We start from the raw sequence: 56,911 nt of genomic DNA, 5'->3' as shown, positions 1-56,911 counted from the left end.
TGGGCGGGTCCGGCGAGCCCATCGGGCAGCCCGTGCCGGAGCCCGTCGATCTCTGGTCCGCCTTCAAGCGCGCCCACGAAGTCGTCCGGACCCGTGTGATCGCCGACACCGCGGAGGCGGCGGGCCTGTCCGAGCCGGACCTGACGATCCTCGTCAACCTCGACAAGGCGGGTGGCGCGCTGCGCCAGAGCGAACTCGCCGCGTCGCTCGGCTGGGACCGCACCCGCGTCTCCCACCAGCTCACCCGCATGAGCGGGCGCGGACTCGTCACCCGTGAACGCGCCGGCGGTGTCACCGTCACCCTCACCGACGCCGGACACGAGGCCGTCGCCGCCGTGGGCCCCGGTCTGGAGGCCGCGGTACGCCGTCACTTCACCGACAAACTCACCGCGCGGGAAATCGAGACGCTGAACTCCTTGCTCCGCCGGCTGTAGCTTTTCGCGAAAGTCTTTCGGAAACGTGCCGGTGACACGGCGGTACCGCGTCCCAATACTGACTCCAGCCGCTCAGGGCTCCTTGAGCCGCCTTCGTATTCCCTGAGCAGCAGGGCGCGAAAGGGTTTCCGCATTCATGAAAACTTGGGCAAGAAAGGCTCTCGCCGCGGCGACAGCCACCGGTATCGGCGTGGCATTCGCCATAGCCTCCGCGACCAGCGCGTCGGCATATCAGCCGAGTCCGTCGAACCTGTATGCCGCCACCAATTCGGCCTCCTGCAACAAGAGCCCGTGCGTGCTCTACCCGAAGTCGGCGCAGCTGCCCGACGGACGGATCGTGGCCACGTTCGAGGACAGCGAGACCGCCCCGGTCGGCCAGACACTCCCGGTCTACAAGAGCGACGACGACGGCACGACGTGGTCGAAGCTCACCGACGTCAAGGCCCCCGCCTATCTGTCCACCGACTCCCAGTACGCCAAGTACACGAGCAACTGGACGAACCCCTACCTCTATGTGCTCCCGCAGGCCGTCGGCAACCTGAGCGCCGGCACGCTGCTCCTCGCGAGCGTCGTCTCGGGCGACGACTACTACTACGAGGAGCAGAAGGCCGCGAACTCCTCCTGGACGCCGACCAGTGACGGCGACCGCAAGGACGTGGCGCTGGCCCTGTACTCCAGCACGGACGACGGGGCGACCTGGAGCTTCCAGAACATCATCGCCGCGGGCTCCTGGCAGGGCGGCAGCGCGGGCAGCATCGGCCGTACCTCCACCGCGAACACGAACAAGCAGGTCGACCCGGTCTGGGAGCCGCATCTGCTCGCCCACAACGGGCAGCTCATCGCCTACTACTCCGACGAGAACGACTACACCGGCTACGACACCACCACCGGCGCCCCGACCCTCGACCCGGACAACGCCACGGCGACGGACTCCGGCGGCCAGGTCCTGATGCACCGGACGTGGGACGGCACCGGCTCCGCGTGGAGCAGCCCGGTCGTCGACGTCCCCGGTTCCACCGTCAGCATGGGCAGCGGCAAGACGGAGATCGGCGGCGGCCGCCCCGGCATGACCACGGTCGCGCCGACGACCGACGGCAAGTGGCTGATGACGTACGAGTACTGGGGCGGCGGCACCAACGTCCGCTACCGCATCGCCGACGACCCGACGAAGTTCTTCGCCGGCACCGACGGCGCGATCACGTCCCTGCCGGTCCCCTCCGGCGGCAGCACCCTCGCCACCGGCGGCAGCCCGGTCCTGCTCCCCATGCCCGACGGCCGGATCGTGTACAATGCGGCCGGCAGCGGCAGCGTCTGGGTGAACGAGTCCGGCACCAGCACCGGCACCTGGAAGCAGTACCAGACCCCGATCGCCGCCGGGTACAGCCGCCAGCTCCAGTACGTCGACGGCACCGGCCGCGTCCTGGTCCTCCAGGCCTCCTGGAGCGGCACCAGCGTGGGCCCGGTGAAGTACGCGGAGGTCGACCTGGGCCGTTCCGACGGCGCCTACTACTCCCTGGTCAACCGGCTGACGGGCCAGGTCCTGACCACCGACTCCGGCAGGACTCAGGACGCGAACCTGACCGGGAACACCCCGGACCTCGTCCTCGGCGCATCGAGCTCCACGTCCCTGACCCAGCGCTGGCACCTCCAGGCCACGGGCTCCGACGTCACCCTGCTGAACAAGGCGGGCGGCCGCGCGGTGGCCATCTGGACCGGCACGGCGACGGCGGGCCAGAAACTGACCCAGTGGGTCGACGACGGCGCCACCGACAAGCGGTGGACCGAGGTCGCGTCCTCGACCTCCGGCTACTACAAACTGCGGTCGGTCAAGAACACCAGCCTCTACATGACCGGCGCGACCGCGGGCGGTTCCGTCACCCTGGCCGCCTCGACCGACGACGGCTCCCAGGACTGGCAGCTCGTCCAGGACCCGCTGCCCACGGCCGCGACCTTCACCCTGAAGGGCACGAACTCCGGCCGCTGCCTCGACGTCCCGAACGGCGCGACCGGCGTCCAGGTCCAGATCTACGACTGCTCGGGCAACGCCAACCAGACCATCACCCAGACCGCGGCGGGCGAACTCCGGGTCTCGGGCAAGTGCCTGGCCGCGGACGGCGACGGCACCACCGCGGGCACCAAACTCATCCTCTGGGCCTGCAACGGCAAGACCAGCCAGCAGTGGGCGTTCCGCGTGGACGGCACCATCGTCAACCGCGCGAACGGTCTCGTGATCGACGTGACCAACTGGGGAACGGCCAACGGGTCCAAGGTCCAGCTCTGGACCGGCCTCGGCAACGCCACCCAGACCTGGAGCAGGGCGTAGCAGTACCACGCACCGGGTGCCGGAATCTTGTCTGCCGGCGCCCGGTGCTGTTGGCTTGCGGCGGGATCATCGAGCGGGGCGGACGTGGAGTGACCGTTCAGGACAAGGGACAGCTGGACGCCCAGTACGGGCTGCTGACGAGCATCGCCCAGGAGGCGGGTGTCTCGCTCAGCACGGTGTCCAAGGTGGTGCACCGGCGCCGTGACGTGGGCGCCGCGACCCGTGCGCGCGTGGAGGAACTCCTGGCGCGGCACGGGTTCGTGCGCGCGTGGGAGCGCGAGGCCGAGGCGCCGCGCCAGATCATCACGGTGTTCCGGGACCTGTCCGGCCCCTACACCCTGGAGGTCGTCCGCGGGATCGTGGACGCGGCCGGCGAACTCGGCGTCGACGTCGTGACCGGCACGACGAGCAGGCGGTCCATCTCCCAGTGGCTGGAGGAGTGCGTGGCGCTCGGCGCCGCCGGGCTGGTCATCGTGATCTCGATGCTGTCCGAGGACGACCAGCGGCGGATCGTCGAGCAGAAGCTGCCGGTGGTGCTGGTGGACCCGCTCAGCGCGCCCTCCTCCGACATCCCCAGCATCGGGGTGACGAACTGGAGCGGCGCCAGGGAGGCGGTGCAGCACCTGCTCGGCCTCGGCCACACCCGGATCGGCATGGTCGCGGGCCGCTCGCACTCCCTGGCCGGGTCGGCACGCCTGCACGGCTACCGAGCCGCCCTGGAGGAGGCCGGCATCGGCTACGACCCGGCCATCGTGCGCTCCACCGACTTCGACTATGACGAATCGCTCGCCGCCACCCTCAGACTCCTGCGCGCCGAGCCGCCGCCGACGGCCGTCTTCGCCGCCAGCGACGCCCAGGCGCTGGGTGTGCTGGAGGCCGCCCGCCAGCACGGACTGCGGGTACCGGACGACCTCGCGGTGATGTCGTTCGACGACACCCTGGTGGCGGCCATGGCCAGCCCGCCGCTGAGCGCGGTGCGCCAGCCGTTCGAGGAACTGGGCCGGGAAGCGACCCGGGTGCTCCTGCAACTGGCGGAGGGACGCCCCCCGGCGTCCCTCCGCATCGAACTGGCGACTGAGCTGGTGCTGCGGACCTCTACGAACGCTCCACCGGCACACCGTGCCGACGAGGAGCGGTGACCTCCCGCTCCTCCCCGACCAGCCGGATCCTGACCTCGGCCGGGGTGTCACCGCTGGACGAGCCCGCGTACAGCAGGATCTCGCCGGGCTCGACGATCCGGCGGCCCGTCAGGCCGGTGAAGGCCAGGTGGTCGCTGTGGACGCCGAAGCGGACCGTCGCCTCCTCCCCGGGCTCCAGCCGCACCTTGGCGAAGCCGAGCAGTGCCCGCACCGGCCGGGTGACCTGGGCGACCGGGTCGGTGAAGTACAGCTGGACGGTCTCGGCACCGGGCCGTGAACCGGTGTTCCGCACCCGCACGGAGACCGTGAACTCCCCGTCCGTCGCGACCAGTTCGCCGTCGACGGCCAGGCCGTCGATTTCGAAGGCGGTGTAGGAGAGTCCGTGCCCGAAGGGGAAGGCGGGGGTGGGGTCGAGGTTGGACAGCCAGCTCTGCCGGTCGCCGAGCGGCGGATGCAGATACGTGTACGGCTGCCCCGCGGGCGAGTTGGGGATCTGCACCGGCAGCTTGCCGCTGAAGTTCGCCGTACCGGCGAGGAGTTCGGCGACCGCGCGGCCGCCCTCCTCGCCCGGCAGGAAGACCTGCACCATGGCCGCGGTGTCCGCCGCGAACCGCCCCACGGCGTACGGCCGTCCGCTGCTGACCACCAGCACGACCGGGGTCCCCGTCGCCAGCACGGCCGTCACCAGTTCCTCCTGCACGCCGGGCAGCCGCAGGTCCTCGACGTCGCAGCCCTCGCCGGAGGTGCCGATGCCGAACATGCCGGCCTTGTCGCCGACCACCAGCACGGCGAGGTCCGCACCGGAAGCGGCGGAGACCGCGCCGGGGATACCGGACCGGTCCTCGTCCCTGACCGGACAACCCGGCGCGAACTCCCACTCCACACCCGGCAGTTCCGCGGCGAGCGCGGTGCGCAGCGACACCGCCTCGACACCGTTGCCGAGGTCGTCGCGCTCGGAGAGGACGTGGTTGGGGAAGCTGTAGCAGCCGAACATCGTGCGGACGTCGTCGGCGCACGGCCCGATCAGGGCGATCCGGCCGGCGGACGGCAGGGGCAGCCCGCCGGAGTTGGCCAGCAGCACCGCGCTCGACCGGGCGACCTCGCGGGCCAGGTCCCGGTTCCCGGGCTTGTCCAGCTCCAGTTCGCCCGCGCGCAGGGCGGGCGGCTCCGGGTCCCAGCCCGGGTCGAGCAGCCCGAGCGCCACCTTCTGCCGCAGCACCCGGCGCACCGCCCGGTCGACATCGGCCTCGGCGACCGCTCCCCGGCCCACGGCCTCGACGAGCGCCGCGCCGAAGCCGCGCTGGTCGGGCAGCTCGACGTCCATGCCCGCCCGCAGTGCCAGCGCCCCCGCCTCCGGCAGATCGGCCGCCACCCGGTGCGCGTTCACCAGGAACGGCAGCGACCAGTAGTCGGAGACGACCGTGCCCTCGAAGCCCCACTCCTCGCGCAGCACCCCGGTCAGCAGCCATCGGCTGGCGGCGGGGGCCTCGCCGTCGATCTCGGCGTACGAGTTCATGACCGAGCCCACTCCGGCGGCGACGATCCGCTCGAAGGGCGGCAGGATCACGTCGTACAGCTCACGCCGGCCGATGCCCACCGGGGCGTGGTTGCGGCCGCCCATCGACGAGGAGTACCCGGCGAAGTGCTTGAGGGTGGCGTACACCCCGGCGCTCTGCAGGCCCAGCACATACGCCTCGCCCATCTCGCCGACGAGATACGGGTCCTCGCCGTACGTCTCCTCGCAGCGGCCCCAGCGGTAGTCCCGGACGACGTCGACGACCGGGGCCAGGCCCTGGTGGACCCCGGCCGCGGCCATGTCGGCGCCGATGGCCGCGCCGACCCGCCGGATCAGGGCCGGGTCGAAGGTGGCCGCCATGCCCAGCGAGGTGGGGTAGATCGTGGCGCCGTAGGCGGTGAAACCGGTCAGGCACTCGTCGTGGGCCATCGCCGGGATGCCGAACCTGCTCTGCGCCATGATCTGCCGCTGCCGCTCGGCCAGCAGCCGGGCGTGTTCCAGGGCGGGGCGGGGGACGGTGCCGTAGGGGCGGGTGAGCTGGCCGAGGCCGTGCCGGGCGGTCTCGTCGAGGTCGCCGACCCGGCCGAACAGGTTGGTGCCGGGGGCGACCTCGGGCCCGGCCGGCTCGACGTCCTCCCAGGTGCTGCTGAGCTGGGCGACCTTCTCCTCCAGGGTCAGCCGGGCGAGCAGCGCCTCGACCCGTTCGTCCGCGGATCGGCCGGGTTCGGTCCAGGGGCGGTCGTCACCTGCCGGGGCGGGAGCGGAGTGGTCCGGCGTGGTGGTCGTCATGCACGACTCCTCGTGGGGGTTGTTGCGTGGGCATGCCGAGGGAGGCCGGCGCGTCTCAGCACCGGCCGACTCCCCTGCGATATGCGTTACTTGGAGAATCCGGCGGTCAGTCCGGCGACCAGCTGCCGTCGGGCGAGGACGAACACCACCAGCATGGGAAGGGTGGAGAGGACCACCGCCGCCATGGTCGCGGGCACGTTGATGCCGAACTCGCCCCGGAAGAGCGTCAGGGCGAGCGGCAGTACGGCCTTGTCGCCGCTCTGGGTGAGGATCAGGGGGAAGAGGAAGCCGTTCCAGACCTGGAGGCCGTCGTACACGGCGACCGTCACCAGTGCGGGCCGGGCCATCGGCGCGGCGAGCGAGAACAGCATCCGCCAGTCGCCGGCGCCGTCGACGACCATCGCCTCGAACAGCGAGCGCGGGATGTCGCGCAGGAAGCTGACCAGGATCATCACGGTGACCGGCAGCGCGAACGCCGCCGAGGGCAGCACGATCGCGAGCAGGCTGTCGTACATCCGCATGCGGATGATCAGCAGGTAGACCGGGATGATCACCGCCTGGAGGGGGATCGCCAGGCCCAGGAGGTAGAGGCGGAAGGTCAGCCGGGACCAGGGGTTGGTGTAGCGGACGATCGAGAACGCGGCCATCAGGGCGACGACGATCACGATCACGACCGTGGCGGCGGTGACGATCACGCTGTTGAGCAGGTAGGTCGTGAAGTCGCCGTCGAGGACGGTCTTGTAGTTGTCCAGGGTCGGGTGGCCGGGCAGGGCGAGGGGGTTGCCGGTGGTGAAGTCGGCCTGGCCGCGGAGGCTGGTCACGACCACCCAGTACAGGGGTACGACGACCAGCGCGGTCCACACCAGGGTGGCACCGCCGGTGGCGGTACGGCGCAGGGTCGCTACGACGGTGCTCACATGCCCTCCTGCTGGCTGTCCATCCGGGTGAACCCGGACAGGCGGGTGGTCAGCAGCGACAGCGCGAGGCCGAAGACCACCAGAAGCGTGGCCATCGCGCTGGCCCGGCCCATGTCATGGGCCTGGAAGCCCGTGATGTACATGGCCAGCGGCAGGACGCGGGTCGCGGTGCCCGGACCGCCGGTGCCGCCGGACAGGACGTAGATCAGGTCGAAGTAGGTCAGCGAGCCCACCAGCATCAGCGTGCTCGACGTGACGAACGTGTACTTCAGCTGCGGCAGGGTGATCCGCAGGAGACGGGTGACGGGCCCGGCGCCGTCGATGGCGGCGGCCTCGTACAGCGACACCGGGATCTGGCGCACACCGGCCTGGTAGAGCAGGGCGTGGAACGGCACGAACTGCCAGGCGATCACGAAGATCACCGTGTACAGCGCCAGGTCGGGCGAGCCGAGCAGGGGCTTGGCCAGCCAGTGCAGGCCCGGGGCGGCGCCGATGCCGAAGGACGGGTCGAGCAGCGCCTGCCAGGTCAGCCCGATCGCCACCGCGGACAGCAGCAGAGGCAGGAACCAGAGCACGGCGAAGAGCGCGCGCAGCCGGCCCCGGGGCGCCTGGAAGAGGCCGAGCGCCAGGGCCAGCGGCGTCTGCACCAGCCAGCTGACCACCATCACCTTCACGGTGAGCCACAGCGCCTGCCAGGTGGCGCCGTCGGTCAGGACGCCGGTCCAGTTGGCGAACCCGGACCAGCCGATCGAGCCGAGGCCGTCCCAGCGGGAGAGGCTCAGCACCAGCACACCCACCAGGGGGACCAGGCCGAACAGACCGAACAGGAGCAGGGCGGGCGCGGCCATCAGCAGACCGCTGTAGCGGCGGCGCCCGCCACGGGCCGTGCCCGGCCGCGCCCTGTGGGACGCGACCGGCCGCGACGTACGAACCACGGTGGTCACTACTGCGCCGCCTTGCTCATGTTCGTGCCGAACTGCTCGGGCGTGATCTGCCGCAGGAACGACTTGTCCACGTTGGTCAGCAGCGGGTCGGCCTGGTCGGAGGGCAGCGCCTGGTCCCAGGAGAGCTGGAAGCCCGGGGAGTTCTGCACCAGGCCGTATACGAAGGTCAGCCACTTCTTGTCGTCGGCCGACTTCACCGCCGCCAGCTTCGAGTCCAGCTTGTTGACCGGGGGCACGCTGCCGGCCGCCAGGTAGGCGTCGATCTGGGAGTCGTTCAGGACGTAGTTCTTGAAGTAGGTGAGGGCCGCGGACTTGTTCTTGCTCTTCGAGTTCAGGGACAGGAAGTTCGACGGGTTGCCGACGATGTCCTTCGCGTCGCCCTTGCCGCCGGACAGGGCCGGGAAGGCGACATAGCCGAGGTCCTTCTTCACGAAGTCGGGGGCGGCCTTGACCAGGTTCGCGTACTCCCAGGTGCCCATCAGCTCCATACCGGCCTTGCCCGTGTAGAGCAGGGCCGTGGAGGCACCCTGGTCGTAGCTGACCGAGGAGGCGTTGTCACCGAAGGCACCGGCCTTGGCGAGCTCCTGGAGGTCCTTGTTGGCCGCGGTGACCGAGGCGTCCTTCCAGCCGGCCGCGTTCCCCGAGGCGATCCCGTCGAACACGCCCGAGCTGCCCTCGCGGTCCAGCAGGTACTCCAGGTACATCAGCGTCGGCCACTTGGAGTTCGCCGCGAGGGAGATCGGGGTGACGCCGGCGCCCTTGAGCTTCTTGACGTCCGTGAGCAGGTCGTCGTACGTCTTCGGGGCCTCGATGCCCGCGGCCTTGAAGACCTTCTTGTTGTAGTAGAGGACCACCGGGGCGAGGCCGTTGGCGGGCACGCCGTAGACCTGGCCGTCGAAGGTGGCGCTCTTCAGGACGCTCGGCGTGAACCGCAGCAGGTTCACCTGGGCGTCGGTGAGGGTGTCGACCTTGCCCGCCTTGACGTAGTCGTCCAGCGCGCCGCCGCCCCAGCTGAAGAAGATGTCCGGGGCCTGGTTCGCGCCGAAGGCCACCCGCAGCTTCTGCTTGTAGTCGTCGTTCGCGAACAGCCGCAGCGTGATCTTCGCGTCCGGGTGGTCCTTGTTGTAGGCGTCCACCGAGTCCTTGAGGATCGTCTGGTCGTTGAGCGCCCACATCGTCAGGCCCTTCGACGACGACCCCCCGGACGAACCGGCCGGCCCCGAGGTCCCGCACGCGGCGAGCAGGCTCATGGCCGCAGTCGCGGTGACGGCGGCCACGACCGCGCGTCGCGTTCTCGCAAGCGCGCGGTCTCCCGCACGACCGAGTACCGGGTATCCGTGCATGCTCTGTCTCTCTTCTCTCGGCACACGCCTTGTTCCTGCGCCAGGCAGCTGAGCAGCTCGCACGAAAAGCTTTCGGTGCTGTCACCGCGGACGGTCTGCCTGCTGGACCGGGACACTGACACGGAATTCACAGCCCGGACAAGGAGGGGAAAACCGTCGGTTACGAAACTTTTTCGTGACTCCGGCGAGGACCGGGCGGCTGACCGGAGGGACGGCCTCCGCCGGACGGCGCGGAGGACGGCGCGGAGGACGGCGCGGCGCGCGGGAAGGCTTCCTCCGGACCGGCGGCGTTCGCGAGGTCCCGACGCGTCCCGGCTGCCTCCGTCAGCGCACCGGCCCGGTCGAACCGCGGACCACCAGCTGGGGCGCGAGACTGAACTCCCGGGCCGCGCCGGCCGTGCCCGTGCCCTGGCCGAGCCGTTCCACGGCGGCCCGGACGGCGAGCTTCGCCATCTGCCGGGCGTCCTGGCGGACGGTGGTGAGATCGATGTGCGCGAGCCGTGCGGAGCGGATGTCGTCGTATCCGACGATCGAGACCCGGCCGGGGACGTCGACCCCGGCGTGGCGGAGCTCGATGAGGAGTCCGATGGCGCACTGGTCGTTGCCCGCGACGACGGCGGTGGGGAGCGGGCCGGCGGCCAGCAGGGTGCGGGCCGCCTCGGAGCCGGACAGTTCGGTGTAGTCGCCGGGCACCACCCGGGCCCGGCCCCCGAGTCCGTGGCGGCGCATCGCGTCCAGATAGCCGGCCCGCCGCTCGGCGGCACCGGGCCGTTCGCCGCCGTCGACGTGGACGATGTCGCCGTGCCCCAGGGAGACGAGGTGCTCCACGGCGATCCTGGCGCCCTCCTCGTCGGCGGTGTGCACCGCGTCGAACACCGTCTCGTTCTTGGGGCGGCCGATCTCCACGACCGGGACCTGGTCGCCGATGCCGGCGGTGCAGGCCTCGCGCGCGCCGATCAGGATCATCGCCTCGCAGCGTGAGGTGATGAGCGACTCGACCGCGCGGCGCTCGCCACGGCTCGGGACCACCGCGCTCAGCACCACGTCGTAGCCGGCCTCCTCGGTGGCGGCGTAGATGTGCTCGATGAGATCGGCGTGGAAGGGTTCCTGGGCGCTGAACATCACGCCGAGGAGCCGGCTGTTGCGGCGGCGGAGCAGCTGGGCGGCCTGATCGGGGCGGTAGCCGAGTTCGGCGGCGGCCTGCCGCACCCGCTCCCGGGACTCCGCGCTCGGGCCGGGCGCGTCCCGGATGACCAGGGAGGCCGTCGCCCGCGACACGCCCGCGCGGTGCGCCACGTCCAGCAGCGTCGGCCGCTTCGGGGTGGACATACGACCTCCCGGGCCTCGACGACGGCAGGGCAGCCGGCTGCCTTGTCTCGCCTGCAGTATAGATCGATCCAAACCAAGGGTTGACGGCCGCCCGGGGACGTCACATCATTCCAGCCAGACGCAATTTAGATCGATCTAAGTGAAGGGAAGTGCTCATGCGGATCGCCCTCATCGGACGCGGACGTATCGGGCGACGCGTGGTGAAGACCGGAGCCGGAGGCCAGGGATGAGCGCCGTCCGCTGGGGGATGCTGTCGACCGCCGGGATCGGCCGGGTGGTGGCCGCCGCCCTGGCGTCCTCGCCGCACGCGGACCTGGTCGCCGTCGGCGGGCGGGACGCCGAACGGGCCCGCCGCTACGCCGACGACATCGGGGCGGCGGAGGGCTTCGGCTCGTACGACGAGCTGCTCGCCTGCGAGGACATCGACGCCGTGTACGTCCCGCTGCCCGTCGCGATGCACACCGAGTGGACGGTCAAGGCCCTCGAAGCCGGCAAGCATGTGCTGTGCGAGAAGCCCCTCGCCCTCGACGCCGCCGACGCCGCGCGCTGTTTCGACGCCGCCGAGGCCGCCGGGCGGCTCTGCGCCGAGGGGCTGATGTACCGGCACCACCCGCAGACCCGGCTCGTCCGCGAGCTCGTCGCGGACGGTGCGATCGGCCGGCCGGCCCAGGTCCGGGCCGCGTTGACGGTCGCCGTCCCGCCCGGCGACATCCGGCGCACCACCGCCCTCGGCGGCGGGGCCTCGCTGGACCTCGGCTGCTACTGCGTCAGCGCCATCCGCCTGCTGGCCGGGCACCCGCTGCGCGTGCACGCCGCGCGCGTCCTCGACCGGGCCGAGGGTGCGGAGGGCGCGGACCTGCGGCTGGCCGCGACGCTGGAGATGCCGGACGACGTACTGGCCCAGTTCGACGTCGCGCTCGACTTCCCCCGGCGGGACGAGCTGGAGGTCATCGGTACGGAAGGGAAGATCACCGTCCCGGATCCGTGGCTGTGCCGCACCGGACACATCGAGCTGGAGCGCGACGGCGAGACGCGTCGGCTGCCGGTCGACCCGGACGGCGCGTTCGGGCTGACCTTCGCCGACGACCCGGACAACACCGACGCCTACCGGATCGAGTTCGAGGCCGTCTCGGACGCCATCGCCCACGGCACGACGCCGATGTTCGGCCGTGCCGACGCGGTCGACCAGGCGGAAGTGGTGGACGCGATCCGCCGGGCCGCGGCCCTCGGCCGCCCGGTCGAACCGGCGCCCTCCGTCGCTGCCATCAGCCGCTAGGCCCACAGGTCCACAGGCCCCCCAAGGAGCCCCGCCATGACCACACCCCTGCGCGTCGGCATCGTCGGATGCGGCAACGTCGCGCTGAACTTCCACGTACCCGCCTACCAGGCGGAACCGGACCGCTTCACCGTCACCGCCCTCGCCGACCCCACCCCGGAACGGCTCGAACTCGGCCGTACGAACACGGGGTTGACGCCCGAGCAGGTGCACAGCGACGCCCTCGCGCTGCTCGCCCGCGAGGACGTCGACGTCGTGGACGTGTGTACCCCGCAGCATCTGCACCGCGACCTCGTGATCGCCGCGGCCGCCGCCGGCAAGCACATCCTGTGCGAGAAGCCGCTGGCCGCCACGCCCGCCGACGCAGCCGCCATGGTCGAGGCCGCGGACACGGCCGACGTCGTGCTCGGCGTCGTACACAACTACCTCTTCTTCCCCGAGATCATCGCCGCCCGGGCGCTGATCGACGACGGCGCGATCGGCGAAGTCCGCACGGTGGCGGTCGACATGCTCGGGGTCGTCGACTCGCCCGGTGCCGCCGGTTACCGACCGCAGTGGCGGCACGACCCCGCCGCGGCAGGCGGCGGGGTGCTGATGGACATGCTCCACGGCGTCTACCTCGCCGAGCACCTCCTCGCCGAACCCGTCGAGAGGGTGTCCGCGTACGTCGACGCCGCGACCCCCGGTGACGCGGTCGAGGGTCTCGCCCTGTGCCGCCTGGAGAGCGCCCGCCGCGCCGCGCTCGTCAACATCGGCTGGGGATTCGGCCCCGGGGGCATCCGGATCAACGGCGGCAAGGGACGCATCGTGCTGCGCTACCGCGACGAGGGCACCATCCCGTGGGCCCCCTTCGAGGCGCTGCGGCTGACGACCGAGGCCGGCACCGAGACCCTCGGTCTCCCGGCAGGACAGGAACTCGTGCCGCTGGTCGCGGACGCGTTGCGGGCCACCGTCGCCGACTTCGCCGACGCGGTCACCGTCGGCCGGGCCCCCGCCGCCCCCGGGCGCGCCGCCCTGCACACCCTGGAGGCCACCGTCGCCGCCTACACCTCCGCGGCCCTCGGCCGGAGCGTCGGCATCCCCCTGCCCGTCGACAGCCCCGTACACCGACGGGGTGTGACCGGGCTCGGCGAACTCGACGTACCCGCCACCTCGACCGTCCGCACCCGCGGCCTGTTCGGACTCGCAACCCCCAACGGGAGCTGACCCCATGGAACTGTGCCTCTACACCGACTCGGTCCCCGACCTCACCCTCGAAGAAGCCCTCGACCTCACCGTCAGGCTCGGCGGCACCGCCGTCGAGATGGCCGCGGGCGGCCAGTCCAGCGCCCCGCACCTGGACGTCTTCACCCTCGTCGACGACGCGGAGGAGCGCGGGAGGTTCGCCGACGCGCTCGCCTCCCGGGGCCTGCGCATGGGCGCGGTGAACTGCTCGGCGTGGCCGATGCACCCCCGGAAGGGCACCCGCCACGTCGAGATCATGGAAGCGGCGGTACGGCTCGCCGAGCAGCTCGGCGTCAAGAAGATCGTGACGATGACCGGCACCCCGGGCGAGTCCCCCGACGCCGAACTCACCAACTGGATCTTCTACCCCTGGCCGCCGGAGAACATCGAACTGCTCCACCGCCAGTGGGACGAGACCATCGCCTTCTGGCAGGAGTTCGCGTCCTTCGCCGCCGACCACGGCATCGAGCGGATCGCCCTCGAACTGCACCCGCTGCACATGGTCTACAACGTGCCCACGCTGCTGCGGCTGCGCGAGGCGGTCGGCCCGGTCATCGGCGCCAACGTCGACCCCAGCCACCTGTTCTGGCAGCGCATGGACCCCGCCGCGATCGTCCGCGCGCTCGGCCCGGCCGTGCACCACGTCCACCTCAAGGACGTCGAGTACCGCGCCGAACAGCTGGCCCTGGCCGGCGTCCTCGACAACCGCCCCTACAGCACCCCCGAGGAACGGGCCTGGACCTTCCGCACGGTCGGCCACGGCCACGGCGCCGAGTTCTGGGCGCCGTTCATCGACGCGCTGGCCGAGGTCGGCTACGACGACGTCGTCAGCATCGAGAACGAGGACCCCGTCCAGGACGCCGTGGAAGGCGTCACGGACGCGGCCCGGTTCATCACCCCGCTGCTGCACTGAGCGGGCGGCGGCCGGCCCAGCCGTGGGCGAGCTCCAGGGTGCGGGAGACCTGGAGCAGCAGGTCCTCGCGCCAGGGTGCCGCGACGATCTGGACACCGACGGGCAGGCCGGTGGCCTCGTCGTGGTGGACGGGGAGCGAGACCGCCGGTTGACCGGTCACGTTGAACACCGACGTGAACACCCCCATCGGATAGCTGTTCAGCAGCGCCGCCAGAGGATGGCCGTCCGTGCCCGCCCGCCAGGCGCCGATACGGGGCGGGAGGCAGGCCATCGTCGGTGTGACCAGCAGGTCGAAGCCCGCCAGGAAGCCCTCGACGATACGGCGCGACAGCCGCTGCGTCTTCAGCACGCCCTCCGCGTAGGCCCAGGAGTCGGTGGCGTGTGCCGCCTCGCGCAGGGCACGGTTGTGGGGCTCGACGCGGTCCGGATCCGCCAGTTCGATCCCGGCGGCGGCGATGTTCCAGATGGCCGTGAACGCCGTGACCAACTCGTCGGCCGGCGGGAGCGGGAGGGGCGTGTCGACGATGTGGTGACCGGCCGCTTCGAGGGTCAGGAGCGTGGCGTCGACCGCTGCCCTGCACGCCGGGTCCACCGCGATCCCGTCGATCGGGGGGTCGGTGAGCACGCCGATCCGCAGCCCCGCCGGCGCGTCCGCCCGCATCGCCGCCGCGAAGGAACCACGCGGGGTCGGCGGCGACCACCACGCGCCCGGGTCGTGCCGCGTGAGCACGTCGAGGGCGGCCGCGGTGTCCGCCACCGTCCGGGTGACCGTGCCGGCGGCGGCCAGCCCCTCCACCAGGACGATCCCACTGGCGACCAGACCACGGGTGGGCTTGAGGCCGACCAGTCCGGTGCAGGAGGCGGGGATGCGGATCGACCCGCCGCCGTCCTCGGCATGCGCGAGGGGCGCCATCCCGGCGGCCACGGCCACCCCCGCCCCGCTCGACGACCCGCCCGGCGTACGGTCCGGGTCCCACGGGTTGCGCGAGACGCCCAGCGCCTCGCTCTCGGTGAAGGGCAGGGCGCCGAACTCGGAGGTGGTGGTCTTCCCGAGCGGCACGAACCCCGCGGCCACGAACCGTCGTACGACCGGATCGGAGGCTGTCGCCGGTGTCCTGGCGGCGCCCGCGGAACCGTAGGTGGTGGGCCAACCCGCCACGTCGAGCAGGTCCTTGACCGGCAGCGGGACACCGAGGAACGGCGGCAGGTCGGCGGGCGACGCGGCCCGCACCACCGCGTCGGCCGCCGCTTCCGCGGCCTTGCGGACATCGTCGTCCGCGCGGTGGCAGAAGGCGTTGAGGCCGGGGTCCAGCTCGTCGATCCGCCCGAGGTAGCAGTCGGCCACCTCGACCGGGCTGAGCTCCTTCCGCCGTATGGCCGCGGCGAGTTCGACGGCCGACATGAACGGGTCCATCGGGGAGTGCATCACATGAGGCCTCTCTGATCGGGGGATCGGGGGATCGGGGGATCGCGGGACTGGTGGGCCTCAGTCTCGGTGCGGCCGTGTATGCCCGTATTGGACGAATGTCCCGTAGCCTGGCGGCATGCGATCCGCCCGGTCGGCCCGTGAGTTCGCCGCGGTGTGGGACATCGCGACCCCGGCGCGGCGCGGTCGGCTGCCGGGGCTCGGGATGGCCGGATTCCGGGCGCGCACGCCGGACTTCGTGGAGCTGGGCGTGGTCCCGTACCCGGCCGTCACGGTGGCCGTCGACCTCGGCGACCGTTCGCTCGCCGTCGACGACGACAGCGGCCGGCGCTACGACGGCAGCATGGTCGTCGGCTTCGGGGCCACCGGCGTCCGTGGCCGCGGCCGGGCCGTCGAGTGTCTCCAGCTGCGGCTGTCGCCGCCGGTCGCGCACGCGGTGCTGGGCGCCGCCGCGGAACTGGGCGGGGCGGTGGTCTCCCTCGACGACCTCTGGGGCCGCGACGCCGAGCGCCTCCGGGAACGACTGCGCTCGGCCGCGTCCTGGGACGAGCGGTTCGCCCTCGCCGAGGCCGCGCTCGCCCGGCGGTACGAGGCGGGCCGCGCCGTCGATCCCGAAGTCGCCTTCGTCTGGGGGCAGATGGTGACGCACCTCGGCGGGGTCCGGGTCGAGCCGCTGGCGGACGAGGTCGGCTGGAGCCGCAAGCGGCTGTGGTCCCGGTTCCGGGCCCAGCTCGGCATCACCCCCAAACGCGCCGCGCAACTGGTCCGTTTCGACCACGCGGCCCACCGGCTCGCCGCGGGACACAGCGCCGCCCTGATCGCCGCCGAGATCGGCTACGCCGACCAGTCCCACCTCCACCGGGACGTGCGGGCCTTCGCCGGGGCGACACCGGGCGCGGTCTCGGCCGCGCCGTGGCTCGCGGTCGACGACGTGGCGTGGGCCGCCCCCGCATACCTGTCCGCGACCGCGGTACGGCCCCGGCGCCCGGTCACCCCCATCCCTCCTGTCCCTTCCGTTCCCCCCGCCCCTCCTGCTCTTCCTGCGTGAGGGCGTCCCGGAGTTGGGCCCTGGCCGTGATGCCGAGCTTGGGGAAGATCTTGTGCAGGTGGTAGCCGACCGTGCGGGGGGAGAGGTAGAGGCGGGCCGCGATGTCGCGGTTGGTCAGGCCCTGCGCGGCCAGTTCGGCGATCTGGCGTTCCTGGGGGGTGAGTTCACCTGCGGGAGCGGTGGCCGTCGCCGCCCCCGCCGCCCGCAGCTCCGCCGCCGTGCGCTCGGTCCAGGGGCGGGCGTCGAGGCGTTGGAAGCACTCCAGTGCCGCGTTGAGGTGCGGGCGGGCCTCGGCGCTGCGCCGGCGCCGGCGCAGCCACTCGCCGAGGTCGAGATGGGTGAGGGCCTTCTCGAAGGGCCAGCAGTCGGTGGCGGGGTCGTCGAGGGCGGCGCGGAAGTGGTGTTCGGCGTCGACGGTGTCGGTCAGCAGGGCGGTGGCCCGGTGGAGTACGGCGGCCAGCCTGGCGGAGGGGTCGGGTTTCAGGTCGTGCGTCACGGCGTCGACCACCGTGCGGGCGTCCTCCGCCCGCCCGGCGCGGACCGCCGCGGCGGCCAGGTCGCCCAGGTGGTAGAGGGAGGCGTGGTAGTGGACGGGGGCGGGGCGGAAGTCCCGGGTGAAGACCGCGCGCAGCTGTTCGTAGGCGTCGGCGTGGTCGCCGGCCACGAACGCGGCCATGCCCATGGCGTGCCGGTGGCGGACCTGAAGGCTCAGGGACCTGCGCAGGTCCACGCCCCGTACGGCCTCCGCCGCCTGCGTCCGCGCCGCCGTGTGGTCGCCGCGCAGCGCGCGCAGCGTGGCCCGCAGGACGCGGGCGCCCACGGTCACGTTGTCGGCTCCCGCCTCCGTCGCCATCCACAGGGCCTCGTCCGCCGCCTCCTCGGCCGCCGTCCAGGAGCCGTTCTCGAACAGGGCGAGGGCGAGCGCCTGGGTCACCGTCGCGTTGGTGCCCGCGCTGCCGGCCCGCCGGAGGACGTCCATGGTCCGGCCGAGGATGCGTACGGCCTGCTCGGTCTCGTCCAGGATCCAGGCCGTGCCGCCCAGCGCCGTGAGGTTCCCGAGGGACTCCTCCTGTGCCAGGGCCGCCAGTCCGTCCGCCAAGTGACGCATGAGAAGCGGCCGTTCGTGGTGGGGGTCGATGACCGCCTGGGCCCAGGCGCAGCCCGCGGGATCGCCGTGCTCGTCGATCAGGGCGCTGATCCGGCGGAGTTCCGTGCGGTGGTAGGGGGACCCGGAGTTGTAGACGGACGTCGCGGCGGTGCTCAGCGCGCCGAGGGCCAGGTCCGGGGCGGACGCGGCACTGGTCTCGGCGACGTCCAGCAGCAGAGTCAGCGCGTCCTCGTGGCGGAGGGTGACCCCGAGGGCCCAGCCGCCCAGCAGCGAGGCCTCGGCACGCAGGCGCGGATCCTCGGTCATCCCGCCGACCCGGCCGCTCATCTCGCCGACCCACTGCGGATGGCCGGCGAACATGGCCGACTGCGCGGCCGTCAGCAGGCGCCGGGCGCGCAGCTCCGGTGCCGGGGTCAGCTCGGCGGCGCGTTCCAGCGCGGTCGCGGCGGCCGCGTAGCCGCCCCGGCCACGGGCGCGTTCGGCGCTCTCCGCCAGCGCGTCGGCGACCTCCGCGTCCTGACCGGTCGCCGCGGCGGCCAGCTGCCAGGCCCGGCGGTCCGGCTCCCCGGCCAGCCCGGCGGCCAGCGCGAGATGGGCCTGCCGGCGTTCGTGGAAGGAGGCCGCGTGGTAGACGGCCGACCGGACCAGCGGGTGCCGAACCAGCACCCGGCCGCTCTCCACCCGCACCAGGCCGACGCGCTCGGCCGGCTCCAGCGCCCGGACGACGTCCAGCGCCGGGGCGGCACGGACCAGGTCGGTCAGGTCCGCCGTGCCCGCCGCGGCCACCAGGAGCAGGGCCTCCCGCGTGGGCGTGGGCAGGCCGGGCAGGTCGGCGGCGAACAGGTTCTCCAGACGCGCCGTGAGCGGCAGGGCCGCACTCCCGGCACCCTCCGCACCACCGATACCACCGATACCCCCGGCACCTCTGGCACCGCCCGTCCGGTCCCGGGCCAGGGCCCGCGGCAGCTCGATCAGGGCCAGCGGATTGCCGGCCGCCTGCCGGAGTATCTCGGCCCGGGCCTTGCCCCGGGGCGGTTCCGGCTGCGCGTCCAGCAGCAGCCCCGCCGCGGTACGGCTCAGCGGACCCACGGTCACCTGCGGAAAGTCCCGGTCGAAGCGGGCCGGCACGCTCTCCTCGCGGGCGGCCAGCAGCAGCACGACCGGCCTGCCCTCCAGCCGCCGGGCGAGAAAGGCCAGCACGTCCACCGAGCCGAGGTCCAGCCACTGGGCGTCGTCGACCACGAGGAGCAGGGGCCGGTGCGCGGAGGCCCCGGCGATGAGCGCGAGCACGCTGACACACAGGGACAGCTGGTCCAGCCGCCGTTCGTGCCCTGCCGCCACGGCACCGAAGGCGCGGTCCAGGGCCTCCCGTTGCCCCGCCGGCAGATCCTCTCCGGGCAGCAGCGGATGCAGCAGCTGGTGGACGCCCGACAGACCGAGGCCCGTCTCGCCCTCGCTGCCGCGCACCCGCAGTATCCCGAGGCCCCGGGCCCGCCCCCGCTCGGCCGTCCGCTCGACGAGCGTGCTCTTGCCCGCCCCCGGCTCCCCGGTCAGCACCAGCACCTGCGGACCACCGCCGTCCACCGCCCCCAGCAGCCGGTCGAGACGGGCCAGCTCGGCAGCCCGTCCCAGGATGCCCGGGGCGGAGGGGTGATCGGGGCCGGCGTACATGAAGGTCCTTCGTGGTCGAGCCGTTGACATGGCCATCCTGCCAGCGGCTACCGACGGACCCGGCATCCCGGGTGACTGGTCATGTGACAGAAGCGCCGCCGCCCCGGTCTCCACGATGATGACCCTGACCAGGAGGAACGCGCACCGCCGTGGGAGTACATGAATGACGGTCCAGCCGCCGCAGTCCACGACCGGCGCTGACGGCATGCCGACCGCGATCGGCTCCCACGAGGAGAGACGCCGGTGTCCGACCGGCTCGGCGAGCGGGCGCACCAGGGTGCTGACCACGCGCTCGGTGCCGCCGGGCGAGAGCCTGGACTACTGGCACGACGCCGTGCTCGACACCCTGGTCGGGATGGACATCGCCACCGAGGGCCGTAGCTACGACGCGACCCTGCGCACCGACCACCTCGGGGACCTGCAGATCTCCACGGTGGAGGCCGACCCCGGCCGGGTCCACCGGGCACCGCGGTTCATCGCCCGGGGCGACGGCCGGCAGGTCTTCGTGACCGTCCAGAGCACCGGCCGGGCCCGGGTCGAACAGGACGGCCGCACCACCGAGTTGAGGGCCGGCGACATCGGTTTCTTCGAGACCGTACGCCCCTTCCGCACCACCTTCCCGGAACGTTTCCGGCTGAAGATCTTCGCGGTCCCGCGTCGGCTGCTGGAGCTCCGGGAGGCCGACCTGCGCCTGCTCACCGGCCGCGCGGTACGCCCGAGCGGGGGGCTCCCCGCCCTGCTCGCACCGCTGCTGGAGCGGCTGGCGGACACCGCCCCGTCGTATGCGACACCCACGGCCGAGCGGCTGGCCGGGAGCGTCATCGACCTGGTCTCGGCCACGGCGGCGGACCTGCTGGGGGAGGAGCCCGCCGACCTGCCGGGCGCCGACGGCGTCCTGCTGCTGCGCGTCCAGGCGTACATCCGCTGGCACCTGTCGGAGCCCGGCCTGACCCCGTCCGTCGTCGCCGGGGCGCACGGCATCTCGGTCCGTTGTCTGCACCGGCTGTTCCAGGCCGAGGACACCACCGTGTGCCGGTGGATCCGCGACCAGCGCCTGCGGGAGTGCCGCAGGGAGCTCGCCGGGCAGCCGCCGGGTGCCGTCAGCCTGGGCCAGGTCGCCCGGCGCTGGGGCTTCGCCAGCCCCGCCGGGTTCGGCAAGGCCTTCCGCAACTCCTTCGGACTGTCACCGACGGACTGGCTGGACCGGATACGGGCGGGCGGGGAGCCGTGCTGACGGCGGTGACCTGCTCCACCCGGGATCTGGCCCCCGGCGACCGCATCGCCTCCTGGCAACGCGCCCTCTCGCGCACCTTCGTGGAGGTCGAGGTCACCGTGCAGCCCGGCCGTCCCTGGACCGGCGAACTGGCCGCCGAACGCCTCGGCACCCTCCAGATCGCCACCGAGGAGTTCGGCCCCGGCACGATCCTGCGCGGGGCCCGCTCGGTGGCCGCCGATCCCCGCGGCCACATCCTGGTCCGCCGGCAACTGGACGGCACCGCCCTGCTGCTCCAGGACGGCCGCACCGCCGAACTCCACCCCGGCCACCTGGCGTTCCACGACGCCCGGCGCCCGTTCCGGATCGTGCTCCCCGAGCCGCAGCGGGCGCGGATCCTCATGGTGCCGCGGGCCCTGCTGCGCCTGGAGGAAGGGCAACTGCGCAGCCTCACCGCCGGCGTGGTCGACACGGCCGACGGGGGAGCGGCGGCCCTGCTGCTGCCGTTGCTCGACGGACTCGTGGACGAGGTCACCCGGGCCACCGCGACCCGGCGCGAACAACTCGCCCGTACCGTCGCGGAGATCCTCGCCACGGTGGCCCTCGAACGGATCGGCGAACGGCCCGAGTCGGCCCTGTGGGAGCGGATCACCGCGTCCGTCCGGGCCCGGCTGGGCGAAACCGGGCTCACCCCGCAGGACATCGCCGACCAGCACGCCATCTCGCTGCGCTATCTGCACCGGCTCTTCCAGCGCCAGGGCACCACCGTGGGCGCCTGGGTGCGCACGCGCCGGCTGGAGGCGGCCCACGAGGAACTCGCCCGCCCCGACGCCGCGCACCGGCCGATCGCCACAGTGGCGGCACGCTGGGGCTTCACCAGCCCCTCCCACTTCAGCCGGGCCTTCCGCGAGACGTACGGGATGTCACCGGCGCAGTGGCGCGGGGCGGCGGCCGGGGCGGGAGCGACGGAGCCGGCCGTTCCCCGACCGCCCACACCCGGGACGCGCTCGGACTGACCGCACCCCTGGCGGTGTCCGGTCCGCCCTGCCCGTCGTGGCTTTCGTGATCGCACTGCCCGATCGCGATCCCGCCTCCTACGCTTTCCGGTTGACGGCCGGATCGAACCGATGGCCCGAGTGACGATGGAGCACGTATGACGGACGAGGCGATGGGCGACGAGGTCTACCAGCCGGACGGTTCGGAGGTGCAGGACGACGCGGGGCTGCTGGACGCCTCGGACACCCTGGACTACCGGGCCGGTGAGGAGGCCCTGGACGAGGGTTACTCGCCGCCGGAGCGGCCCTGGGCCGTGGAGCACACGGGCGTGACGGCGGCGGAGGGCCGGCGCGGGGAGACCCTGGACGAGCGCCTCGCCGAGGAGGTGCCGGACATCGGCGTCCCGGAGGGCGACGACCTCGGCGATTCCTGGGACACGGACGGCGAACTCGTCGACGACGAGGTCGGCGACGTCCGCGCCGGACGGCTCGTCGCACCGGACGAGGGCGCGCACGAGAACACCGAGACCGACCTGTTCGCCTCCGACACCGGGCTGGACGGCGCCGGGGCGTCGGCGGAGGAGGCCGCGATGCATGTGATCCCGGAGTCCGAGAGCTTCTGACGACCGGCACGTCGGGGGCGGGGAGGGAAGCAGTCCCTGCCCTCTGAGGTGCCGGCGGGCGGGGACGAGATCAGTGCTCTCGAACGGCAGCTGTCCCATCCGTGGTTCGACCGGGCACCGGATCGTCAGGTGATGTGCTGGAGCAGCGCCGCGACCGCCGCCGGGGGCTCGCCCGGCGGTCGTACCACCATCACCCGCCAGCTCGGCGCGTGCCGGGTGAACCGGTGGGTCGTCAGGTCCGGGAAGCGGTCGGCGATGGTCGGCGGCATGATGCAGACGCCGAGGTCGCCCCGGACCAGCTCGGACGCGGCCACGATGTCGTTGACCTCGAAGGTCGTGGCGCGTTCGACACCGGCCGCGCGGAACGCGCGGTCGGCCGCGTCGCGGATCGCCCAGCCGGGGGTGAACTCCACCTGGGGCAGCTCGGCGATGTCGGCCAGGTCGACCGTGCCCCCGGGACCGCTCGCGCCGAGACTCCGGCGGGGCGAGGCCACCAGGACCATCTCCTCCCGGGACAGCACCTTGGTCACCAGCCCCCGTTGCTGCCCGCGGTCCAGCGCCACCACCGCCAGGTCCACCGTGCCCTCGCGCAGCGCCTGCCGGATGTCGGCGACCGCCGCCTGCCGCAACCGGACCACCACGCCCGGATGTTCCGCCCGCAGCGCGGCCAGCGCGTGGTGCAGGTCCGCCCACACCCCCTGCATCGTGCCGACCGTCACCCGGCCGCGCAGCTCGCCCTTGGCCGCGTCGACCGCCTCGCGGGCCAGCTCGGCGGCGCGCAACGCCTGCCGTGCCGCCGGGACGAACGCCTCACCGGCCGGGGTGAGCGCGACCCGGTGCGTGGTCCGGGTGAACAGCGGGGCGCCCAGCTCGCGTTCCAGGGCGCGGACCGTGCCGGAGACGGCGGACTGGACGAGGTGCAGCCGCCGCGCCGCCGCCGTGAACCCGCCCGCGTCCGCCACGGCGACCACGACTTCCATCTGCCGCAGGTCCATCATCCGCTCCCGGTGGCCCAGCGCCCGCCTCGGCACGGCGGCGATCTCCGCCGCATCCTAGGCAGCCGGCCGGCCGCGGCCCTGTCCCGGACGCGGACCAGGGAGTGTCGCCGACGTGCCGGGCGGGCAGCGGGTGCGACTGGTGGGAGCCGGTGGACGTGGTCGTTGTTGGCCCAGGACCGGGTCGGGAGCAGGGGGTGGGGCCCGGCGTATCCCCACCCTGCGCGCCCCCCCGCGGCCCTACGCCGACCGCTGCGCCCCCGGCCTGCGTTCGGTGAGCCAGTACAGCAGTGCCAGCACCGGCAGGGCGGCCCCGAAGATGCTGACCGCGTTCCAGCCGTCGGCCCGGTAGGCGACCGAGCCGAGCTGGGAGCCGAAGGCGCCGCCGATGAAGAAGATCGCGATGAAGGCGCTGTTCAGGCGGGCCCGGGCGAGGGGATCGAGCTGGTAGACGGTGTGCTGGCCGAGGATGAGCGTGGTCTGCACGGCCATGTCCAGGGCGACGGCCGCGAGCGCGATCAGTACGACGCTGTGCTGTCCGAGGCCCGCCATCGCGAAGGCGAGCGCGGCGACGGCGAGCGCGGCACCGGTCATCGGCCGGGTCAGCCCGCGGTCGGCCCAGTGCCCGGCGAGCGGGGCGACGGCCGCACCGGCCGCCCCGACGAGGGCGAAGACGCCGACGCCGACGGCGGAGTAGTGGAAGCGCGGCCCGGTCAGGACGTACGAGACGGTGGTCCAGAAGGCGCTGAAGGCACCGAACATCGCCGCCTGGTAGAGGCCCCGGCGCAGCAGCGCGGGGTGGGTGCGCACCAGGGCCGCGGTGGAGCGCAGCACCTGGTGGTACGGCACGGACGTGGTCGGCGCGTGCTTGGGCAGGGCCAGCCGCAGGGCCACGCCCAGCAGGGCCATCAGGACGGCCGAGCCGAGGTAGACGACCCGCCAGCCGGCGACGCCGGAGACCAGGCTGCTGAGCGTGCGGGACAGCAGGATGCCGGTGAGCAGGCCGCTCATCACCCGGCCCACGATCCGGCCCCGGGCGTGGTCGGGCGCGAGGCTCGCGGCGAACGGGACGAGTATCTGCGCGACCACCGACGTGGCACCGCTGATCAGCGAGGCGATCAGCAGCATCGGGAACCCGGTCGAGAGACCGGCCGCCACCAGGGCGAGCGTCGTGACCGTCAGCAGGGCGGTGATCAGGCTCCGCTTCTCCAGCCGGTCGCCGAGCGGGACCAGGAACACCATGCCGATCACATAGCCGACCTGGGTGAGCGTGATCAACGCGCCCGCCGTGGCGGTGCTGATGTGGAAGACACCGCGCAGCTCGGACAGCAGGGGCTGCGCGTAGTACAGGTTGGCGACCGTCATGCCGGAGGCGACGGCGAACAGCGCGATCAGCCAGCCCGGCACCCCGTGGGCGGGCTCGACGGCTGTCTTCCCGCGCGGGGAGCTGACTTCGGACGACGACTGGGACACGGGGACCTTCCTCACAGGAGGTGTTGCTCTCACCGAGCACAAGCGCTCCGCCGCCCGCCGTGCTTCCCCCGCCACGGCGATGGTTCGGGATTTCAGTCATCTCCGTCGGAGATGACCCCATCTGCGCTGCCGGGCCCGGACACGCGTGCGCTGAGCGGACACCAGGTGTGCACTGGGGGTCAACTGCCGTGCGCGCGAAGCTCCTACGGTGGGCCGCGGCGGCGCCGGAACGGCCGGTGTGCCTCACGTGATCCCAGGAGACTTGCATGTCCGAAGCCTTCGTCCCCGTCAAGCCGGTACTGGAGCCCGCCGCCCAGGCCTTCGTCGAGGCCACCGCCAACCCGCCCTACCTCTTCGACCTCGCCCCGGCGGAGGGCCGCAAGGCGGTCGACGAGGTGCAGTCCGGCGAGATCGCGAAGCCGGCGGTCGACGAGGAGTGGATCACGGTCTCCGGCGGCCCCACCGGCACCGTCCGCGCCCGCATCGTGAAGCCCGCGGGCGCCACGGGCGTCCTGCCGGTGATCATCTACATCCACGGCGCCGGCTGGGTCTTCGGCAACGCCCACACCCACGACCGCCTGGTCCGCGAACTCGCCGTCGGCGCGAACGCCGCCGTCGTCTTCCCCGAGTACGACCTCTCGCCCGAGGTCCGCTACCCGGTCGCCATCGAGCAGAACTGGACCGTCGCGAAGTGGGTCGTGGAGCAGGGCGCGACCAAGGACCTGGACGCGACCCGGATCGCGGTGGCCGGTGACTCGGTCGGCGGCAACATGACGATCGCGCTGACCCTGATGGCCAAGGAGCGCGGCGGCGTCCCGCTGCTCCAGCAGGTGCTGTTCTACCCGGTCACCGACGCGAGCTTCGACACCAACTCCTACCACCAGTTCGCCGAGGGCTACTTCCTGCGCCGCGACGGCATGTTCTGGTTCTGGGACCAGTACACGACCGACGAGGCCGAGCGCGCCCAGATCACCGCGTCCCCGCTGCGCGCCACGGTCGAGCAGCTCAAGGACCTGCCGCCGGCCCTGGTCGTCGTCGCCGAGGCCGACGTCCTGCGCGACGAGGGCGAGGCCTACGCCAACAAGCTGCGCGAGGCCGGCGTGCCCGTCACCGCCGTCCGTTTCCAGGGCATCATCCACGACTTCGTGATGCTGAACGCCCTGCGCGAGACGCATGCGGCCGAGGCCGCCATCTCGCTGGCCGTGCGCACCCTGCACGCGGCCCTGCACACCGCCTGATCCGGGGACCGGCGTGAGCACGTGAGCGTTCCGCCGACTGTGCCGATGTGCGGCTCCGCCGCGAGGCCGCGATACGCCGTCGATCGTCCTCGGCGCCGTCGTGGCCGGCCCGCGCCCACGCTGCGGTAGCCCCACAGCAATACGGCCCCGCGCCCCTTCAGGGCGCTGCCGAACCGCGGCGGACTTCGCCCGGCTCGCCCAGCCGCTCCCGTCAGCCCTCGGACAGCCGACAAGGAACACCCATGACCGACCCCACGCCCACCCCCACCCCGACCGTCGTCCTGGTGCACGGCGCCTTCGCCGACGCGTCCAGCTTCGCCCGCGTCGTCCCCGAACTGCTCGCCGACGGCCTGAAGGTGCTCGCCCCGGCCGTGCCCAACCGCAGCCTCACCGGCGACGCCGCCTACATCGCCTCGGTCGTCCGCGCCGTCCAAGGCCCGGTCGTCCTGGTCGGCCACTCCTACGGCGGCGCGGTCATCACCGTCGCGGGCGCCGAGGAGAACGTGAAGGGCCTGGTCTACCTGGCCGGTTACGCCCTGGAGGAGGGCGAGAGCCTCGGCGGACTCCAGGGCCGGTTCCCCGACTCCGACCTGGCCTCGGCCCTGGTGTACACGCCGTTCCCGGTCGAGGGCTCGGACGAGCCCGGCACGGATGTCACCGTCGAGATCGACAGGTTCCCCGCGATCTTCGCGGCCGACGTGGACCCGGACCTGGCCAGGGTGCTCGCCGTCTCGCAGCGCCCCCTGGCCGGTGCGGCCTTCGCCGAGGCGGCCCCCGTCGCGGCCTGGCGGACCAAGCCGTCCTGGGGCCTGGTGTCGTCCTCGGACCGCACCATCAACCCCGACGTCGAGCGCTACGGCTACGAACGCGCCGGCATGACCACCGTGGAGGTCGACTCCTCCCACCTGGTCATGCTCGCGCACCCGGAGAAGGTCGCCGACCTGATCCGCGAGGCCGTCCGGAACCTCGCTACGGAGTAAACGGCGCACCCCGCAAGGGTGATGCCGAGGGGGCCGCGCACCGGTGTCGACCGGGCGCGGCCCGTCCGCGTGTAGGTACGTTGCCATGCGGACAGCGGCGCGAGTACGAGCACGGATGCGATCCCCCTGGACCTGGGCGGCCCTCGCCGTGGTGACGGGAGCATGCGGGGTGCTGCCCTTCGTCGGCGGCGGTGACGACCCCCGTCCGCTCTCGGCGGCCGAGGCGGGGCGGATGGCCCTCACCCGGTTCCGGGCGTACCGGGACAGCCCGGAGCAGGTGACGGTACAGGCGCCGCTGCCCGGCGGTACGGCCGTGATCCGCGCGGTGGTCGACGAGCACCGGCACCGGGCGGTGGGCTGGTTCGACACGGGGGACGCGGCGGAGCGGGGGCTGCTGGCGTGGGACGGTACCGGGCTGTCGGTCGCCCGTCCCCGGGTCGACGGCAGCGCGGGACCGCTGGCGAAACCGGCGTCGCTGGCGGAGGCGGTGCGGGACGCGGCGCGGGTCAGGCCGGCCGCCTGGATCCGCCGCCGGTACGGCCCCGCTTCGCTGGACACCGCACTGCGGCTGACGCTCAGCCTGGCCGCCGACCGCCCGGACAGCACACGGCTGCTCGTCCGGTCGGGGCCGCGCCATCTGGGGGAGGACCGGATCGACGGGCGGACGTACGACGTCTTCTCCGGCCCCCCGCCGGCGAGTCCGCCGCCCGGTGAACCGCCTCTGACGTACTGGATCGACAGCGCGGGGCGGCTGCGCCGCGTCAGAGCGGACCTGGACGACGACCGCACGATCGTGGTGGACGTGACGGGGGAGAAGGTACGACCGGGAGTGCCGGACGGCCCTTGGGCGGGGCGCCCGTAAGGGGCGCGGGGCCATATCGATGTGCTGCTCCGCCGCGTGGGCGCGACCAGCCCCCACCGGCCCGCAGCCGACTGTGAACAAACCCTCCGCACCTATGAGTTGAGCACGCCCCCTGTGGATCCCCGTACCACTCCCCGAAGGCCCCGCAGCGGATGCAAGGATGATGCGCCATGACGGCAGGTTGGTGCGCGCGCACGATACGGTCCGCGGTGTTCGCGGCCGTGTGCGTGCTGCTCGCCGCCCTGGGCCACGTCATGATGTCCGGCAGTCCGGTGCCCGTCTGGGCACTGTCCGCGGGCATGGCGGTCACCGCCGCCCTGGGCTGGTCCCTGTCGGGACGAGAACGCGGGCTGCCGCTCGTCGCGTCCGCCGCGGTCGGCGCCCAGACGGCGCTGCACTCCGGCTTCTCCGCGGCCCAGGTGTGGACCACCAGGTCAACACCCATGGGCGCCATGCATATGGACATGGCCGGCGACATGGCCTCCATGCACATGGGCCCCGCCCACACCGACCCCGTCGAATACCTCGGTTTCGGCACCGGCGGCACCGCCTCCACCGGCATGCTCGCCGCCCACCTCCTCGCCGCGCTGCTGTGCGGTCTCTGGCTCGGCCACGGCGAACGCGCGGCGTTCCGCATCCTGCGGGCCGTCGCCGGCCGCCTCGCCGCCCCGCTGCGGCTGCTGCTCGCCCTGCCCCCAACCCCCGAACGGCCGCGCCCCCGCCCGCGCCGCCGCCGTTCGGACCGGGCACCGCGGCTTCTTCTCCTCGTCCATGCGATCACTTCTCGGGGTCCGCCCGTGCGGACGGCTGTCGCCTGACGACAGCTGGTGTTCCGGGGCCGCCCCTGCGCGCCCCGGACGAACACGGCGGCCGTACGCCCGCTTGAGCACCGCGAGCGCCGCAGAGCCGGGCCGGCCGTCTCCCCCTCTCACCTCTCTCCCGAGGACACCGAGTGATCACTTCTGTCCTGCCCGCACGCGCCGAGGCGCCCGAGAAACGCGACGAGTCGATCACGGCCTGGGCCCTCGCGGCCCGGTCCGGCGACCCGGCCGCCGTGGACGCGTTCGTACGGGCCCTGCACCGCGACGTCCTGCGCTACGTCGCCCATCTGTGTGCCGACCCGCAGGCGGTCGACGACCTCGCGCAGGACACGTTCCTGCGCGCGCTGGGCAGCCTGCACCGCTTCGAGGGGCACGGGTCGGCCCGCTCCTGGCTGCTGTCGATCGCCCGCCGGGCCGTCGTGGACAGTCACCGGTACGCCGCCGTCCGGCCGCGCCCGGCGGACGTCCCCGACTGGCAGCTCGCCGTCGAGCGGGCCCAGCCGCACGGGCTGCCCGGCTTCGAGGAGGGGGTCGTACTGCTCGACCTCCTTGCGGCGCTGCCCGACGAACGGCGCCAGGCGTTCGTCCTCACCCAGCTCCTCGGACTGCCCTACGCGGAGGCCGCCGAGGTCAGCGACTGCCCCGTCGGCACGGTCCGTTCCCGAGTGGCCCGGGCCCGCGAAGCGCTCCAGGATCAGTTGGCCTGAGGTTCCTCGAAGGCCTTGAGGATGTGTTCGGCGGCCAGCGTCGCCGTCAACGAGCCGTCCCTGACCTGCCGTTCGAGGCCGGGGGCGGCCGCGCGCACCGCGGGGTGGGCGTACAGCCGTCCGAGCAGCTCGTCCCGCACCATCGCCCAGGTCCAGCCCACCTGCTGCTCACGGCGCTTGTCCGTGAGCCGCCCGGTGGACTCGAGCAACGCCCGGTGCTGCTCCAGGCGTTCCCAGACCAGCTCCAGGCCGGTCGACTCCCGCGCGCTGCAGCTCAGCACCGGCGGTGTCCAGAACGGGTCCTTGCCGTGCATCAGCCGCAGCGCGCCCGCCAGTTCCCGTGCCGCGGACCGGGCGTCGCGCTCGTGCGGGCCGTCCGCCTTGTTGACGGCGATCACGTCGGCCAGCTCCAGGACGCCCTTCTTGATGCCCTGGAGCTGGTCGCCGGTGCGGGCCAGGCTGAGCAGCAGGAAGGAGTCGACCATGTCGGCGACCGCCGTCTCCGACTGCCCCACGCCGACGGTCTCGACCAGGATCACGTCGTACCCGGCGGCCTCCATGACCACCATCGACTCCCGGGTCGCCTTCGCGACCCCGCCCAGCGTGCCCGCGCTGGGGGAGGGCCGGACGAAGGCGTTCGGGTCCACGGCGAGGCGCTCCATCCTCGTCTTGTCGCCCAGGATCGAGCCGCCGGTACGGGTGGACGAGGGGTCCACGGCCAGCACGGCCACCCGGTGCCCCAGCCCCGTCAGCAGCGTGCCGAACGCGTCGATGAACGTCGACTTGCCCACGCCCGGCACCCCGCTGACGCCGATCCGCCGCGCCCGGCCGCTGTGCGGGAGCAGCTCGGTGAGCAACTCCTGCGCCAGCGCCCGGTGCTGCGGCCGGGTGGACTCGACGAGGGTGATGGCACGGGCGATGACCGCGCGCCTCCCGTCGAGCACACCCTTCACATAGGCGTCGACATCGATCACAGGTCGTGCCCGAGTTCCGCCGACAGCCGCTTGACCAGGTCGTAGGCCGCGTCCGGAATCACCGTCCCGGGCGGGAACACGGCCGTGGCGCCCATCTCCAGCAGGGTCGGCACGTCCTGGGGCGGGATGACCCCGCCGACCACGATCATGATGTCGGCCCGGCCCTCCTCGGCGAGCTGCTCGCGCAGCGCCGGTACGAGGGTGAGGTGGCCGGCCGCCAGCGAGGACACGCCGACCACGTGGACGTCCGCCTCCACCGCCTGGCGGGCGACCTCCTCCGGGGTCTGGAACAGCGGGCCGACGTCGACGTCGAAGCCGAGGTCGGCGAAGGCGGTCGCGATCACCTTCTGGCCGCGGTCGTGGCCGTCCTGGCCCATCTTGGCGACCAGGATGCGCGGGCGGCGCCCCTCGGCCTCGTCGAACGCGTCGACCAGGGCGCGGGTGCGGTCCACGTTCGGGGACTCGCCTGCTTCGTTGCGGTACACACCGGAGATCGTACGGATCTGGCTCGCGTGCCGGCCGTACACCTTCTCCAGGGCGTCCGAGATCTCGCCGACGGTGGCCTTGGCGCGGGCCGCGTGCACGGCCAGCTCCAGCAGGTTGCCCTCGCCGTCCGCCGCCCGGGTCAGCGCGTCGAGCGCGTCCCGGCAGGCCGTCTCGTCCCGCTCCGCGCGCAGCCGCCGCAGCTTCTCGATCTGCTGGGCGCGCACCGAGGAGTTGTCGACCTTGAGGACCTCGATCGCCTCGTCGCTGTCCACCCGGTACTTGTTGACGCCGATCACCGGCTGCCGCCCGGAGTCGATCCGGGCCTGGGTGCGGGCCGCGGCCTCCTCCACGCGCAGCTTCGGGATACCGGCGTCGATGGCCTGCGCCATCCCGCCCGCCTGCTCGACCTCCTGGATGTGCGCCCAGGCCTTGCGGGCGAGGTCGTACGTCAGCCGCTCCACGTAGGCGCTGCCGCCCCACGGGTCGATGACCCTCGTCGTCCCCGACTCCTGCTGGATGAGCAGCTGGGTGTTGCGGGCGATCCGCGCCGAGAAGTCCGTCGGCAGCGCGAGGGCCTCGTCGAGGGCGTTGGTGTGCAGCGACTGGGTGTGGCCCTGGGTCGCTGCCATCGCCTCCACGGCCGTACGCGTGACGTTGTTGAACACGTCCTGCGCGGTCAGCGACCAGCCCGAGGTCTGCGAATGGGTGCGCAGGGACAGGGACTTGGTGTTCTTCGGCTCGAACTGGCCGACCAGTTTGGCCCAGAGGAGCCGCGCCGCCCGCATCTTGGCGATCTCCATGAAGAAGTTCATGCCGATCGCCCAGAAGAAGGAGAGCCGGGGCGCGAACGCGTCCACGTCCAGGCCCGCTTCGCGTCCCGCCCGGATGTACTCGACGCCGTCCGCGAGCGTGTACGCCAGCTCCAGGTCGGCCGTCGCGCCCGCCTCCTGAATGTGGTACCCGGAGATGGAGATCGAGTTGTAGCGGGGCATCCGCTGCGAGGTGAAGGCGAAGATGTCGGAGATGATCCGCATCGACGGCTTCGGCGGATAGATGTAGGTGTTGCGGACCATGAACTCCTTGAGGATGTCGTTCTGGATGGTCCCGGCCAGCTTCTCGGGCGGTACGCCCTGCTCCTCCGCCGCCACGATGTACAGCGCCAGCACGGGCAGCACCGCGCCGTTCATCGTCATCGACACGGTCATCCGGTCCAGCGGGATGCCGTCGAAGAGCTGGCGCATGTCGTAGATCGAGTCGATGGCCACGCCCGCCATGCCGACGTCACCGGTCACCCGCGGGTGGTCGCTGTCGTAGCCCCGGTGCGTGGGCAGGTCGAAGGCGACCGAGAGGCCCTTCTGACCGGCCGCCAGGTTGCGCCGGTAGAACGCGTTGGACTCCTCGGCGGTGGAGAAGCCCGCGTACTGGCGGATGGTCCAGGGCTGGTTGACGTACATCGTCGGGTAGGGGCCGCGCAGGTACGGCGCGATGCCCGGGTAGGTCCCGAGGAAGTCGAGGCCCTCCAGGTCGCTGCCGGTGTAGAGCGGCTTGACCCCGATGCCCTCCGGGGTCTCCCACAGCGGCAGGTCACCGCCGGCCGCCCGCCATTCCTCGGCGCTGCCGTCGGTGACGGGGGTCCCCAGCTCGATGCCGGAGAAGTCGGGGATTCCCATCAGGACACTCCCATGCGGTCGAGGGTCTCGGACAGCACGGCCACGGCGTCGCAGCCCGCGAAGACGTACGAGTCGATGCCGGGGAAGTCGCCCCGGCCCGCGAGGACCACGTGCCGGGCCCCGGCCGCCTTCAGCGACTCGGCCGTCCGCGCGGCCTGTTCGGCGTACTGCGCGTCGCTGGAGCAGAGCACGGCCTCGGTGGCGCCGCTCTCCTCGAAGCTTCCCCCGGTGACCGGCTCGACACCGCCCGCCTGGAAGAGGTTCGAGGCGAAGGTCGCCCGGCCCGTGTACTCGGTGGCCGAGCCGAGCGTCGCCAGGTAGATGCGGGGGCGGGCGCCGGTCGCCGCGAGATGGGCGTCCGAGCGGGCCCGCAGTTCCTCGTACGCCTCGTCCCGGCGGACCCGGGGGAGGCCTCCCGACGGCGGCTCGGGCGCGGGCTCGCGCTCCAGCGGCTTCTCGGTCAGCAGCGGGAACTCGCTGACACCGGTGATGGGTTCACGGCGCTTGGCGAGCTTCTTGGAGCGCTCCGCCCAGGTGGTCGCGAGGTCGGTGCGCAGCCGGCCCGAGCGCAGGACGGCCGCCTGGCCGCCGTCGCGCTCGATCGTCCGGAAGAACTCCCAGCCCGCGTGGGCGAGTTCGTCGGTCAGCCGCTCCACGTACCAGGAACCGCCGGCCGGGTCGATCACCCGGGCCAGATGCGACTCCTCGACCAGGATCGTCGAGGTGTTGCGGGCGATCCGGCGGGCGAACGCGTCCGGCAGGCCCAGCGCGTGGTCGAACGGCAGCACGGTCACGGAGTCGGCGCCGCCCACCCCGGCCGCGAGCGTGGCGACCGTCGTGCGCAGCATGTTCACCCACGGGTCGCGGCGGCTCATCATCACCGGCGAGGTGACGGCGTGCTGCACCTGGGCGCCCGCCTCGGCCGCCCCGCTGACCTCGGCGACCCGCGCCCACAGCCGGCGCGCCGCGCGCAGCTTGGCGATCGTCAGGAACTGGTCGGCGGTGGCCGCGTACCGGAACTCCAGCTGGGCCAGGGCCTGTTCGACGCCCAGCCCGGCCTCGGTCAGCTCACGGAGGTAGGCCACGCCGGTGGCCAGCGAGGCGCCCAGCTCCTGCGCGGCCGAGCCGCCCGCCTCGTGGTACGGCAGCGCGTCCACGGTCAGCGCCCGCAGCCCCGGGAACTCCGCGGCGCACCGCTTCGCCGGCTCGGCGACGGGAGCGAAGGGGAGGGCGGTGCCGGTGCGGGCCTCGTACCCGAGCGGGTCGGCGCCCAGGTTGCCGCGTACGGCCTTGGGGTCGACGCCCTTCTCGTCGTACAGCCGGAACAGCTCGGCGGCGGCCGCTTCGGCCTCCCGGCCCGCGTCCAGGACGACCGGCGCCAGGTCGAGGTAGACGCCCTCCAGCGCCCGGCCCAGGCCGTCGACGGGGATGCCGCCCTCGCCGAGCACCAGCCAGAGCGAGGTGACGCCGTTCTCCAGGTCGGCCAGGACCGCGCCGTCGGGCGCCGCCGCGTGCCGCTGCCTTATGTCCCAGCCGCCCTCGGTAGCGCCCTCGGGGCGGCCCCCGCGCACGAATGGCGCGAAGCCGGGCAGGCCGGGGTCGGGGGCGCTGTCGCGCGCGGTGTAGAGGGGACGGGTGCGCAGCCCGTCCTCCAGCGTCGTGGACAGGGCGTCCTCAGCGGCCTCGCCCGAGACTTCCTTGCCCGACTTGCGCAGCACACCTTCGACGAGGCGTTGCCACTGCTCGTGTGTCGCGTCAGGGAACTCGGCGGCCAGGGAGAGCCCGTCGTCAGGCAGGACCGTCATGCTCGGATGCTAGGGCAGACCGTCAGAAGTGCACGGGTGGCGGGGCTGTGACCTTGCCCTCGCCGTGGCTGTGACCTGCGCCTCCCGGGGGCGAAGTGGCCGGATTCGTACCGTCAGGGCGTGTCGTCGGCGAGCTCCGGGATCAGCGCGCACAGCGCCTCGCGCTGCTCCGGTCCGATGACATGGCCGACCGCCTGCCCGACCGTCTCGGCGAGCGCGGCGGAGGCGTCCTGGAGCTGCCGGCGGGCCTTGTCGGTGAGGGCGACCTCGATGCCCCGCTTGTCGCCGCAGACGGACTTGCGGGTGACCAGTCCGGCGTGCTGGAGGCAGGCGATCTGGTAGGTGAGGCGGGTCTTGGGGCGGCCCAGGAGCTCGGCGATGCGGGTCATGCGCAGGCCCTCGCGCGGCTGCTCGGCCAGCAGGCACAGGATCAGGAACTCGTCGTGCGAGACGTCCAGCGTCTCCTTCACGACCGAGTGCAGCCGCTGCTCCACCGCACCCGTCGCGGCCAGCAGCAGCATCCAGGCGCGCAGCTCCGGGGGGAGCAGTCCGCCGCCCGTGTGGGACGGGCACTGGGGCAGCTCGGCGGAGGGTTCCTGGGAGGCGGCCATGCCGTCGATTCTACCTGTTGTCCAAATTTGCATATTGGGCTAGCGTGAGGTCATCCAAATTTGAACCATCAATTGATCGGAGTACGGCCATGCCCGTCACCGTCGAAACCGGCCTCTGGCAGCTCGACCCGACCGCCTCCGCCGTCGCCCTCCGGCACAAGACGATGTGGGGCCTGGTCACGGTCAAGGGCACCTTCGCGGGCGTCACCGGCCGGGGCGAGGTGGCCGCCGACGGCACCGCCACCGGCACGCTGGCGATCGACGCGGCCTCGCTGGACACCAGGAACAAGAAGCGCGACGACCACCTGCGCTCGGCCGACTTCTTCGACGCCGGCAACCACCCGGAGATCACCTTCGCGGTGCGCGGTGCCGAGCGGCGCGCGGGCGACGCGGTGGACGTCGACGGTCAGCTGACCGTCCGGGGCATCAGCAGGCCGCAGAAGATCAGCGCGAAGCTGGCCTCGGCCGACGCGGACGGGCTCACGCTGGAGGCCGAGTTCACGGTGGACCGCGGCGAGTTCGGGATGGGCTGGAACCAGGGCGGCATGATCCGCGGCCTGACCACGGTGACCGCCACGCTCCGCTTCACCCGCGCGGCGGCCTGACCCTCAGCGGCCGGTCGCCGTCGCCGTCCTGCGGAGCTTGACGTCCTGGCTGGACAACGTCTGCGGATCCGCCGTGAAGGCGCGCAGCCGGAGCCGGGTGCTCGGCTTGCCCGGGATGCCGAACCGGCCCTTCGGCGGCTTGAGTTCCACGCTCGCCGTGCCGTGCGCCGGGATCGTCGCCGGACCCCGCACCAGCTGCCAGTACATGCTCATGCCCTGACCGGTGGTGATCGTGTAGTGCGGGGTGAGCGGGACGCTCCCCGTGTTGACCACCTTCAGCGTCATCTCCCTGACCACGGCCGCCGACTGCTTGTCCCGGCGCAGCGCGGTGATCTCCATCCGCAGCGGCGGTCCGCCGGTCACCGCGACGGCCGCGCTCGCCAGCGCCGGGGTGAGCAGCAGGACGACCGTCGCGACCAGGGCGGGGCGGCGGCGGGGCCCGGTCAGGAAGGCCGGGCGCGGCTGCCAGGCACGCGCGAACTCCGGCAGCGGGGCGGTCACGGCCGCCGCCAGCCACAGCGGGGTCATCATCAGGTAGTAGCCGTCCTGGGAACGGGTCGCCAGGAAGAAGGCCAGCCAGGGCAGCACGACCGCGGCCGGGCCGAGCCGCCGTACGAACAGCACGAACAGGGCGAGCAGGCCCGCCGCGAAGAGCATGCTGGCGTGCGAGTACCAGTCGATACGGTCACTGCCGTTCGTGTAGTACAGCGTGATGTCCACCAGACCCTGGCCGTGCACCACGGCACCCTGGGTCAGCGGCAGCGCGATCCCGCCCAGCCAGCGGCCGGGCTCGGACACGATGAAGTACGTGTTGATCAGCAGCCACACCGTGACCGCCACACCCACGATCCGCAGCACCACCAGGCCGGCCGCCCGGCCGCCGAGTTCCCCGCGCCGCACCGCGTAGATCCCGGCCAGCAGGAACGGTGTGACGAACCACGGCAGTTGCTGCGCCGCGCACGCGGCCCCCAGACAGGCGGCCCGCGCGATCCCGGCCGCGCCCAGCCGTCCGCCCGCACCGATCCGCGGCCAGCGCACCACCACCGGGATCAGCAGCGCCAGCGCGATGATCGCCGGGTAGCCGACCCGGGCGTACGTCGTCAGGAAGCCGAAGCCCAGACAGGCCATCGTCGCCGCCGACCGCCACTGCATGGGGAGCATCCGCCACAGCGCGATCGTGCCGGCGATCAGCGCGCCCGTGCACACCGCGGTCGCCGGGGCGCCGTGGTGGCCGAGCCACAGCAGGGGGGCGGTCAGCAGCGGGGCCAGCGGGGGGTAACCGTAGGTGTAGTCGTAGCCGCCGCCTATCGTCGGCGTCAGGGCGATGCCCGTGTTGTGGAACAGCCACGGCCAGGCCTGGCCGTAGACGACATGCCCGGCGACCAGTTCCTTGGCGGCCTGGGTGGTGAGGTAGCCCTCGTCGCCGCCGGCGTGGTTCAGCGCCCAGCCGCACAGGGTGAGGATCACCGCCGTCACCAGGACCACCAGGTCGAGGCGGGCCAGCGACCGGGTGCCGCGGACCGTCAGCGCCAGCACGCCGGTCACCAGGATCGAGATGTAGCAGACGGAGATCAGGGCCGCCAGGACCAGGTGATGTGTCGCCGCCTGCGCCCAGATCGACCGGGTGCCGATGAACAGACTGACGTCGGCGAGGAGGGTCAGAACGCGGTGCCATTGCGCTGGTGCTCCGGTATCTCCCGGAGCGGCGGACACCGCCGACTGTGTCCGCCGGCCGGGTGTCACCTGTTGTGTTTCTGCCAAGTGCACGCACCGGACGGTAACCGGGGGCGGTGAGCGCGGTGTGTCTGGAGGAGAAGAGTCCGGTGTGAGGGCGGTAAGAAGCCTCTAATGGACGGCAATCGGACGAATAGTGGGAAGATCTCCGCTTCTGCGGCCATGTGCCCCGCGCGTTCGCTCGCGCTTCGTGTCGCTGTTGGGCCGAACGGGTGACTTGGCGTAAGAATTGGCTGGTGCAGGCATCGAGTGCGAGTCAGGTCAGGGGGAGCCGGTGAGCCGTTACGACGTCACCGATGAACAGTGGGAGGGGCTCGCCCAGGTCGTGCCGCTGCGGGGCCGTGACGCGTGGCCCTCGGCCGTGGGCCACCGCGCGCTGCCGGACGCGGCGACCGAGACGCGCCGCCGTTTCGTCGTCCTGCGGGTCAATGTCTTCGCCGACGCCCGCGATGTCGCGGAGACGCTGATGGCCGGGATACCGGTCCTGCTCGACCTGACCAGCGCGGAGACGGAGGTCGCCAAGCGCGTCCTCGACTTCAGCACGGGCGTGGTCTTCGGCCTGGGCAGCGGAATGCACCGGGTCGACCGCAACGTCTTCCTTCTCACCCCACCGGGTACGGAGGTCAGCGGCCTGATGGAGGGAGCGGGGGCCTCCGGCGGCTGAGCGGCCGACGGACCGACCGCGGGACGACCGAACCGCCGTCCGGCCGCGTCGCCGGGTGACCGAGCACCCGGTGCGCAGGCCTGGGAGGGTGGCTGGGCCCCCGGTCCCGGGGCGGCTGGCCAGCCGGGCTCCGGTCCTCGGCCGTACGGTGGCTGGGTCGCCGGTCTGGGGCGGCTGGGCTCGATTCTCGGTCGTACGGTGGCTGGGCTTCCGGCCCTGGGCGGTTGTGCGGCTGGGCTCCGGTCCTCGGCCGCACGGTGGCTGGGCAGCCGGGCTACGGTCCTCGAACGCGCGGCAGCTGGGGTTCCGGTCTTGGGGTGGCTGGGCGGCTGGGCTCGGTTCTCGGCCGTACGGTGGCTGACCGCCTCGTCCCCCGATCGTAGGAAGCTCCGGACGGCGGAACGGTTCACCGGTCAGCCGGACCCGTACGGTCCGCATATGCCCGTGACCCCTTCCTCGTCCGCGTCCGGCCCTTCTCCGTCCGGCCGCTCCGGCCCGTCCGGCCACTCCGGCGTGGTTTCGGCGTCCGGCCGGGCAGTCCGTTCCGCCGACGTGCCTCCCTCGGCCCCGGTTGTCGCCCCCTCGGTTCCTGCGGCCTCCTCGGTCCTCCCCGCCCCCGCCGCCCCCGTCGCCACCCCCCGTCGCGACCCCCGCCCCCGGGTCACCGAGCTTCGGCTGTCCGCCTATGCCCGGCATCGTGGGGCGAGTTTTCCGTTGGGGCCGGTCACTCTCTTCGCCGGGCCCAGCGGCAGTGGGAAGTCCGCCGTGCTCGCCGCCTACGAGGCGCTGGCGCGGCTCGGGGGCGGGGCCGCCCTGGCGGACGTGTTTCCCGACCCCGTCGCGCTCGTGCCGGAGCGGGCGCGGCCCGATGCGCAGCGGCGGCGGGGGTTTCGGATCGGGTGTACCGCGGACGGCGCCGAGGGGCCGGTGCGGCTCGATGTCGCCGTGCAGGCCGAACCCGACCTGCGGATCGTGGGGGAGCGGCTGACCGCCGGCGGGATCGTGCTCCTGGAGACCGCCCTGCGCGACCCCGGGCGGCGGGCCGTACAGGCCGCCTGGCACACCGCGGGCAGCTCCCCGGTGACCCGGGCCCCGCTCCCCGACGACCGGCTCGGTACCGCTCTGCTGCCGCTGCGGGTGGCGGGGAAGACGGACGGCCAGCGCCAGGTCCTCGCCGCGGCCGAGCAGATGGTCGTCGCCCTTCGCTCGGTGTTCGCCTGCGATCCCCGGCCCGACGGCATGCGCGCCCCCGTCCTCACCGGCTCCGGCCGTCTGCTGCGCGGCTGCGACAACCTCGCCGACGTCCTGTGGCGCACCCGCGCCGAATGCGGCCGGCGGCACGCGCAGCTCGTCGACGCGGTGCGCACCGGCTGCGCCGGCCCCGTCACCGACCTCCTCGCCGAACCGCTCGGCGACGGCACGGTACGGGCCCTGCTCGACCGCGGCGACGGCCACCGCGCGGCACTGGAGCGGCTCGGCGACGGCGAGCTGCGCTACCTCGCCCTCGCCCTGGTCCTCTTCACCGGCCCCGGTGTCCTGGAGGTCGACGCCCCCGGCGAGGTCCCCGACGCCATGCGCTGCCTCACCGTCCTCGCCGACGGCTTCGACCGCTGTCTCGACCCCCGCCAGCGCACCGAACTCCTGCGCACGGCCGTCCTGATGGGCGAGCGCGGCCACATCCGCTTCGTCGGCGCGGTGAGCGACGCCTCGTGGGCCGCCGGAGCGGAAGCGATCACGGTGGTACACCTGGACGCGTGACCGACGAACCCCTCGACGTGGCGAAGCTCCAGCGCAGGCTGGCCGCGTTCGCCGCCGCCCGCGACTGGCGGCAGTACCACACACCCAAGAACCTGGTGGCCGCGCTCAGCGTGGAGGCCTCCGAACTGCTGGAGATCTTCCAGTGGTTGACCCCGGACGAGTCGTCCCGGGTGATGGACGACCCCGACACCGCCCACAAGGTCACGGACGAGGTCGCCGACGTCCTGTCCTATCTGCTCCAGCTCTGCGAGGTCCTGGACATCGACCCGCTGGCCGCGCTGGCCGCGAAGATCGACCGCAACGAGGGGCGGTTCCCGCCCGCCTGACGGAATGTCAGAGAGGAGCCCGGCACTCCAATTTAACGCTCAGTAGCCAAAACCTCGCCCGAATCCGAATTGTTGTCCACAGATTTCCGTCTTCCTCTGGCTTCAGGTCTCGCGGACCCTCACTCTGGGTAGTGAACTACTGAGTGCGGAAAGGCAGTTCGGACCGACGGGGACGGGGCGGCTGATGGACGCGATGCGGCTCATCGTGACGAGCAGACGGGCGCTGGCGCGCGGCGCGGGCGTACCGGAACTGATGACCGAGGTGTGGCAGGCCCAGGCCCTGGCCCAGGCGATCGGCAGCCGGCTGGCCGTCTCCGGCCCGCCCGAGCTGCGCGGCGAGGCCCTCGGCCTGACCGAACTGGCGGGCCGGGGCTGCGGTGTCCTCACCACCCCGGACCTGGACCCCGGCACCCTGCGCGCCGCCCAGCTCACGGAACTGGACGACGCCCGCCAGACCCTGCTGAGCCTCGGCGGCCTCCTGGGCGAGGTCGGCATCGCGCTGGTCGGCATGGCCAGCGCCGCGGCCGACGAGACGACGTACTGGCAGTGCATGGAGGCCATCGACGCGGCCGACGAGTCCCGGGACAGAGTCCTGGAGATGCTGCGCAAACTGGCGGCACGCGAGGAGGTCCGCGACGGCTAGGAGCTAGTGGCTCAGGTCGGCGCCCGGCTCAGAACGGCGCCCGGCTCAGGTCGGCCTGTTCCTTCGGTGGCCGCTGCAGGTCCGCGTCCAGTGCGGAGAGATCCGCGTTCAGCGCCGCCATGAGTTCGTCCATCTGCTGGAGCAGTCCCTTCGGCTGACCGGCGGGTCCACCCTGCTGGGGAACGGGCTCTTCGGACAAGACGGCCTCCTCGGCCCCCCGGCCCGCCACCGGCGGGCCGCACCTGACGCGCGGCGGCGGAGGCCGTCCGGCGCGGGTGCCGGACGGCCCGGCTCCCCCCACCCAACGATCACCGCAGGGGCCGGTCACCGGCCTGCCCACGCCGCGCGGGACGGCCGGTACCGATGCGGTTGACGGGGCCGGGGAGATGCAGGATGGACGCATGGACCTTCGCATCTTCACCGAGCCCCAGCAGGGCGCGAGCTACGACACCCTCCTCACCGTCGCCAAGGCCACCGAGGACCTCGGCTTCGACGCCTTCTTCCGCTCCGACCACTACCTGAAGATGGGCGACGTCGACGGCCTGCCCGGCCCCACCGACGCCTGGATCACCCTCGCCGGTCTCGCCCGGGAGACCAAGCGGATCCGCCTCGGCACCCTGATGACCGCAGGAACCTTCCGTCTGCCGGGCGTGCTCGCCATCCAGGTCGCCCAGGTCGACCAGATGTCCGGCGGCCGCGTCGAACTCGGCCTGGGCGCGGGCTGGTTCGAGGACGAGCACAAGGCGTACGGCATCCCCTTCCCGAAGGAGAAGTTCGGCCGTCTGGAGGAGCAGCTGGCGATCGTCACCGGCCTCTGGGAGACCAAGCTCGGCGACACCTTCGACTTCCACGGCACGTACTACGACCTGACCGACTCGCCCGCGCTCCCCAAGCCCGCCCAGGCGCGGATCCCGGTGCTGATCGGCGGCCACGGCGCCACCCGCACCCCCAGGCTCACCGCCCGGTACGCCGACGAGTTCAACATGCCCTTCGCCTCGGCCGAGGACAGCGGGACGCAGTTCGGCCGGGTCCGCGCCGCCGCCGAGGCGGCCGGCCGCAAGGCCGACGACCTGACGTACTCCAACGCCCTCGTGGTCTGCGTCGGCAAGGACGACCAGGAGGTCGCCCGCCGCGCCGCCGCCATCGGCCGCGAGGTCGACGAACTGAAGACGAACGGCCTCGCCGGCACCCCCGCCGAGGTCGTCGAGAAGATCGGCCGCTACACCGAGATCGGCTCCCAGCGCCTCTACCTCCAGATCCTCGACCTCTCCGACCTGGACCACCTGGAGCTGATCTCCGCCCAGGTCCAGTCCCAGCTGCCGTAACCGGCCGGGTCCGCGCATCCGGTCAGCGGTGACACGGCCGTGTCCGGAGCTGTGGCCTCCGCCACGGCCGCCCGTGGCCCGCCTCGACGAGGTGGCCGGATGCGCAGACCCCACCCCCGCCTCCCCGAGCCGTCCGCCTCCCCGAGCCCGTCCGCCTCCCCGGGCTCGGTCCACGCAGCGGGCCGACCGCTAGCCCGGAGAAAAATCCGCGTGCCCGTGCCGCATTCCTCGGTACGTTGGAACCGCGAACAAGCGCGCGACCAGCGCGTTCGCGCCCTTCCCTGACCCCTTTCGAGGCGACCCACCGTGTTCCTGACGATCACCACCACCGGCACCCCCGAACGCCCCGCGACCGACCTCGGGTTCCTGCTGCACAAGCACCCCGACAACGCGCAGACCTTCTCGACCTCCTACGGCATCGCCCATGTCTTCTACCCCGAGGCGGATGCCCGGCGCTGCACGGCGGCGCTGCTCCTGGAGGTCGACGCGGTGGCGCTGGTCCGGCGCGGCAAGGGCAAGGGGCGGGGCGGCGCACCCGACGCGGCGCTCGCGCAGTACGTCAACGACCGGCCGTACGCCGCCTCCTCGCTGCTCGCCGTGGCGATCGGCAACGTCTTCTCCAGCGCGATGCGCGGTGTGTGCAGGGCCCGCCCCGAAGCTCCGGCGCAGCCAAGGCCGTTGCGTGTCGAGGTGCCCGCACTGCCCGCCCGCGGCGGCCCCGAGCTGGTACGACGGCTCTTCGAGCCGCTCGGCTGGACGGTGACCGCCACGCCGGTCGCCCTGGACACCGCGTTCCCGGAGTGGGGCGACTCGCGGTACGTCGCTCTCGTCCTGGAGTCCGGGACGCTGACCCTGTCCGAGGCGCTCCGACACCTGTACGTCCTGCTCCCCGTCCTCGACGACGCCAAGCACTACTGGGTCTCCTCCGAGGAGGTCGACAAGCTGCTGCGCGCGGGCGAGGGCTGGCTGCCCGGCCATCCGGAGCAGAAGCTCATCACCAGCCGCTACCTGTCCCGCCGCTGGTCGCTGACCCGGGAGGCGATGGAGCGGCTGGAGCTGGTGCGGCTCGCCGAGGCCGACGACAGCGAGGTCGAGGAACTCGACAACGCCGTCGAGGAGGAGACCGAGGCGGAGGAGAAGCCTGCCCCGCTCGCCGTGCAGCGGCGCGAGGCGATCCTCGGCGCCCTGAAGCGCTCCGGTGCCGCCCGGGTCCTCGACCTCGGCTGCGGCCAGGGCCAGTTGGTGCAGGCCCTGCTGAAGGACCCCTCCTTCACCGAGATCGTCGGCGTCGACGTGTCCATGCGGGCCCTCACCATCGCCTCCCGGCGGCTCAAGCTCGACCGCATGGGGGAGCGGCAGGCCGCCCGCGTCCAGCTCTTCCAGGGCTCGCTCGCCTACACCGACAAGCGGCTCAACGGGTACGACGCCGCCGTGCTCAGCGAGGTCATCGAGCACCTCGACCTGCCCCGGCTGCCCGCCCTGGAGTACGCCGTCTTCGGCGCCGCCCGCCCGCGCACGGTCCTGGTGACCACCCCCAACGTCGAGTACAACGTCCGCTGGGAGACCCTCCCCGCCGGACACGTCCGGCACGGCGACCACCGCTTCGAGTGGACCCGCGGGGAGTTCCGCACCTGGGCGCACCGGGTCGCCGAACTCCACGGCTACACAGTCGAGTTCACCCCAGTCGGGCCGGACGACCCCGAGGTCGGCCCGCCCACCCAGATGGCTGTTTTCGAGAGGGACACAGCCGAAACGAGCACAGCCGGCACAGGCACGGCCACCGTAGGCGCCGCGAAGGAGGCGAACGCAGCATGACCGAGGCACCGCACACCGGACGGGTCCTCCCCGTCACCGACCTCTCCCTGGTCGTGCTCGTCGGCGCCTCCGGCTCCGGCAAGTCCACCTTCGCCCGCCGCAATTTCAAGCCGACCGAGGTGATCTCCTCCGACTTCTGCCGGGGCCTGGTCTCCGACGACGAGAACGACCAGAGCGCGACGAAGGACGCCTTCGACGTCCTGCACTACATCGCGGGCAAGCGACTGGCCGCCGGCCGCCGCACGGTCGTCGACGCGACCAGCGTGCAGCAGGAGTCCCGGCGCCAGCTGATCGACCTGGCCAGGCAGTACGACGTGCTGCCCATCGCCATCGTCCTCGACGTGCCCGAGGAGGTGTGCGCCGAGCGCAACGCGGCCCGCACCGACCGGGCCGACATGCCGCGCCGGGTCATCCAGCGCCACATCCGCGAACTCCGGCGCTCCATCAAGCACTTGGAGCGCGAGGGCTTTCGCAAGGTGCACCTCCTGCGCGGTGTGGAGGACATCGAGTCCGCGACCGTCGTCACCGAGAAGCGGTTCAACGACCTGACCCACCTCACCGGCCCCTTCGACATCGTCGGCGACATCCACGGCTGCGCGAGCGAACTGGAGTCGCTGCTGGCCAAGTTGGGCTACGCCGACGGTGTGCACCCCGACGGCCGTACCGCAGTCTTCGTCGGCGACCTCGTCGACCGCGGCCCGGACAGCCCGGGCGTGCTGCGCCGGGTGATGTCGATGGTCGGGTCGGGCAACGCCCTGTGCGTGCCCGGCAACCACGAGAACAAGTACGGGCGTTACCTGAAGGGCCGCAAGGTCCAGCACACCCATGGGCTCGCCGAGACCATCGAGCAGATGGCGGGCGAGAGCGAGGAGTTCACCCGGCAGGTAAGGGAGTTCATCGACGGACTCGTCAGCCACTACGTCCTCGACGGCGGCAGGCTGGTCGTCTGCCACGCCGGGCTGCCCGAGAAGTACCACGGCCGCACCTCCGGCCGGGTCCGCTCGCACGCGCTGTACGGCGACACCACCGGCGAGACCGACGAGTTCGGCCTGCCGGTGCGCTACCCGTGGGCCGAGGACTACCGGGGCCGGGCGGCCGTCGTCTACGGTCACACGCCGGTTCCTGAGGCGAGCTGGCTCAACAACACCATCTGCCTGGACACCGGCGCGGTCTTCGGCGGCAAGCTGACCGCGCTGCGCTGGCCGGAGCGGGAACTGGTCGACGTACCGGCCGAGCAGGTCTGGTACGAGCCGGCGCGACCGCTGCACACCGAGGCGCCCGGCGGTCAGGACGGACGTCCGCTGGATCTGGCGGACGTACAGGGCCGACGGGTCGTCGAGACCCGGCACCAGGGCCGGATCGCGGTCCGCGAGGAGAACGCGGCGGCGGCTCTGGAGGTCATGAGCCGCTTCGCGATCGACCCGCGTCTGCTGCCGTACCTCCCGCCGACCATGGCACCCACGGCCACCAGTCACGTGGCGGGCTACCTGGAGCACCCCGCCGAGGCCTTCGCGCAGTACGCGGCGGACGGGGTCGCCCGGGTCGTGTGCGAGGAGAAGCACATGGGCTCGCGGGCGGTGGCGCTGGTGTGCCGGGACGCGGAGGTGGCGCACAAGCGCTTCGGTGTCGCCCCCGGCCCGACCGGCTCCCTCTACACCCGCACCGGACGCCCGTTCTTCGACGACGGTTCGGTGACCGAGGAGATCCTCGGCCGGATCCGCGCGGCGGTCGACGCGGCCGGACTCTGGGACGAACTCGCCACGGACTGGCTGCTGTTGGACGCCGAACTGCTGCCCTGGTCGGTCAAGGCCGGCGGGCTGCTGCGCTCCCAGTACGCGGCCGTGGGCGCCGCCTCCGGCGCGGTGTTCCCGGGCGCGCTGGCCGCCCTGGAGGGCGCGGCGGCGCGCGGTGTCGACATCGGTGAGCTGCGCGACCGGCAGCGCGCACGCGCCGCCGACGCGGCCGCGTTCACCGACGCCTACCGCCGCTACTGCTGGACCACCGACGGCCTGGACGGGGTGCGCCTCGCCCCCTTCCAGATCCTCGCGGTCCAGGGCCGCAGCCTCGCCACGCTCCCGCACGACGAGCAACTCGCCCTGCTGGACCGGCTGGTGGAGAACGACCCGACGGGTCTGCTCCAGACGACGCGCCGGCTGTACGTCGACACCGCCGACCCGGAGTCGGTGCGGGCCGGCGTCGACTGGTGGCTGGAGATGACCGGCCGGGGCGGCGAGGGCATGGTCGTCAAGCCGCTCGGGGCGGTCGTCCGCGACCCGAACGGCCGCCTCGTCCAGCCCGGCGTCAAGTGCCGGGGCCGCGAGTACCTGCGGATCATCTACGGCCCCGAGTACACCCGCCCCGACAACCTGGCCCGGCTGCGCAACCGCTTCCTCAACCACAAGCGGTCCCTGGCGATCCGCGAGTACGGTCTGGGCCTGGAGGCCCTGGACCGCCTCGCGGACGGCGAGCCGCTGTGGCGGGTGCACGAGGCGGTGTTCGGGGTGCTGGCCCTGGAGTCGGAGCCGGTCGACCCCCGGCTCTGAGGTCAGCCGACCAGCCGGAGGCGACGGGCGCAGGCCCCGACCCGGACCGTCTGCCCCCAGGTCAGCTCCAGCGCGTCGGTCTCGATGCCGTCGCCGAAGGCGATCAGGCGGTCCGACTCGACGGTGAGTGTCAGGGCCGCCGACGCCGTCAGCTCGCCGGCGACCAGAGAGGTACCGGTCGCCGGCGAGGGCCACGCCTCCCGGACGAACCACAGCAGCCGGTCCTCCGTGGGGGAGGGCAGCGCCTGCCGGGCGCCGCGCTCCTGCCACAGCGAGCGCAGCCATCCGGTGGCTCCGGTGCCGGTGCCCACCAGCACCCCGGAGGATGCCTGGGCCTCGACGACACCCCCGTCGTTCTCGAGGCCCAGGCGGTATCGGGCGGTCTGATGACCGGCGGTACCCAGATAGATCTCGTTGAGCGCGACGAGCCGCTGTGTGTCGTCGGCGACCGCCTCGACCATCGTCAGCTCGTCGGCGGCGCTGCTCGCGGTCGACGCGAGGAGCGTTCCCGCGTCCGCGGGCCGGTGCCGTACCAGGACGCCCGGGTTGCGGCCGGGGTCGGTGTCGATCCCGATCACCGGCTGGCCGTCCAGGTACTTGGCCACGTTCGCCACCAGTCCGTCCTGGCCGACCACCACGACCACGTCCTCGGGTGCGAACAGGAAGCGGTCCAGGTCGGCCCGCTCGACCCGCGCCTGACGCCACGCCAGCGGCACCGCCGAGGTCACCTCGGCGAGCGCCCGCCGGGTGCGCCGGTGCCGTTCGGCGACCTCCTCGATGTCCCGCCCCCGCGAGGAGAGGAAGAAGGCGGCCTGACCATGAGTGCCGTGGTGGGCCACCAACTCCTCGTACTCGGTGGTGCGATGGACGAGCACGGCCCGGGGCGCGAGGCTCATGACACCGCCCCCGGGACCGCGCGGAACCGCGCGCACGGGTCCAGCGGCCCTGCCGCACGGCGGTTTCCGGTCGTGGCTCCGGGCGTGGTGTTCATGCCTCGTGTGCTGAGCCTGCCTTCGTCGGCCGTGTGGAACCGCGCGCATGGATCCGGCGAGGTCGTCGGCCGTGCCGCACGGCGGTTTCCGGTCGCGGTCACCGGCGTCGCGCTCACGCCCCCTCCGTCGAGCCCAGCTTCGCCAGCAGTCCTGTCAGCACGTCCGGCGACACAGTGACGCTGTCGATGCGTGGGAGGTTTTCCGCCAGCCGGGTGCCCGTGAGGGCGTGCAGGGTGGCCACGTCGACCTCGCCGTGCACCCGCAGCCAGGCCGCCTGTGCCGTGGCCCGGGCCTCGCCGATCTCCCGTGCCCCTTCGGCCTCGGCCCGCGCGAGCGCGACCGCCCGTGCCGCCTCGGCCTCACCCAGCTTCACGGACCGTGCCGCCTCGGAGTCGGCCAGCTTCAGGGACCGTGCCGCCTCGGCCTCCGCGAGCTTCAGGGACCGGGCCGCTTCCGCCTCCGCCAGTTTCACGGAGCGCGCGGCCTCCGCCTCCGCGAGCCTGACCGTCCGGGTCGCCTCCGCGTCCGCGCGGACCGCGTCCGCCGCCGCGTGCTCCTCCGCCTCGCGCCGCGCGTTCGTGCCCCGCTGATCGACCAACTGCTCCTCACGGCGGGCCAGTTCGATCTGGCTGGCGAGTTCGTTCTCGGCGATCGCCCGCTCCCGCTCGACGGCCACCGCCCGCCGCTCGTAGGTCGCCCGGTCGGCCTCCTGCTGGATCTGCTCGCGGGCCGGGGTGCGCAGCGCCCGCTCCACCTCCGGCTCGGGCCGCAGCGCCATCACCCGGACGGCCACCACCTCGATCCCGGTCGCCGGCAGCCGGGGCTCGGCCCCCAGCCCCGCCGCGATCCGCTCGCGCACCGCCGCCACCCCGTCGGCCAGCGCCTCCGACAGCGGGGTCCGGGCCAGTACGTCCAGCGCGTGCTGCTGGGCCGTCTCCGTGAGCAGCGTGCCCAGTTGCTCCAGCGGGGTGCCCCGCCACACCCCCGTGTCCGGGTCGATCGAGAAGTCGAGGCGGGCGGCCGCCACCGCCGGGTCGCCGATGCGGTAGGTGACCGTCGCCTGCACCGCCACGTCCTGGAAGTCGGCCGTACGGGCATGGAAGGTCATGGCCAGTTCGCGGTCGTCGACCGGCACTTCGGAGATCGCGGCCGTGAGCGCGCGGAACCAGAAGCTGAGCCCCGGTCCGTCGTGCAGCAGTTTTCCGCCCCGGTGGTGTCTGACGTGTGCCGTCGGAGTCCCGCGCAAGTGGCGCCGGCCCAGACGCCGGGTTATGTCGGCCATGGAATCCGCCCCCTCGTCTTTAGAGTCATGTTGACCATAATCTCGGACCCGTTTGTCGTCAAGAGGACGAGAACAAGAAACGGTCGAGGAGGGGGTGAATGCGGTCGGCGATGGTCAGGATGGAGGCATGGGATTCCATGTCGACTCCGAGGCCGGGCGGCTGCGCCGCGTCATCCTGCACCGGCCGGATCTGGAGCTCAAAAGGCTCACCCCGAGCAACAAGGACGCCCTGCTCTTCGACGACGTCCTCTGGGTGCGCCGGGCCCGGGCCGAGCACGACGGGTTCGCCGACGTGCTGCGCGACCGCGGGGTCGCCGTCCATCTCTTCGGTGACCTGCTCGAGGAGGCGCTGGCGATCCCGGCCGCCCGCACCCTCGTCCTCGACCGCGTCTTCGACGAGAAGGAGTACGGCCCCCTCGCCACCGACCATCTGCGCGCCGCCTTCGAGGGGCTGCCCGCGCGCGAGCTCGCCGAGGCGCTGGTCGGCGGGATGACCAAACGGGAGTTCCTGGACGCGCACGAGGAGCCCACCTCCGTCCGCTTCCATGTCATGGACCTCGACGACTTCCTCCTCGAACCGCTCCCCAACCACCTCTTCACCCGGGACACCTCCGCCTGGGTCTACGACGGCGTCTCCATCAACGCGATGCGCTGGCCGGCGCGGCAGCGCGAGACCGTGCACTTCGAGGCGATCTACCGGCACCACCCCCTCTTCCGTGACGAGACGTTCCATGTGTGGTCGGAGGGACAGGCCGCCTACCCCTCCACCATCGAGGGCGGTGACGTCCTGGTGATCGGCAACGGCGCGGTCCTGATCGGGATGAGCGAGCGCACCACCCCGCAGGCCGTCGAGATGCTCGCCCACAAGCTGTTCGCGGCGGGCTCCGCGCGGACGATCGTGGCCCTCGACATGCCGAAGGGGCGCGCCTTCATGCACCTGGACACCGTGATGACGATGGTCGACGGCGGCACCTTCACCCAGTACGCCGGGCTCGGCATGCTCCGCTCGTACACCATCGAACCGGGCGGGGGTGACAAGGAGCTCAAGGTCACCGACCACCCGCCGGAGCACATGCACCGCGCGATCGCCGCCGCCCTCGGCCTCAGCGAGATCCGGGTGCTCACCGCCACCCAGGACGTGCACGCGGCCGAGCGCGAGCAGTGGGACGACGGCTGCAACGTCCTGGCCGTCGAGCCGGGCGTGGTCGTCGCCTACGAACGCAACTCCACCACCAACACCCATCTGCGCAAGCAGGGCATCGAGGTGATCGAGATCCCGGGCAGTGAACTGGGGCGGGGGCGGGGCGGGCCGCGCTGTATGAGCTGCCCGGTGGAGCGGGACGCGGTGTGACGCATCCGGTGTGACTTATCTGGCTGTATAGAAATGTGGAGCATCGTATAGACTTCCATGGTCCCCGAAGCCGACCCCTACTCTGGAGCGCTCCCATGGCGACAGTCCCGACCGCCCTCGCCGGCCGCCACTTCCTCAAGGAGCTGGACTTCACCCAGGAGGAGTTCCGCGGGCTGGTCGAGCTGGCCGCCGAGCTGAAGGCGGCCAAGAAGGCCGGGACCGAGACGCAGTACCTGCGCGGGAAGAACATCGCGCTGGTCTTCGAGAAGACCTCCACCCGCACCCGCTGCGCCTTCGAGGTCGCCGCCGCCGACCAGGGCGCCCACACGACCTACCTGGACCCGGCCGGCTCGCAGATCGGCCACAAGGAGTCGGTGAAGGACACCGCCCGGGTCCTCGGCCGGATGTTCGACGCGATCGAGTACCGCGGGCACGGACAGGGCGTCGTGGAGGAGCTGGCCGCGTTCGCCGGGGTGCCCGTCTACAACGGCCTCACCGACGAGTGGCACCCCACCCAGATGCTCGCCGACGTGCTCACCATGACCGAGCACACCGACAAGCCGCTCACCGGGATCGCCTTCGCCTACCTCGGCGACGCCCGCTACAACATGGGCAACTCCTACCTCGTCACCGGCGCCCTGCTCGGCATGGACGTCCGGATCGTCGCCCCCCGGCTGCTCTGGCCGGACGACACGATCGTCGAGCTGGCCGAGCAGCTCGCCGGCGCGTCCGGCGCCCGGATCACCCTCACCGAGGACGTGAAGGAGGGCGTGCGCGACGCCGACTTCATCGCCACCGACGTGTGGGTGTCGATGGGCGAGCCCAAGGAGGTCTGGGACGAGCGCATCGCCCTGCTCGGCCCCTACGCCGTGACCATGGACGTGCTGCGCGCCACCGGCAACGCCGACGTCAAGTTCCTGCACTGCCTGCCGGCCTTCCACGACCTCGGCACCGACGTCGGCCGCGAGATCCACGAGCGCCACGGGCTGACCGAGCTGGAGGTCACCGACGAGGTGTTCGAGTCCGAGCACTCGGTCGTCTTCGACGAGGCCGAGAACCGGATGCACACGATCAAGGCGGTCCTGGTGGCGACACTCGCCTGACTCCCCGTCCCCGCTGACCTATCCTGTCCGGCGGCCCGGCGCCACCCCTGCCGAGCCGCCGTCACGCCCCCATGAGGGACGTTCGCACCACCAGAAACGAGCACCACCCGTATGCCCCGCATCAAGTCCCCGCACCTGCTGGTCGCCGAATCCGGCGCCGACCGCGCGGGCCACGGCCTCCGCCGCACCATGGGCCTCTTCCAGCTGATCTGCTTCGGCATCGGCGCGATCGTCGGCACCGGCATCTTCGTCGGCCTCTCCGACTCGGTCGCCCAGGCGGGCCCGGCCGTCGTCGTCTCCTTCGTGCTCGCCGCGATCACCTGTGTCTTCACCGCCCTCTCCTTCGCCGAGCTGGGCGGCGCGATCCCGGTCTCCGGATCGTCGTACTCCTTCGCCTACGCGGGTCTCGGCGAGTCCACCGCGTTCCTGGTCGGCTGGTGCCTGCTGCTGGAGTACGGCGTCTCGATCTCGGCCGTCGCGGTCGGCTGGAGCCAGTACGTCGACGAACTGCTGCACAGCCTCACCGGCCTCCAGCTCCCGCACGCCCTGGCCGCGGGCCCCGGCGACGGCGGGATCGTGAACCTCCCCGCGGTGGTCGTCATCGCGATGGCCGCCGTACTGCTGGTGCGCGGGGTGCGGGAGAGCGCCCGGGCCACCGCCGCGATGGCGGCCGTGAAGCTGGTCGTCCTCGTCGCCTTCTGCGCGATCGGCTTCAGCGCCTTCAAGGACGGCAACCTCGTGCCGTTCTCCCCGGCCGGGCTCGGCGGCATCGGCGCGGGCACCACGGCCGCGTTCTTCTCCTACATCGGCTTCGACGCGATCACCACGGCCGGCGAGGAGGCGAAGAACCCGCGCCGGGACATCCCGGTCGCGATCCTCGTCTGCATGGCCGTGGTCACCCTGCTCTACTGCGCGGTCGCGCTCGCCGCGACCGGCGCCATCGGCGGCGACCAGGTGGCCGGGCGTCCCGCGGCCCTCTCCTACGTCGTCAACCAGGTCACCGGGTCCACGGTCGGCGGCGGTGTGATCGCCTTCGGCGCGGTCGTCGCCATCGCCTCCGTCGTCCTCGCCGTGATGTACGGCCAGACCCGCATCCTGATGTCGATGTCCCGGGACGGTCTGATCCCGCGTGTCTTCGAGCGGGTCTCGCCGCGGACCGCCACACCGGTCGCCGGCACCCTGATCGTCGCGGTCGTCTTCGCGCTGCCCGCGGCCTTCGCCCCGCTGGACGCGGTGATGAACCTCTGCACCATCGGCACCCTGGCGATCATGGCCGTGGTGAACATCGCGGTGATCGCTCTGCGCCGCCGCGAGCCGGGCCTCGCCCGCACCTTCCGGGTGCCGCTCCACCCGTTCGTGCCGCTGCTGGGCGTCGGCTTCTGTCTGTATCTGATGTACGAGACCGGGTGGACGACCTGGCTCCAGTTCGCCGTCTTCCTGGCCGTGGGCCTGCTGGTCTACGTCGGCTACGGGCGCCGGAACTCCACGCTGGCCACCGCTGGTGCGGTCACGCCGGACGCCACTGACGCGGTACTACAGGAAGCCTGAACCACACCGCCTTGCCGGACTCGGTGGGGCGGTGGCCGCAGGACGAGCTCAGGGCGCGGATCAGCAGCAGGCCGCGCCCGCCCTCCTGCCAGGGGTCCGGCGGCTCGATCGTGGGCCGGGTGAGATGGGCCGGCGGGGCCGGGTCGGGGTCGTGCACCTCGACCTTGCAGCCGCCCGGCATCAGCTCGACGACCAGCTCTATCGGTCCCTGGCCGGAGGTGTGCTCCACGGCGTTGGCGACGAGCTCGGCGGTGAGCAGCTCGGCGGTGTCGGTGTCGGCCGCGTGCTCCGCCTCCTCCATCGCCGAGCGCACCAGGGCACGGGCGACCGGCACGGCCGCCACGGTGTGCGGCAGCGCGAAACGCCAGGAGGCGGAGGCGGAAGGGGGTTCGTACACGGCTGGTCCGTTCATGGAGCAGGCGATCACTGATTGTCCTGCTTTCAACTGTGGGAATGGTACGGGTCCTGTCCCAGAGGCCTGCGAGCGGGCCCCGGACGGGACGCTCGACCCGGTTAACGGGTTGCTTACCCCGACCGACGGCCCGTCTCGCACGAGCCTCCCCACTGTTACCGCCTTATTGACGCGCCGTGACCTTGTGACGCGCCCGCAGTGGTTCGACCGCCCCCAAAACACCGAGGAGCCCCCGGCGAAAGCCGGGGGCTCCTCGGTGTTTTCCCAGGTCAGGAGAGTTCGACCATCCCCGCGGTGAGCGTCGCCCCGTCCGCCGGGTCGATCAGGATGAACGCGCCGGTACGGCGGGAGACCGCGTAGGCGTCCAGCGGCAGCGGCTCCGCGCAGCGCAGGGTGATCCGGCCCAGGTCGTTGGCGGTCAGCGCGGTGGCGCCCGCCAGGTCACGGACGATCGCCTTGACGGTCCGGGTGGTGTGCTTGAGCAGCACCCGGTCGCCGACCCTCAGCGGCCGGTCGGCCAGATGGCACACGGCCGCGGTGACGTCCTGCGTGAGCACGGGAGCCTCGGGACCGGCGGTGATCATGTCGCCGCGCGAGACGTCCCGCTGGTCGGCCAGCCGCACCCCGATGGACTGCGGGGCGTGGGCCGCCTCGACCGCGGTGCCGAGCACGTCGATCGCCGTGATCTCCGAGGACGCCCCGGACGGATGGACGACGACCCGGTCGCCGACCCGCAGCGAACCGGAGACCAGCTGGCCCGCGTAGTGGCGGATGTCACCGTGCCGGATGACGTACTGGACCGGGAAGCGGGCCGGGGCGTCGGCCGCGTCCGCGGCGACAGGGACGTTCTCCAGGAACTCCAGCAGGGCCGGGCCGCCGTACCAGTCCATGTGCGCGGAACGGTCGACGACGTTGTCGCCGACGAGCGCGGAGACCGGGATCGCGGTGACCTCGGGGAGCTCCAGCTCGGCGGTCTGTGCGGTGAAGTCGGCGACGATCCGCTCGAACTCCGCCCGCTCGTAGCCGACCAGGTCCATCTTGTTGACGGCGAGGACGACGTGCGGGACGCGCAGCAGCGCGGCGACGGCGGCGTGCCGGCGGGTCTGCTCGACGACCCCGTTGCGGGCATCGACCAGGATGATCGCCAGCTCGGCGGTGGAGGCACCGGTGACCATGTTCCGGGTGTACTGCACATGCCCCGGGGTGTCGGCGAGGATGAAGCGGCGCTTCGGGGTGGCGAAGTAGCGGTACGCCACGTCGATCGTGATGCCCTGCTCGCGCTCGGCGCGCAGACCGTCGGTCAGCAGGGCCAGGTCGGGCGCGTCCTTGCCACGGCTCAGCGACGCCTGCTCCACGGCTTCCAGCTGGTCGGCGAGGACCGACTTGGAGTCGTGCAGCAGCCGTCCGACGAGGGTGGACTTGCCGTCGTCGACCGAGCCGGCGGTCGCGAAACGCAGGGTGTCGATGGTGGTGCTCATGTCTAGAAGTACCCCTCGCGCTTGCGGTCTTCCATCGCGGCCTCGGAGAGCTTGTCGTCGGCGCGGGTGGCGCCGCGCTCGGTGAGCCGGGAGGCGGCGATCTCGGCGATCACCTTCTCGATGCCGTCGGCGTCGGAGTCCACCGCGCCCGTGCAGGACATGTCGCCGACGGTCCGGTAGCGCACCTGGCGCTTCCCGACGGTCTCGTTCTCGCGGGGCCCGCCCCACTCGCCGGCGGTCAGCCACATCCCGCCGCGCAGGAACACCTCGCGGTGGTGGGCGTAGTAGATCTGAGGGAGCTCGATCTCCTCGCGGGCGATGTACTGCCAGACGTCCAGTTCGGTCCAGTTGGAGAGGGGGAAGACGCGGACGTGCTCGCCGGGGGCGTGCCGGCCGTTGTAGAGGTTCCACAGCTCGGGGCGCTGGCGGCGCGGGTCCCACTGGGAGAACTCGTCGCGCAGGGAGAACACGCGCTCCTTGGCGCGGGCCTTCTCCTCGTCACGCCGGCCGCCGCCGAACACGGCGTCGAAGCGCTCGCTCTGGATCTTCTCCGTGAGAGGCAGGGTCTGGAGCGGGTTGCGGGTCCCGTCGGGCCGCTCGCGCAGCACACCCCGGTCGATGTAGTCCTGCACGGAGGCCACGTGCAGCCGCAGTCCGTGCTTCTCGACCGTGCGGTCCCGGTACTCCAGTACCTCGGGGAAGTTGTGCCCGGTGTCCACGTGCAGCAGCGAGAAGGGCACCGGCGCGGGCGCGAACGCCTTCAGCGCCAGGTGCAGCATGACGATGGAGTCCTTGCCGCCGGAGAACAGGATCACCGGCCGCTCGAACTCGCCCGCCACCTCGCGGAAGATATGGACCGCCTCGGACTCCAGCGCGTCCAGGTGGGACAGCGTGAAGGTGCGTGCCGTGGTGCTCATGCCAGCCCCCGCTCCACCAGCAGCGCGTGCACCGCGTCCGCCGACTCCTGGGGCGTCTGGTCCTGGGTGTGGAGCACCAGCGCCGGATCGGCGGGCGGCTCGTACGGGTCGTCGACACCGGTCAGCCCGGTCATCTCGCCCGCGGCCTGCTTGGCGTACAGGCCCTTCACGTCCCGCTCGCTGCACACCTCGACCGGGGTCGCCACATGGATCTCCAGATACGGCGTCCCGCTCTTCTCGTGCCGGTTGCGCACCGCCTCGCGGCTGTCCGCGTACGGGGCGATGACCGGGACCACGGAGAGCACGCCGTTGCGCGCCAGCACCTCGGAGACCAGGCCGATGCGCTGGACGTTGGTGTTGCGGTCCTCGCGGCTGAAACCGAGGCCGGCCGAGAGGAAGCGGCGTATCTCGTCGCCGTCGAGGACCTCCACGCGATGTCCCTGGGCCTTGAGCCGGTCGCCGAGGAGCCGGGCGATCGTCGTCTTGCCCGCGCTCGGCAGCCCCGTCAGCCAGACCGTGGCCCCCTGAGCCCTTGGCGTGGTGGTCATGCGCAACAGACCTCTTCCTTACCTTCTCGTCAAGCCCGCGTACGACCTGTCGAAGGGTAGGTAAGAAGTCTGAGAGGAATGGTTAAGGAAGCTGAGGTTTAGCTGAGTGACTCGTGGTACGCAAGAGGTCACGGGCCCCTGCGATGAACATTTCACAAAAAGGGTTCCGTTCACAGGGCACATGGTTTTTCACAGCCCGGCGAAGGTGCCTCCCGCGTCCCGCAGCCGCTCGTGCAGTGCCAGGAAGACGGCGGCCGAGCGGATGCCGGGCCAGTCGGCGGGCAGCAGGCTCGTCGGCAGCCCGGGGTCGGTGTACGGCAGATGGCGCCAGGAGTCGAGGGCGAGGAGGTAGTCGCGGTAGGCGTCCTCGGGCGGGGTGTCCGTCCGGTGCTCCCAGCCACGCAGCACCGGCTCGTGGGCGTCGAGGAACTGCTCGTGCGCCTTGGCGATCGCCGTCAGGTCCCACCAGCGGGCGACCGCCTCGACGGTGGGGGCGAAGCCGAGGTGGTCACCGCGGAAGAAGTCCACGTACGGGTCGAGGCCGAGCCGGCACAGGGTGTGCCGGGTCTCCTCGAACAGCCGGGCCGGGGCGACCCACACCCCCGGCGCGGCCGTGCCGAAGCCGAGTCCGGCGAGCCGGGAGCGCAGCACGTGCCGCTTCTGCCGCTCCGACTCGGGCACCGAGAACACCGCGAGCACCCAGCCCGCGTCCTCCGGGGGCGCCGCCGCGTACATCCGGCGGTCGCCGTCGTCGAGCAACTGCCGTGCCTCCGCGGAGAGTTCGTAGCCCGCGGCGCCCTGTGCGGTCCTGGCCGGCGCGAGCAGACCACGGCGTTTGAGCCGGGAGACCGACGAGCGTACGGAGGGGGCGTCCACGCCGACGGCGGTCAGCAGCCGGATCAGCTCGGCGACGGGCACCGGGCCGGGCAGGAAGCGGCCGTACGCGCCGTAGAGCGTGACGATGAGGGACCTCGGGGCGTGTTGCTCGGGCACGTTGATCATTTTAGGTCCCCG

Annotated in this window: 48 protein-coding genes (1 of these 48 only partly in view); 26 read left to right on the top strand and 22 right to left on the bottom strand. The window is 72.4% G+C overall.

Going from position 1 to position 56,911, the window contains the following annotated elements; all coding sequences use genetic code 11:
• From AB0D85_RS37445 to AB0D85_RS37435, 3 genes are all read left to right on the top strand, one after another.
• Positions 1 to 434, top strand: partial view of a MarR family winged helix-turn-helix transcriptional regulator gene (locus AB0D85_RS37445; protein ID WP_362330452.1) — the 3' portion only. 13 nt of this gene lie to the left of the window's left edge; 434 of the gene's 447 nt are visible here — the last part of the coding sequence; its start codon lies off the left edge, out of view; the stop codon is at positions 432 to 434.
• Positions 435 to 570: 136 nt separating this feature from the next.
• Positions 571 to 2,757, top strand: coding sequence for an RICIN domain-containing protein (locus tag AB0D85_RS37440; RefSeq protein WP_362330451.1), 2,187 nt, complete (start codon positions 571 to 573; stop codon positions 2,755 to 2,757).
• Between the two features lie 89 nt (positions 2,758 to 2,846).
• Entirely contained in the window at positions 2,847 to 3,896 is a 1,050-nt protein-coding gene (locus tag AB0D85_RS37435; protein ID WP_362330448.1) for a LacI family DNA-binding transcriptional regulator, read from the top strand.
• Here the strand turns inward: AB0D85_RS37435 and AB0D85_RS37430 are convergent.
• From AB0D85_RS37430 to AB0D85_RS37410, 5 genes are all read right to left on the bottom strand, one after another.
• Positions 3,853 to 6,201: a glycoside hydrolase family 3 N-terminal domain-containing protein gene (locus tag AB0D85_RS37430; RefSeq protein WP_362330445.1), complete on the bottom strand. Its 2,349-nt coding sequence runs from the start codon at positions 6,199 to 6,201 to the stop codon at positions 3,853 to 3,855. The genes AB0D85_RS37435 and AB0D85_RS37430 overlap by 44 nt on opposite strands.
• An 86-nt stretch (positions 6,202 to 6,287) precedes the next feature.
• Positions 6,288 to 7,118 (bottom strand): carbohydrate ABC transporter permease, encoded by an 831-nt coding sequence (locus AB0D85_RS37425; RefSeq protein ID WP_362330443.1) that lies wholly within the window; start codon positions 7,116 to 7,118, stop codon positions 6,288 to 6,290.
• Positions 7,115 to 7,966: a sugar ABC transporter permease gene (locus tag AB0D85_RS37420; protein ID WP_362330493.1), complete on the bottom strand. Its 852-nt coding sequence runs from the start codon at positions 7,964 to 7,966 to the stop codon at positions 7,115 to 7,117. The genes AB0D85_RS37425 and AB0D85_RS37420 overlap by 4 nt, the downstream gene beginning before the upstream one ends.
• A gap of 95 nt (positions 7,967 to 8,061) precedes the next feature.
• Complete coding sequence (locus tag AB0D85_RS37415; protein ID WP_362330441.1) at positions 8,062 to 9,312, bottom strand: extracellular solute-binding protein; 1,251 nt, start codon at positions 9,310 to 9,312, stop codon at positions 8,062 to 8,064.
• Between the two features lie 417 nt (positions 9,313 to 9,729).
• A complete protein-coding gene (locus tag AB0D85_RS37410) occupies positions 9,730 to 10,734 on the bottom strand; it encodes a LacI family DNA-binding transcriptional regulator (RefSeq protein WP_362330439.1) in 1,005 nt (334 codons plus the stop codon).
• Between the two features lie 226 nt (positions 10,735 to 10,960).
• On the opposite strand from AB0D85_RS37410, the gene AB0D85_RS37405 reads away from it, so the two are divergent.
• From AB0D85_RS37405 to AB0D85_RS37395, 3 genes are read left to right on the top strand one after another with little or no spacing between them, the layout of a single operon-like run.
• Positions 10,961 to 12,010, top strand: a complete 1,050-nt coding sequence (locus AB0D85_RS37405) for a Gfo/Idh/MocA family oxidoreductase (protein WP_362330436.1) — start codon at positions 10,961 to 10,963, stop codon at positions 12,008 to 12,010.
• A gap of 36 nt (positions 12,011 to 12,046) precedes the next feature.
• Positions 12,047 to 13,216, top strand: a complete 1,170-nt coding sequence (locus tag AB0D85_RS37400) for a Gfo/Idh/MocA family oxidoreductase (RefSeq protein ID WP_362330433.1) — start codon at positions 12,047 to 12,049, stop codon at positions 13,214 to 13,216.
• 4 nt (positions 13,217 to 13,220) lie between these two features.
• The gene (locus tag AB0D85_RS37395; protein ID WP_362330430.1) at positions 13,221 to 14,147 is read left to right on the top strand and encodes a sugar phosphate isomerase/epimerase; all 927 of its coding nucleotides are present in this window, start codon (positions 13,221 to 13,223) and stop codon (positions 14,145 to 14,147) included.
• Here the strand turns inward: AB0D85_RS37395 and AB0D85_RS37390 are convergent.
• Complete coding sequence (locus AB0D85_RS37390) at positions 14,128 to 15,549, bottom strand: amidase (protein WP_362330427.1); 1,422 nt, start codon at positions 15,547 to 15,549, stop codon at positions 14,128 to 14,130. The genes AB0D85_RS37395 and AB0D85_RS37390 overlap by 20 nt on opposite strands.
• 142 nt (positions 15,550 to 15,691) lie before the next feature.
• Here AB0D85_RS37390 and AB0D85_RS37385 point away from each other — a divergent pair, with 142 nt between their 5' ends.
• Complete coding sequence (locus tag AB0D85_RS37385) at positions 15,692 to 16,621, top strand: helix-turn-helix domain-containing protein (protein ID WP_362330424.1); 930 nt, start codon at positions 15,692 to 15,694, stop codon at positions 16,619 to 16,621.
• Here the strand turns inward: AB0D85_RS37385 and AB0D85_RS37380 are convergent.
• Complete coding sequence (locus AB0D85_RS37380) at positions 16,563 to 19,400, bottom strand: AAA family ATPase (RefSeq protein ID WP_362330421.1); 2,838 nt, start codon at positions 19,398 to 19,400, stop codon at positions 16,563 to 16,565. The genes AB0D85_RS37385 and AB0D85_RS37380 overlap by 59 nt on opposite strands.
• Positions 19,401 to 19,563: 163 nt before the next feature.
• Here AB0D85_RS37380 and AB0D85_RS37375 point away from each other — a divergent pair, with 163 nt between their 5' ends.
• The 3 genes from AB0D85_RS37375 (at position 19,564) to AB0D85_RS37365 (ending at position 22,231) form a co-directional block, all read left to right on the top strand.
• On the top strand, positions 19,564 to 20,634 hold the full coding sequence (locus AB0D85_RS37375) for a helix-turn-helix domain-containing protein (RefSeq protein WP_362330418.1): 1,071 nt from the start codon (positions 19,564 to 19,566) through the stop codon (positions 20,632 to 20,634).
• Positions 20,628 to 21,629 (top strand): helix-turn-helix domain-containing protein, encoded by a 1,002-nt coding sequence (locus tag AB0D85_RS37370; RefSeq protein ID WP_362330414.1) that lies wholly within the window; start codon positions 20,628 to 20,630, stop codon positions 21,627 to 21,629. The genes AB0D85_RS37375 and AB0D85_RS37370 overlap by 7 nt, the downstream gene beginning before the upstream one ends.
• Before the next feature lie 137 nt (positions 21,630 to 21,766).
• Entirely contained in the window at positions 21,767 to 22,231 is a 465-nt protein-coding gene (locus AB0D85_RS37365) for a DUF5709 domain-containing protein (RefSeq protein WP_362330411.1), read from the top strand.
• Positions 22,232 to 22,356: 125 nt separating this feature from the next.
• On the opposite strand, the gene AB0D85_RS37360 is transcribed toward AB0D85_RS37365, so the two are convergent.
• Positions 22,357 to 23,262 carry a LysR family transcriptional regulator gene (locus AB0D85_RS37360; protein WP_362330408.1) on the bottom strand — a complete coding sequence of 302 codons (906 nt, stop codon included), beginning with the start codon at positions 23,260 to 23,262 and terminating at the stop codon, positions 22,357 to 22,359.
• A 204-nt stretch (positions 23,263 to 23,466) separates the two neighbouring features.
• The gene (locus AB0D85_RS37355; protein WP_362330405.1) at positions 23,467 to 24,699 is read right to left on the bottom strand and encodes an MFS transporter; all 1,233 of its coding nucleotides are present in this window, start codon (positions 24,697 to 24,699) and stop codon (positions 23,467 to 23,469) included.
• Between the two features lie 266 nt (positions 24,700 to 24,965).
• On the opposite strand from AB0D85_RS37355, the gene AB0D85_RS37350 reads away from it, so the two are divergent.
• The 5 genes from AB0D85_RS37350 to AB0D85_RS37330 all read left to right on the top strand — a co-directional run bounded on the left by AB0D85_RS37350 (position 24,966) and on the right by AB0D85_RS37330 (position 29,307).
• Positions 24,966 to 25,937 carry an alpha/beta hydrolase gene (locus tag AB0D85_RS37350; RefSeq protein WP_362330402.1) on the top strand — a complete coding sequence of 324 codons (972 nt, stop codon included), beginning with the start codon at positions 24,966 to 24,968 and terminating at the stop codon, positions 25,935 to 25,937.
• 242 nt (positions 25,938 to 26,179) lie between these two features.
• The gene (locus AB0D85_RS37345; RefSeq protein WP_362330399.1) at positions 26,180 to 26,917 is read left to right on the top strand and encodes an alpha/beta hydrolase; all 738 of its coding nucleotides are present in this window, start codon (positions 26,180 to 26,182) and stop codon (positions 26,915 to 26,917) included.
• Positions 26,918 to 27,032: 115 nt separating this feature from the next.
• Positions 27,033 to 27,779, top strand: a complete 747-nt coding sequence (locus AB0D85_RS37340; protein WP_362330396.1) for a hypothetical protein — start codon at positions 27,033 to 27,035, stop codon at positions 27,777 to 27,779.
• A gap of 170 nt (positions 27,780 to 27,949) precedes the next feature.
• Positions 27,950 to 28,597, top strand: a complete 648-nt coding sequence (locus AB0D85_RS37335; RefSeq protein WP_362330393.1) for a hypothetical protein — start codon at positions 27,950 to 27,952, stop codon at positions 28,595 to 28,597.
• A gap of 134 nt (positions 28,598 to 28,731) precedes the next feature.
• Positions 28,732 to 29,307, top strand: a complete 576-nt coding sequence (locus AB0D85_RS37330) for a sigma-70 family RNA polymerase sigma factor (RefSeq protein ID WP_362330390.1) — start codon at positions 28,732 to 28,734, stop codon at positions 29,305 to 29,307.
• Here the strand turns inward: AB0D85_RS37330 and meaB are convergent.
• The 4 genes from meaB to AB0D85_RS37310 form a co-directional block, all read right to left on the bottom strand.
• Complete coding sequence (meaB, locus tag AB0D85_RS37325; protein ID WP_362330387.1) at positions 29,295 to 30,281, bottom strand: methylmalonyl Co-A mutase-associated GTPase MeaB; 987 nt, start codon at positions 30,279 to 30,281, stop codon at positions 29,295 to 29,297. The genes AB0D85_RS37330 and meaB overlap by 13 nt on opposite strands.
• Complete coding sequence (scpA, locus tag AB0D85_RS37320; protein WP_362330384.1) at positions 30,278 to 32,437, bottom strand: methylmalonyl-CoA mutase; 2,160 nt, start codon at positions 32,435 to 32,437, stop codon at positions 30,278 to 30,280. The genes meaB and scpA overlap by 4 nt, the downstream gene beginning before the upstream one ends.
• A complete protein-coding gene (locus AB0D85_RS37315; RefSeq protein WP_362330381.1) occupies positions 32,437 to 34,242 on the bottom strand; it encodes a methylmalonyl-CoA mutase family protein in 1,806 nt (601 codons plus the stop codon). Before AB0D85_RS37315 ends, scpA begins: the two co-directional genes overlap by 1 nt.
• 113 nt (positions 34,243 to 34,355) lie before the next feature.
• Complete coding sequence (locus tag AB0D85_RS37310; RefSeq protein ID WP_362330378.1) at positions 34,356 to 34,853, bottom strand: MarR family transcriptional regulator; 498 nt, start codon at positions 34,851 to 34,853, stop codon at positions 34,356 to 34,358.
• Between the two features lie 89 nt (positions 34,854 to 34,942).
• Here AB0D85_RS37310 and AB0D85_RS37305 point away from each other — a divergent pair, with 89 nt between their 5' ends.
• Entirely contained in the window at positions 34,943 to 35,458 is a 516-nt protein-coding gene (locus AB0D85_RS37305) for a YceI family protein (RefSeq protein WP_362330375.1), read from the top strand.
• Between the two features lie 3 nt (positions 35,459 to 35,461).
• On the opposite strand, the gene AB0D85_RS37300 is transcribed toward AB0D85_RS37305, so the two are convergent.
• A complete protein-coding gene (locus AB0D85_RS37300) occupies positions 35,462 to 37,171 on the bottom strand; it encodes a hypothetical protein (RefSeq protein WP_362330371.1) in 1,710 nt (569 codons plus the stop codon).
• A 295-nt stretch (positions 37,172 to 37,466) separates the two neighbouring features.
• On the opposite strand from AB0D85_RS37300, the gene AB0D85_RS37295 reads away from it, so the two are divergent.
• From AB0D85_RS37295 to AB0D85_RS37280, 4 genes are all read left to right on the top strand, one after another.
• Positions 37,467 to 37,856, top strand: a complete 390-nt coding sequence (locus tag AB0D85_RS37295) for a cell division protein SepF (protein ID WP_362330368.1) — start codon at positions 37,467 to 37,469, stop codon at positions 37,854 to 37,856.
• 438 nt (positions 37,857 to 38,294) lie between these two features.
• Positions 38,295 to 39,614, top strand: coding sequence for an ATP-binding protein (locus AB0D85_RS37290; RefSeq protein ID WP_362330365.1), 1,320 nt, complete (start codon positions 38,295 to 38,297; stop codon positions 39,612 to 39,614).
• A complete protein-coding gene (locus tag AB0D85_RS37285; protein WP_362330362.1) occupies positions 39,611 to 39,940 on the top strand; it encodes a nucleotide pyrophosphohydrolase in 330 nt (109 codons plus the stop codon). The genes AB0D85_RS37290 and AB0D85_RS37285 overlap by 4 nt, the downstream gene beginning before the upstream one ends.
• A 184-nt stretch (positions 39,941 to 40,124) precedes the next feature.
• A complete protein-coding gene (locus tag AB0D85_RS37280) occupies positions 40,125 to 40,583 on the top strand; it encodes a DUF6099 family protein (RefSeq protein WP_362330359.1) in 459 nt (152 codons plus the stop codon).
• Between the two features lie 28 nt (positions 40,584 to 40,611).
• Here AB0D85_RS37280 and AB0D85_RS37275 read toward each other — a convergent pair whose 3' ends face one another.
• A complete protein-coding gene (locus tag AB0D85_RS37275) occupies positions 40,612 to 40,782 on the bottom strand; it encodes a hypothetical protein (RefSeq protein ID WP_362330356.1) in 171 nt (56 codons plus the stop codon).
• A 202-nt stretch (positions 40,783 to 40,984) separates the two neighbouring features.
• Here AB0D85_RS37275 and AB0D85_RS37270 point away from each other — a divergent pair, with 202 nt between their 5' ends.
• The 3 genes from AB0D85_RS37270 to AB0D85_RS37260 all read left to right on the top strand — a co-directional run bounded on the left by AB0D85_RS37270 (position 40,985) and on the right by AB0D85_RS37260 (position 46,266).
• Positions 40,985 to 41,908, top strand: coding sequence for an LLM class F420-dependent oxidoreductase (locus AB0D85_RS37270; RefSeq protein ID WP_362330353.1), 924 nt, complete (start codon positions 40,985 to 40,987; stop codon positions 41,906 to 41,908).
• Positions 41,909 to 42,214: 306 nt separating this feature from the next.
• A complete protein-coding gene (locus AB0D85_RS37265) occupies positions 42,215 to 43,723 on the top strand; it encodes a 3' terminal RNA ribose 2'-O-methyltransferase Hen1 (protein ID WP_362330350.1) in 1,509 nt (502 codons plus the stop codon).
• Complete coding sequence (locus AB0D85_RS37260; RefSeq protein WP_362330347.1) at positions 43,720 to 46,266, top strand: polynucleotide kinase-phosphatase; 2,547 nt, start codon at positions 43,720 to 43,722, stop codon at positions 46,264 to 46,266. Before AB0D85_RS37265 ends, AB0D85_RS37260 begins: the two co-directional genes overlap by 4 nt.
• 2 nt (positions 46,267 to 46,268) lie before the next feature.
• On the opposite strand, the gene AB0D85_RS37255 is transcribed toward AB0D85_RS37260, so the two are convergent.
• Positions 46,269 to 47,162 (bottom strand): hypothetical protein, encoded by an 894-nt coding sequence (locus AB0D85_RS37255; RefSeq protein WP_362330344.1) that lies wholly within the window; start codon positions 47,160 to 47,162, stop codon positions 46,269 to 46,271.
• Between the two features lie 208 nt (positions 47,163 to 47,370).
• Positions 47,371 to 48,540: an SPFH domain-containing protein gene (locus AB0D85_RS37250; RefSeq protein ID WP_362330342.1), complete on the bottom strand. Its 1,170-nt coding sequence runs from the start codon at positions 48,538 to 48,540 to the stop codon at positions 47,371 to 47,373.
• A gap of 127 nt (positions 48,541 to 48,667) precedes the next feature.
• Here AB0D85_RS37250 and AB0D85_RS37245 point away from each other — a divergent pair, with 127 nt between their 5' ends.
• The 3 genes from AB0D85_RS37245 to AB0D85_RS37235 all read left to right on the top strand — a co-directional run bounded on the left by AB0D85_RS37245 (position 48,668) and on the right by AB0D85_RS37235 (position 52,542).
• Complete coding sequence (locus tag AB0D85_RS37245) at positions 48,668 to 49,891, top strand: arginine deiminase (RefSeq protein ID WP_362330339.1); 1,224 nt, start codon at positions 48,668 to 48,670, stop codon at positions 49,889 to 49,891.
• Between the two features lie 95 nt (positions 49,892 to 49,986).
• Complete coding sequence (gene argF / locus AB0D85_RS37240) at positions 49,987 to 50,994, top strand: ornithine carbamoyltransferase (RefSeq protein ID WP_362330336.1); 1,008 nt, start codon at positions 49,987 to 49,989, stop codon at positions 50,992 to 50,994.
• Positions 50,995 to 51,105: 111 nt separating this feature from the next.
• Positions 51,106 to 52,542 (top strand): amino acid permease, encoded by a 1,437-nt coding sequence (locus tag AB0D85_RS37235; RefSeq protein ID WP_362330333.1) that lies wholly within the window; start codon positions 51,106 to 51,108, stop codon positions 52,540 to 52,542.
• Here AB0D85_RS37235 and AB0D85_RS37230 read toward each other — a convergent pair.
• From AB0D85_RS37230 to AB0D85_RS37210, 5 genes are all read right to left on the bottom strand, one after another.
• Positions 52,502 to 52,954, bottom strand: a complete 453-nt coding sequence (locus AB0D85_RS37230; RefSeq protein ID WP_362330330.1) for an ATP-binding protein — start codon at positions 52,952 to 52,954, stop codon at positions 52,502 to 52,504. The two genes, AB0D85_RS37235 and AB0D85_RS37230, sit on opposite strands and share 41 nt — an antisense overlap.
• A gap of 269 nt (positions 52,955 to 53,223) precedes the next feature.
• Entirely contained in the window at positions 53,224 to 54,432 is a 1,209-nt protein-coding gene (locus AB0D85_RS37225) for a GTP-binding protein (RefSeq protein WP_362330327.1), read from the bottom strand.
• Positions 54,433 to 54,434: 2 nt separating this feature from the next.
• Positions 54,435 to 55,349, bottom strand: a complete 915-nt coding sequence (cysD, locus tag AB0D85_RS37220; RefSeq protein WP_362330324.1) for a sulfate adenylyltransferase subunit CysD — start codon at positions 55,347 to 55,349, stop codon at positions 54,435 to 54,437.
• Entirely contained in the window at positions 55,346 to 55,897 is a 552-nt protein-coding gene (gene cysC, locus AB0D85_RS37215; RefSeq protein ID WP_362330321.1) for an adenylyl-sulfate kinase, read from the bottom strand. The genes cysD and cysC overlap by 4 nt, the downstream gene beginning before the upstream one ends.
• A gap of 189 nt (positions 55,898 to 56,086) precedes the next feature.
• Positions 56,087 to 56,899 carry a PaaX family transcriptional regulator C-terminal domain-containing protein gene (locus AB0D85_RS37210; protein WP_362330318.1) on the bottom strand — a complete coding sequence of 271 codons (813 nt, stop codon included), beginning with the start codon at positions 56,897 to 56,899 and terminating at the stop codon, positions 56,087 to 56,089.
• Positions 56,900 to 56,911 lie beyond the last annotated feature (12 nt).

The sequence above is a fragment of the Streptomyces sp. NPDC048277 genome (assembly GCF_040652235.1).
Taxonomy (GTDB): Bacteria; Actinomycetota; Actinomycetes; order Streptomycetales; family Streptomycetaceae; genus Streptomyces.
This window is presented reverse-complemented; position numbering and strand designations above follow the sequence as displayed.

Bases quoted from the DNA above. Each gene is read 5' to 3' on its own strand.
- AB0D85_RS37350 (WP_362330402.1), top strand. From the start codon at position 24,966: ATGTCCGAAGCCTTCGTCCCCGTCAAGCCGGTACTGGAGCCCGCCGCC.
- AB0D85_RS37335 (WP_362330393.1), top strand. From the start codon at position 27,950: ATGACGGCAGGTTGGTGCGCGCGCACGATACGGTCCGCGGTGTTCGCG.
- AB0D85_RS37230 (WP_362330330.1), bottom strand. From the start codon at position 52,954: ATGAACGGACCAGCCGTGTACGAACCCCCTTCCGCCTCCGCCTCCTGG.
- AB0D85_RS37235 (WP_362330333.1), top strand. From the start codon at position 51,106: ATGCCCCGCATCAAGTCCCCGCACCTGCTGGTCGCCGAATCCGGCGCC.
- AB0D85_RS37280 (WP_362330359.1), top strand. From the start codon at position 40,125: ATGGACGCGATGCGGCTCATCGTGACGAGCAGACGGGCGCTGGCGCGC.
- AB0D85_RS37210 (WP_362330318.1), bottom strand. From the start codon at position 56,899: ATGATCAACGTGCCCGAGCAACACGCCCCGAGGTCCCTCATCGTCACG.
- AB0D85_RS37375 (WP_362330418.1), top strand. From the start codon at position 19,564: ATGACGGTCCAGCCGCCGCAGTCCACGACCGGCGCTGACGGCATGCCG.
- AB0D85_RS37420 (WP_362330493.1), bottom strand. From the start codon at position 7,966: ATGGCCGCGCCCGCCCTGCTCCTGTTCGGTCTGTTCGGCCTGGTCCCC.
- AB0D85_RS37365 (WP_362330411.1), top strand. From the start codon at position 21,767: ATGACGGACGAGGCGATGGGCGACGAGGTCTACCAGCCGGACGGTTCG.
- AB0D85_RS37310 (WP_362330378.1), bottom strand. From the start codon at position 34,853: ATGGCCGCCTCCCAGGAACCCTCCGCCGAGCTGCCCCAGTGCCCGTCC.
- AB0D85_RS37380 (WP_362330421.1), bottom strand. From the start codon at position 19,400: ATGTACGCCGGCCCCGATCACCCCTCCGCCCCGGGCATCCTGGGACGG.
- AB0D85_RS37430 (WP_362330445.1), bottom strand. From the start codon at position 6,201: ATGACGACCACCACGCCGGACCACTCCGCTCCCGCCCCGGCAGGTGAC.
- scpA (WP_362330384.1), bottom strand. From the start codon at position 32,437: ATGGGAATCCCCGACTTCTCCGGCATCGAGCTGGGGACCCCCGTCACC.
- cysD (WP_362330324.1), bottom strand. From the start codon at position 55,349: ATGAGCACCACGGCACGCACCTTCACGCTGTCCCACCTGGACGCGCTG.
- AB0D85_RS37250 (WP_362330342.1), bottom strand. From the start codon at position 48,540: ATGGCCGACATAACCCGGCGTCTGGGCCGGCGCCACTTGCGCGGGACT.
- AB0D85_RS37270 (WP_362330353.1), top strand. From the start codon at position 40,985: ATGGACCTTCGCATCTTCACCGAGCCCCAGCAGGGCGCGAGCTACGAC.
- AB0D85_RS37340 (WP_362330396.1), top strand. From the start codon at position 27,033: ATGCGATCCCCCTGGACCTGGGCGGCCCTCGCCGTGGTGACGGGAGCA.
- AB0D85_RS37315 (WP_362330381.1), bottom strand. From the start codon at position 34,242: ATGACGGTCCTGCCTGACGACGGGCTCTCCCTGGCCGCCGAGTTCCCT.
- AB0D85_RS37305 (WP_362330375.1), top strand. From the start codon at position 34,943: ATGCCCGTCACCGTCGAAACCGGCCTCTGGCAGCTCGACCCGACCGCC.
- argF (WP_362330336.1), top strand. From the start codon at position 49,987: ATGGCGACAGTCCCGACCGCCCTCGCCGGCCGCCACTTCCTCAAGGAG.
- AB0D85_RS37255 (WP_362330344.1), bottom strand. From the start codon at position 47,162: ATGAGCCTCGCGCCCCGGGCCGTGCTCGTCCATCGCACCACCGAGTAC.
- AB0D85_RS37395 (WP_362330430.1), top strand. From the start codon at position 13,221: ATGGAACTGTGCCTCTACACCGACTCGGTCCCCGACCTCACCCTCGAA.
- AB0D85_RS37415 (WP_362330441.1), bottom strand. From the start codon at position 9,312: ATGAGCCTGCTCGCCGCGTGCGGGACCTCGGGGCCGGCCGGTTCGTCC.
- cysC (WP_362330321.1), bottom strand. From the start codon at position 55,897: ATGACCACCACGCCAAGGGCTCAGGGGGCCACGGTCTGGCTGACGGGG.
- AB0D85_RS37290 (WP_362330365.1), top strand. From the start codon at position 38,295: ATGCCCGTGACCCCTTCCTCGTCCGCGTCCGGCCCTTCTCCGTCCGGC.
- AB0D85_RS37390 (WP_362330427.1), bottom strand. From the start codon at position 15,549: ATGTCGGCCGTCGAACTCGCCGCGGCCATACGGCGGAAGGAGCTCAGC.
- AB0D85_RS37410 (WP_362330439.1), bottom strand. From the start codon at position 10,734: ATGTCCACCCCGAAGCGGCCGACGCTGCTGGACGTGGCGCACCGCGCG.
- AB0D85_RS37385 (WP_362330424.1), top strand. From the start codon at position 15,692: ATGCGATCCGCCCGGTCGGCCCGTGAGTTCGCCGCGGTGTGGGACATC.
- AB0D85_RS37245 (WP_362330339.1), top strand. From the start codon at position 48,668: ATGGGATTCCATGTCGACTCCGAGGCCGGGCGGCTGCGCCGCGTCATC.
- AB0D85_RS37225 (WP_362330327.1), bottom strand. From the start codon at position 54,432: ATGAGCACCACCATCGACACCCTGCGTTTCGCGACCGCCGGCTCGGTC.
- AB0D85_RS37345 (WP_362330399.1), top strand. From the start codon at position 26,180: ATGACCGACCCCACGCCCACCCCCACCCCGACCGTCGTCCTGGTGCAC.
- AB0D85_RS37440 (WP_362330451.1), top strand. From the start codon at position 571: ATGAAAACTTGGGCAAGAAAGGCTCTCGCCGCGGCGACAGCCACCGGT.
- AB0D85_RS37400 (WP_362330433.1), top strand. From the start codon at position 12,047: ATGACCACACCCCTGCGCGTCGGCATCGTCGGATGCGGCAACGTCGCG.
- AB0D85_RS37405 (WP_362330436.1), top strand. From the start codon at position 10,961: ATGAGCGCCGTCCGCTGGGGGATGCTGTCGACCGCCGGGATCGGCCGG.
- AB0D85_RS37260 (WP_362330347.1), top strand. From the start codon at position 43,720: ATGACCGAGGCACCGCACACCGGACGGGTCCTCCCCGTCACCGACCTC.